This window comes from Thermococcus aegaeus, assembly GCF_055393685.1.
The window spans coordinates 1,000,977-1,055,983 of the sequence record NZ_AP042464.1 but is presented as its reverse complement, the minus strand read 5'-3'; the positions used below and the strand labels follow the sequence as shown (position 1 = coordinate 1,055,983).

At 44.7% G+C, this 55,007-nt stretch carries 61 protein-coding genes and 1 tRNA gene (2 of these 62 cut by a window edge); 34 read left to right on the top strand and 28 right to left on the bottom strand.

Going from position 1 to position 55,007, the window contains the following annotated elements; translation table 11 throughout:
• On the top strand, positions 1–626 hold the 3' portion of the coding sequence (locus ACZ5NL_RS05700) for a sulfotransferase (protein ID WP_464841259.1). Its footprint begins 361 nt before the window's first position; 626 of the gene's 987 nt are visible here — the last part of the coding sequence; its start codon lies beyond the left edge, outside the window; it ends in the stop codon at positions 624–626.
• Between the two features lie 90 nt (positions 627–716).
• Here the strand turns inward: ACZ5NL_RS05700 and ACZ5NL_RS05695 are convergent, their stop codons facing one another.
• Positions 717–1,712, bottom strand: coding sequence for a sugar phosphate nucleotidyltransferase (locus ACZ5NL_RS05695; protein WP_464843338.1), 996 nt, complete (start codon positions 1,710–1,712; stop codon positions 717–719).
• 103 nt (positions 1,713–1,815) lie between these two features.
• Here ACZ5NL_RS05695 and ACZ5NL_RS05690 point away from each other — a divergent pair, with 103 nt between their 5' ends.
• On the top strand, positions 1,816–2,781 hold the full coding sequence (locus tag ACZ5NL_RS05690; protein ID WP_464841258.1) for an NAD-dependent epimerase/dehydratase family protein: 966 nt from the start codon (positions 1,816–1,818) through the stop codon (positions 2,779–2,781).
• A 332-nt stretch (positions 2,782–3,113) separates the two neighbouring features.
• Here the strand turns inward: ACZ5NL_RS05690 and ACZ5NL_RS05685 are convergent, their stop codons facing one another.
• The 4 genes from ACZ5NL_RS05685 to ACZ5NL_RS05670 are packed head-to-tail and all read right to left on the bottom strand — an operon-like array spanning position 3,114 to position 4,448.
• The gene (locus tag ACZ5NL_RS05685; protein WP_464841257.1) at positions 3,114–3,341 is read right to left on the bottom strand and encodes a hypothetical protein; all 228 of its coding nucleotides are present in this window, start codon (positions 3,339–3,341) and stop codon (positions 3,114–3,116) included.
• 37 nt (positions 3,342–3,378) lie between these two features.
• Positions 3,379–3,915 carry a stage II sporulation protein M gene (locus ACZ5NL_RS05680; RefSeq protein WP_464841256.1) on the bottom strand — a complete coding sequence of 179 codons (537 nt, stop codon included), beginning with the start codon at positions 3,913–3,915 and terminating at the stop codon, positions 3,379–3,381.
• Between the two features lie 35 nt (positions 3,916–3,950).
• Positions 3,951–4,169, bottom strand: a complete 219-nt coding sequence (locus tag ACZ5NL_RS05675; protein ID WP_464841255.1) for a hypothetical protein — start codon at positions 4,167–4,169, stop codon at positions 3,951–3,953.
• 12 nt (positions 4,170–4,181) lie between these two features.
• On the bottom strand, positions 4,182–4,448 hold the full coding sequence (locus tag ACZ5NL_RS05670; protein ID WP_464841254.1) for a hypothetical protein: 267 nt from the start codon (positions 4,446–4,448) through the stop codon (positions 4,182–4,184).
• A gap of 293 nt (positions 4,449–4,741) precedes the next feature.
• Here ACZ5NL_RS05670 and ACZ5NL_RS05665 point away from each other — a divergent pair, with 293 nt between their 5' ends.
• From ACZ5NL_RS05665 to ACZ5NL_RS05635, 7 genes are read left to right on the top strand one after another with little or no spacing between them, the layout of a single operon-like run.
• Positions 4,742–5,272 (top strand): inorganic diphosphatase, encoded by a 531-nt coding sequence (locus tag ACZ5NL_RS05665; RefSeq protein ID WP_464841253.1) that lies wholly within the window; start codon positions 4,742–4,744, stop codon positions 5,270–5,272.
• Positions 5,273–5,303: 31 nt separating this feature from the next.
• A complete protein-coding gene (locus ACZ5NL_RS05660; protein WP_464841252.1) occupies positions 5,304–5,873 on the top strand; it encodes a DNA-directed RNA polymerase in 570 nt (189 codons plus the stop codon).
• On the top strand, positions 5,870–6,055 hold the full coding sequence (gene spt4, locus ACZ5NL_RS05655) for a transcription elongation factor subunit Spt4 (protein ID WP_152878911.1): 186 nt from the start codon (positions 5,870–5,872) through the stop codon (positions 6,053–6,055). Before ACZ5NL_RS05660 ends, spt4 begins: the two co-directional genes overlap by 4 nt.
• Position 6,056: 1 nt before the next feature.
• A complete protein-coding gene (locus ACZ5NL_RS05650) occupies positions 6,057–6,599 on the top strand; it encodes a GTP-dependent dephospho-CoA kinase (protein ID WP_464841251.1) in 543 nt (180 codons plus the stop codon).
• Positions 6,589–6,885: a 30S ribosomal protein S24e gene (locus ACZ5NL_RS05645; protein ID WP_058947519.1), complete on the top strand. Its 297-nt coding sequence runs from the start codon at positions 6,589–6,591 to the stop codon at positions 6,883–6,885. Before ACZ5NL_RS05650 ends, ACZ5NL_RS05645 begins: the two co-directional genes overlap by 11 nt.
• A 5-nt stretch (positions 6,886–6,890) precedes the next feature.
• Entirely contained in the window at positions 6,891–7,055 is a 165-nt protein-coding gene (locus ACZ5NL_RS05640) for a 30S ribosomal protein S27ae (protein WP_464841250.1), read from the top strand.
• Between the two features lie 24 nt (positions 7,056–7,079).
• Complete coding sequence (locus tag ACZ5NL_RS05635) at positions 7,080–7,655, top strand: HemK2/MTQ2 family protein methyltransferase (RefSeq protein ID WP_464841249.1); 576 nt, start codon at positions 7,080–7,082, stop codon at positions 7,653–7,655.
• Here ACZ5NL_RS05635 and ACZ5NL_RS05630 read toward each other — a convergent pair.
• The gene (locus ACZ5NL_RS05630; RefSeq protein ID WP_464841248.1) at positions 7,642–7,782 is read right to left on the bottom strand and encodes a hypothetical protein; all 141 of its coding nucleotides are present in this window, start codon (positions 7,780–7,782) and stop codon (positions 7,642–7,644) included. The genes ACZ5NL_RS05635 and ACZ5NL_RS05630 overlap by 14 nt on opposite strands.
• Positions 7,783–8,364: 582 nt before the next feature.
• Between ACZ5NL_RS05630 and twy1 the strand changes: the two genes are divergently transcribed.
• The 11 genes from twy1 to ACZ5NL_RS05575 all read left to right on the top strand — a co-directional run bounded on the left by twy1 (position 8,365) and on the right by ACZ5NL_RS05575 (position 20,952).
• Complete coding sequence (twy1, locus tag ACZ5NL_RS05625) at positions 8,365–9,342, top strand: 4-demethylwyosine synthase TYW1 (protein WP_464843336.1); 978 nt, start codon at positions 8,365–8,367, stop codon at positions 9,340–9,342.
• An 83-nt stretch (positions 9,343–9,425) separates the two neighbouring features.
• Positions 9,426–11,669 (top strand): prenyltransferase/squalene oxidase repeat-containing protein, encoded by a 2,244-nt coding sequence (locus tag ACZ5NL_RS05620; RefSeq protein ID WP_464841247.1) that lies wholly within the window; start codon positions 9,426–9,428, stop codon positions 11,667–11,669.
• Between the two features lie 7 nt (positions 11,670–11,676).
• Positions 11,677–12,780, top strand: a complete 1,104-nt coding sequence (locus ACZ5NL_RS05615) for an FtsZ/tubulin family protein (RefSeq protein ID WP_464841245.1) — start codon at positions 11,677–11,679, stop codon at positions 12,778–12,780.
• Positions 12,764–13,381 carry a hypothetical protein gene (locus tag ACZ5NL_RS05610; RefSeq protein ID WP_464841243.1) on the top strand — a complete coding sequence of 206 codons (618 nt, stop codon included), beginning with the start codon at positions 12,764–12,766 and terminating at the stop codon, positions 13,379–13,381. Before ACZ5NL_RS05615 ends, ACZ5NL_RS05610 begins: the two co-directional genes overlap by 17 nt.
• A gap of 34 nt (positions 13,382–13,415) precedes the next feature.
• Positions 13,416–14,117, top strand: coding sequence for a class III signal peptide-containing protein (locus ACZ5NL_RS05605; protein ID WP_464841242.1), 702 nt, complete (start codon positions 13,416–13,418; stop codon positions 14,115–14,117).
• A 1-nt stretch (position 14,118) separates the two neighbouring features.
• On the top strand, positions 14,119–14,553 hold the full coding sequence (locus tag ACZ5NL_RS05600; protein ID WP_464841241.1) for a hypothetical protein: 435 nt from the start codon (positions 14,119–14,121) through the stop codon (positions 14,551–14,553).
• Positions 14,522–14,998: a hypothetical protein gene (locus ACZ5NL_RS05595; RefSeq protein ID WP_464841239.1), complete on the top strand. Its 477-nt coding sequence runs from the start codon at positions 14,522–14,524 to the stop codon at positions 14,996–14,998. Before ACZ5NL_RS05600 ends, ACZ5NL_RS05595 begins: the two co-directional genes overlap by 32 nt.
• A complete protein-coding gene (locus ACZ5NL_RS05590; RefSeq protein ID WP_464841238.1) occupies positions 14,995–16,473 on the top strand; it encodes a hypothetical protein in 1,479 nt (492 codons plus the stop codon). Before ACZ5NL_RS05595 ends, ACZ5NL_RS05590 begins: the two co-directional genes overlap by 4 nt.
• Positions 16,470–19,058 carry a hypothetical protein gene (locus ACZ5NL_RS05585; RefSeq protein ID WP_464841237.1) on the top strand — a complete coding sequence of 863 codons (2,589 nt, stop codon included), beginning with the start codon at positions 16,470–16,472 and terminating at the stop codon, positions 19,056–19,058. The genes ACZ5NL_RS05590 and ACZ5NL_RS05585 overlap by 4 nt, the downstream gene beginning before the upstream one ends.
• Complete coding sequence (locus tag ACZ5NL_RS05580; RefSeq protein WP_464841236.1) at positions 19,055–20,158, top strand: hypothetical protein; 1,104 nt, start codon at positions 19,055–19,057, stop codon at positions 20,156–20,158. The genes ACZ5NL_RS05585 and ACZ5NL_RS05580 overlap by 4 nt, the downstream gene beginning before the upstream one ends.
• A 5-nt stretch (positions 20,159–20,163) precedes the next feature.
• The gene (locus ACZ5NL_RS05575) at positions 20,164–20,952 is read left to right on the top strand and encodes a DUF2101 family protein (RefSeq protein ID WP_464841235.1); all 789 of its coding nucleotides are present in this window, start codon (positions 20,164–20,166) and stop codon (positions 20,950–20,952) included.
• On the opposite strand, the gene ACZ5NL_RS05570 is transcribed toward ACZ5NL_RS05575, so the two are convergent.
• The 10 genes from ACZ5NL_RS05570 to ACZ5NL_RS05525 all read right to left on the bottom strand — a co-directional run bounded on the left by ACZ5NL_RS05570 (position 20,877) and on the right by ACZ5NL_RS05525 (position 28,661).
• Positions 20,877–21,164 (bottom strand): hypothetical protein, encoded by a 288-nt coding sequence (locus ACZ5NL_RS05570; RefSeq protein WP_083965085.1) that lies wholly within the window; start codon positions 21,162–21,164, stop codon positions 20,877–20,879. The two genes, ACZ5NL_RS05575 and ACZ5NL_RS05570, sit on opposite strands and share 76 nt — an antisense overlap.
• A gap of 71 nt (positions 21,165–21,235) precedes the next feature.
• Positions 21,236–21,607 carry a type II toxin-antitoxin system VapC family toxin gene (locus ACZ5NL_RS05565; RefSeq protein ID WP_464841233.1) on the bottom strand — a complete coding sequence of 124 codons (372 nt, stop codon included), beginning with the start codon at positions 21,605–21,607 and terminating at the stop codon, positions 21,236–21,238.
• Positions 21,607–21,831, bottom strand: coding sequence for an AbrB/MazE/SpoVT family DNA-binding domain-containing protein (locus ACZ5NL_RS05560; protein ID WP_464841231.1), 225 nt, complete (start codon positions 21,829–21,831; stop codon positions 21,607–21,609). The genes ACZ5NL_RS05565 and ACZ5NL_RS05560 overlap by 1 nt, the downstream gene beginning before the upstream one ends.
• A gap of 52 nt (positions 21,832–21,883) precedes the next feature.
• Positions 21,884–22,450 carry a GMP synthase subunit A gene (locus ACZ5NL_RS05555; RefSeq protein WP_464841229.1) on the bottom strand — a complete coding sequence of 189 codons (567 nt, stop codon included), beginning with the start codon at positions 22,448–22,450 and terminating at the stop codon, positions 21,884–21,886.
• Between the two features lie 6 nt (positions 22,451–22,456).
• Positions 22,457–23,380, bottom strand: a complete 924-nt coding sequence (gene guaA / locus ACZ5NL_RS05550) for a glutamine-hydrolyzing GMP synthase (RefSeq protein ID WP_464843335.1) — start codon at positions 23,378–23,380, stop codon at positions 22,457–22,459.
• Between the two features lie 74 nt (positions 23,381–23,454).
• Complete coding sequence (guaB, locus tag ACZ5NL_RS05545; RefSeq protein WP_464841227.1) at positions 23,455–24,906, bottom strand: IMP dehydrogenase; 1,452 nt, start codon at positions 24,904–24,906, stop codon at positions 23,455–23,457.
• A gap of 189 nt (positions 24,907–25,095) precedes the next feature.
• The gene (locus ACZ5NL_RS05540) at positions 25,096–26,097 is read right to left on the bottom strand and encodes a formate--phosphoribosylaminoimidazolecarboxamide ligase (protein ID WP_464841225.1); all 1,002 of its coding nucleotides are present in this window, start codon (positions 26,095–26,097) and stop codon (positions 25,096–25,098) included.
• 67 nt (positions 26,098–26,164) lie between these two features.
• Positions 26,165–26,758, bottom strand: a complete 594-nt coding sequence (pdxT, locus tag ACZ5NL_RS05535) for a pyridoxal 5'-phosphate synthase glutaminase subunit PdxT (protein WP_464841223.1) — start codon at positions 26,756–26,758, stop codon at positions 26,165–26,167.
• A 15-nt stretch (positions 26,759–26,773) separates the two neighbouring features.
• Complete coding sequence (pdxS, locus tag ACZ5NL_RS05530; protein ID WP_464841221.1) at positions 26,774–27,781, bottom strand: pyridoxal 5'-phosphate synthase lyase subunit PdxS; 1,008 nt, start codon at positions 27,779–27,781, stop codon at positions 26,774–26,776.
• Between the two features lie 121 nt (positions 27,782–27,902).
• The gene (locus ACZ5NL_RS05525) at positions 27,903–28,661 is read right to left on the bottom strand and encodes a sulfide-dependent adenosine diphosphate thiazole synthase (RefSeq protein WP_464841220.1); all 759 of its coding nucleotides are present in this window, start codon (positions 28,659–28,661) and stop codon (positions 27,903–27,905) included.
• Between the two features lie 83 nt (positions 28,662–28,744).
• Between ACZ5NL_RS05525 and thiC the strand changes: the two genes are divergently transcribed.
• The 4 genes from thiC to ACZ5NL_RS05505 are packed head-to-tail and all read left to right on the top strand — an operon-like array spanning position 28,745 to position 32,206.
• Positions 28,745–30,022 carry a phosphomethylpyrimidine synthase ThiC gene (gene thiC, locus ACZ5NL_RS05520; RefSeq protein WP_464841218.1) on the top strand — a complete coding sequence of 426 codons (1,278 nt, stop codon included), beginning with the start codon at positions 28,745–28,747 and terminating at the stop codon, positions 30,020–30,022.
• Between the two features lie 2 nt (positions 30,023–30,024).
• A complete protein-coding gene (locus tag ACZ5NL_RS05515; RefSeq protein WP_464841216.1) occupies positions 30,025–30,684 on the top strand; it encodes a phosphoribosylaminoimidazolesuccinocarboxamide synthase in 660 nt (219 codons plus the stop codon).
• The gene (locus ACZ5NL_RS05510; protein WP_464841214.1) at positions 30,681–31,613 is read left to right on the top strand and encodes a formate--phosphoribosylaminoimidazolecarboxamide ligase; all 933 of its coding nucleotides are present in this window, start codon (positions 30,681–30,683) and stop codon (positions 31,611–31,613) included. The genes ACZ5NL_RS05515 and ACZ5NL_RS05510 overlap by 4 nt, the downstream gene beginning before the upstream one ends.
• On the top strand, positions 31,610–32,206 hold the full coding sequence (locus ACZ5NL_RS05505) for an IMP cyclohydrolase (RefSeq protein WP_464841213.1): 597 nt from the start codon (positions 31,610–31,612) through the stop codon (positions 32,204–32,206). The genes ACZ5NL_RS05510 and ACZ5NL_RS05505 overlap by 4 nt, the downstream gene beginning before the upstream one ends.
• Before the next feature lie 80 nt (positions 32,207–32,286).
• Here the strand turns inward: ACZ5NL_RS05505 and nadC are convergent, their stop codons facing one another.
• The 8 genes from nadC to purD all read right to left on the bottom strand — a co-directional run bounded on the left by nadC (position 32,287) and on the right by purD (position 41,079).
• Complete coding sequence (gene nadC / locus ACZ5NL_RS05500; protein WP_464841212.1) at positions 32,287–33,120, bottom strand: carboxylating nicotinate-nucleotide diphosphorylase; 834 nt, start codon at positions 33,118–33,120, stop codon at positions 32,287–32,289.
• A gap of 18 nt (positions 33,121–33,138) precedes the next feature.
• On the bottom strand, positions 33,139–34,041 hold the full coding sequence (gene nadA / locus ACZ5NL_RS05495; protein WP_464841211.1) for a quinolinate synthase NadA: 903 nt from the start codon (positions 34,039–34,041) through the stop codon (positions 33,139–33,141).
• Positions 34,038–35,435 (bottom strand): L-aspartate oxidase, encoded by a 1,398-nt coding sequence (locus tag ACZ5NL_RS05490; protein WP_464841210.1) that lies wholly within the window; start codon positions 35,433–35,435, stop codon positions 34,038–34,040. The genes nadA and ACZ5NL_RS05490 overlap by 4 nt, the downstream gene beginning before the upstream one ends.
• A gap of 137 nt (positions 35,436–35,572) precedes the next feature.
• On the bottom strand, positions 35,573–37,708 hold the full coding sequence (purL, locus tag ACZ5NL_RS05485) for a phosphoribosylformylglycinamidine synthase subunit PurL (protein WP_464841209.1): 2,136 nt from the start codon (positions 37,706–37,708) through the stop codon (positions 35,573–35,575).
• Positions 37,709–37,712: 4 nt separating this feature from the next.
• On the bottom strand, positions 37,713–38,381 hold the full coding sequence (gene purQ / locus ACZ5NL_RS05480) for a phosphoribosylformylglycinamidine synthase I (RefSeq protein WP_464841208.1): 669 nt from the start codon (positions 38,379–38,381) through the stop codon (positions 37,713–37,715).
• A gap of 1 nt (position 38,382) precedes the next feature.
• The gene (gene purS / locus ACZ5NL_RS05475; protein WP_464841207.1) at positions 38,383–38,628 is read right to left on the bottom strand and encodes a phosphoribosylformylglycinamidine synthase subunit PurS; all 246 of its coding nucleotides are present in this window, start codon (positions 38,626–38,628) and stop codon (positions 38,383–38,385) included.
• Between the two features lie 10 nt (positions 38,629–38,638).
• The gene (locus ACZ5NL_RS05470) at positions 38,639–39,781 is read right to left on the bottom strand and encodes a formate--phosphoribosylaminoimidazolecarboxamide ligase family protein (RefSeq protein ID WP_464841206.1); all 1,143 of its coding nucleotides are present in this window, start codon (positions 39,779–39,781) and stop codon (positions 38,639–38,641) included.
• Complete coding sequence (gene purD / locus ACZ5NL_RS05465) at positions 39,778–41,079, bottom strand: phosphoribosylamine--glycine ligase (RefSeq protein WP_464843334.1); 1,302 nt, start codon at positions 41,077–41,079, stop codon at positions 39,778–39,780. The genes ACZ5NL_RS05470 and purD overlap by 4 nt, the downstream gene beginning before the upstream one ends.
• Before the next feature lie 107 nt (positions 41,080–41,186).
• On the opposite strand from purD, the gene purE reads away from it, so the two are divergent.
• Positions 41,187–41,618, top strand: coding sequence for a 5-(carboxyamino)imidazole ribonucleotide mutase (gene purE / locus ACZ5NL_RS05460; RefSeq protein ID WP_464843333.1), 432 nt, complete (start codon positions 41,187–41,189; stop codon positions 41,616–41,618).
• Between the two features lie 89 nt (positions 41,619–41,707).
• Here purE and purT read toward each other — a convergent pair whose 3' ends face one another.
• Positions 41,708–42,997, bottom strand: a complete 1,290-nt coding sequence (gene purT / locus ACZ5NL_RS05455; RefSeq protein ID WP_464841205.1) for a phosphoribosylglycinamide formyltransferase 2 — start codon at positions 42,995–42,997, stop codon at positions 41,708–41,710.
• Between the two features lie 119 nt (positions 42,998–43,116).
• Here purT and purM point away from each other — a divergent pair, with 119 nt between their 5' ends.
• Positions 43,117–44,121 (top strand): phosphoribosylformylglycinamidine cyclo-ligase, encoded by a 1,005-nt coding sequence (purM, locus tag ACZ5NL_RS05450; protein ID WP_464843332.1) that lies wholly within the window; start codon positions 43,117–43,119, stop codon positions 44,119–44,121.
• Between the two features lie 219 nt (positions 44,122–44,340).
• Here purM and purC read toward each other — a convergent pair whose 3' ends face one another.
• Positions 44,341–45,030: a phosphoribosylaminoimidazolesuccinocarboxamide synthase gene (gene purC / locus ACZ5NL_RS05445; RefSeq protein WP_464841204.1), complete on the bottom strand. Its 690-nt coding sequence runs from the start codon at positions 45,028–45,030 to the stop codon at positions 44,341–44,343.
• Positions 45,031–45,192: 162 nt separating this feature from the next.
• Here purC and purF point away from each other — a divergent pair, with 162 nt between their 5' ends.
• Positions 45,193–46,524, top strand: a complete 1,332-nt coding sequence (gene purF, locus ACZ5NL_RS05440) for an amidophosphoribosyltransferase (RefSeq protein WP_464841203.1) — start codon at positions 45,193–45,195, stop codon at positions 46,522–46,524.
• Here the strand turns inward: purF and fdhF are convergent.
• Complete coding sequence (gene fdhF, locus ACZ5NL_RS05435) at positions 46,487–48,517, bottom strand: formate dehydrogenase subunit alpha (protein ID WP_464841202.1); 2,031 nt, start codon at positions 48,515–48,517, stop codon at positions 46,487–46,489. The two genes, purF and fdhF, sit on opposite strands and share 38 nt — an antisense overlap.
• Positions 48,518–48,633: 116 nt before the next feature.
• Here fdhF and ACZ5NL_RS05430 point away from each other — a divergent pair.
• From ACZ5NL_RS05430 to ACZ5NL_RS05400, 7 genes are all read left to right on the top strand, one after another.
• Positions 48,634–48,709, top strand: a tRNA-Gln gene (locus ACZ5NL_RS05430).
• A gap of 80 nt (positions 48,710–48,789) precedes the next feature.
• Positions 48,790–49,560, top strand: a complete 771-nt coding sequence (locus tag ACZ5NL_RS05425; protein ID WP_464841201.1) for an HD domain-containing protein — start codon at positions 48,790–48,792, stop codon at positions 49,558–49,560.
• Positions 49,560–50,222: a DUF434 domain-containing protein gene (locus ACZ5NL_RS05420; protein ID WP_464841199.1), complete on the top strand. Its 663-nt coding sequence runs from the start codon at positions 49,560–49,562 to the stop codon at positions 50,220–50,222. The genes ACZ5NL_RS05425 and ACZ5NL_RS05420 overlap by 1 nt, the downstream gene beginning before the upstream one ends.
• Before the next feature lie 137 nt (positions 50,223–50,359).
• Positions 50,360–51,475 (top strand): hypothetical protein, encoded by a 1,116-nt coding sequence (locus ACZ5NL_RS05415; protein ID WP_464841197.1) that lies wholly within the window; start codon positions 50,360–50,362, stop codon positions 51,473–51,475.
• 43 nt (positions 51,476–51,518) lie between these two features.
• Positions 51,519–52,598: a hypothetical protein gene (locus tag ACZ5NL_RS05410; protein WP_464841195.1), complete on the top strand. Its 1,080-nt coding sequence runs from the start codon at positions 51,519–51,521 to the stop codon at positions 52,596–52,598.
• Between the two features lie 37 nt (positions 52,599–52,635).
• Complete coding sequence (locus ACZ5NL_RS05405) at positions 52,636–53,277, top strand: DUF432 domain-containing protein (RefSeq protein WP_464841194.1); 642 nt, start codon at positions 52,636–52,638, stop codon at positions 53,275–53,277.
• Positions 53,278–53,279: 2 nt separating this feature from the next.
• Complete coding sequence (locus ACZ5NL_RS05400; RefSeq protein WP_464841192.1) at positions 53,280–54,374, top strand: mechanosensitive ion channel family protein; 1,095 nt, start codon at positions 53,280–53,282, stop codon at positions 54,372–54,374.
• Here the strand turns inward: ACZ5NL_RS05400 and ACZ5NL_RS05395 are convergent.
• A protein-coding gene (locus ACZ5NL_RS05395; RefSeq protein WP_464841190.1) for an RsmB/NOP family class I SAM-dependent RNA methyltransferase crosses the window boundary here: on the bottom strand, positions 54,371–55,007 show its 3' portion. Its footprint extends 692 nt past the window's final position; the window shows 637 of its 1,329 coding nt (coding positions 693–1,329); its start codon lies off the right edge, out of view — the gene reads right to left on this strand; the stop codon is at positions 54,371–54,373. The two genes, ACZ5NL_RS05400 and ACZ5NL_RS05395, sit on opposite strands and share 4 nt — an antisense overlap.

Genomic DNA, 55,007 nt, shown 5'->3' with positions numbered 1-55,007 from the left:
AATCTTCAAAGCTCATCGTTAAGTTCGTTCGGGCGAACACAATGCTCCCGTGGATCGCCAATGAGTTTGATGTCAGGGGAGTCTATTTCATAATAAGACATCCCTGTGCCACGATAGCCTCTCAACTATCAACTGGGTACTTCCCACGGATAACCATCGATCAACTTATAACCGAGGTCAACAGGGTGCCGGAACTTGCAGGAGATAGAGAACTGATCAGTCATCTAAGGAGCATTACTTCCGAGATAGAACGTTTGGCCGCCATCTGGGCATTTGAGAATTACATACCATTAGCTTCCCAGAAACCTCATCCGTGGTACACGGTAGTTTATGAGCGCTTGGTGCTGCGTCCCAGAGAGGAGCTGGAGAAGATCTTTGGGCATATACATGAAGAGATTCCAGAAGGTGCCCTGATGAAGTTTAAAACCCCCAGTAGGGTAACTAGCAAGACCTACGGAAAAGATCAGATCGGAACGGTGAAACAGCTAACAAAATGGCGTAAAAAACTAAGTGAGAGACAGATTAAGGCCATTCTAAAAGTTACAAATTGGTTTGGCCTCGATTTTTACACTGAAAACCCGGAACCAGACTATGACACCCTCATGAAGTGGGAGCCCTCGTTTTAAACAAACCTTACCAATATTTTCTTTATCATTCCAAGATCAACTCCAGTTCTTCTCTTATCACCAAAAGCACCTTCATACAACCCCTTAAGCTCAATCCCCCCTCTGTATCTTCGCATGCCCCCCGACCAAACTCTTCTTTAACTCCAGATTCCTTATTTCACATTTTTCATCAATTATTGAACGCCATATGGTTGAACCCTTTATCACCGTGGTATTGAATATGATGGAGTCACTCACGTCAGAGTTCTCAATTACACAGTTCTCCCCGATATAAGCATAGGGCCCAACTATTGACCGCCCAAGGATCTTAGCACCCTTTTTAATCACCACCGGCGGGATTATCTTGGAGTAGGGGCTTATCTGAATCTCCTCAATTTTGCTCTCCTTAAGCAAGGTCTTCATGGCCTCGAGGTAGCTATCGGCCGAACCTATATCGTACCAGTAATCATCGAACCTGTATGCGTGGATCTCAACACCATTTTTCAACAGCCACTCTATGAAATAACCCGGGGAATCCCTGTTACCATTCTCAAGGTACTCCTCAACTTTCTCCATCACATCCCCTGGAAAAGCATAAACTCCCGTGCTTATTAAAGTGGATTTTGGCTGCAGGGGTTTCTCCTGGAAATCAATGACCCTGTCCCCCTCAAGGAGCACGACACCGTAGCGCTTTGCGAGCTCAAAGTCGCCCACGTCATAGACGGCTATCAAAGGCTTTCCGGTGTAACGCTTCAAAAAGTCCTGCAGGGAAAAGGAGAACAGGTTGTCCCCGGCAACTATGAGGTAATCATCAACACCAAGCTCCGATACAGCGTATTTAATGGCCCCCATAGTGCCCAACTTTTCTTCTTCGCTCATGGTTTCCTCCACTATAAGCTCAACGCCGTTTTCCTCAGCCCACTTCTTAAAATGCTTCTCGAAGAACTTGTTGGTAGAGACATAAACTTCTAAATCCAGTTCCTTAGTCTTCTCAAGGATGTAATCAATGATGTATTTATCACCAACAGGTAAGAGGGGCTTGGGTTTGCCCTTTGTTATCGGCCACAGCCGTGTTGCATACCCACCAGCCATGATGAGGACTTTCATAGGGTATCCCTCCTTGTTAACCAAACTTATGATGCTAAGCAAAATACTAAAAACTTTTCCTAAAGCTTAAGAACTTTCCAGTAGAAGTTAGGAGGGTGATAAAATGAAAGTTCTCGTAACAGGCGGTGCGGGGTTTATAGGATCTCATCTGGTCGACAGGCTTATGGAAGAAGGCTATGAAGTTAGGGTTCTTGACAACTTAAGCGCTGGAGATTTAAAAAATATTGAACAATGGATTGGCCACGAGAGGTTTGAGTTCATTAAGGGCGACATGAGAGAAGCAGAAGTCGTAAGAGATGCCGTAAAAGGAGTTGAAGCAGTTTTCCATCTAGCCGCAAACCCCGAGGTGAGGATTGGCTCTCAGAGCCCGGAACTTCTCTATGAAACCAACGTTCTAATCACATACAACCTCCTTGAGGCAATGAGGAGGGAAGGGGTGAAGATTTTAGCGTTTACTTCATCATCAACCGTTTACGGTGAAGCTAAAAAGCTCCCAACTCCCGAGGATTACGGCCCAATGGAACCGATAAGCGTTTACGGCGGAGCTAAGCTGGCCGCTGAGGCCTTAATTTCTGGCTATGCGCATACATTCGAGATGAAGGCTATAGTTTTCAGGCTGGCAAACATAATCGGAAAGCGCTCCAATCATGGGGTTATCTATGATTTCATAAACAAACTTAAGGGTAACCCAAATCGCTTGGAGATACTCGGAGATGGAACGCAGAGGAAGAGCTACCTCCACGTGAGCGATACTGTCGAGGGGATGCTACACCTCTTTAAGGAGTTCCTTAAGGAGGAAAAAACCTACGATATCTACAACATAGGGAGCGAAGACTGGATAACTGTCACAGAAATAGCGGAGATAGTGAGCAGAGAGATGGGCCTAAATCCAGAGTTCTACTTTACAGGTGGCGTTGATGGAGGTAGAGGATGGAAGGGAGATGTTAAAATAATGCTTTTGAGCATTGAGAAAGCTAAAGCTAAGGGCTGGAAGCCAAAGATGAACAGCAGAGAAGCCGTTGAAAAGACTGTAAAGGAGCTTTTAGGGAGCTATGGGCATGTTTGCTGAAGAAGCTATTCGTAATGGGTATTGCAGATACTTCCATACGAATAAGCAGTACTGGATTTGCATGGATCCATTGCTAAAGGAACGTTTGGAGTTAGAAGCGACGTTGATCTGATTTCAGATCAGCTCTCTAAGCTGCTTTACGAGCCCGATAATACCCGGCGTATAAAAGAATACGCAAGCAAAGAGCTAAAAAAGATGATAGTGAAGAGTCATCCCCCTCACTCTTGACGCTTTGAAGGAGGAAATTCCGACAACGAGTCTCTAGAAGAAGTTAAAAACTTTTTAAGGATGCAAAAAGGCATTCTAAACGAATTGAGAGAGGATGGATGGGGTTAAGGAAATACATTAGGGAGAAAGAGGCAGCCCAAGAAAAAGCCAGTTAAGAGAACAATCAGTTTTATGAAGTTCCACAGAGTGGGTTCATTGCGTGCTAGGAATACGCCAGTAGCAACACTCATGGCTACTCTAAGAGTATAGTCCTCAATTACCCTCCAAAGGTAAAGCGTAAGAAGATATGCCATAAACACCCATACAGCTGACTTCAAGATCTTAAGTTTCACTCTATCCCCTCCTTTTTAGTACTAAATTAGGGATGCTTTAAAGCTCTTTTAGAGAATTACCTCCCAATTTTTCTGCTATCCAAATTGTGACAGTGCTCTCAATTACTGCTGCAATGAAAATCAAAATTATCGAGATCCCAACAAGCTTGAAGAATTCTTTGGCGTCTTCTTCGGTAATTATTTCTTCCTTTCTGCTCAAAGCAAATCTTAAGAGCTCGTAGGGAATTTTAAAGCCTGCAGCACCAGCTATGATAAGAGCAGGAATTTCAAAGATGCCGTGAGGAAGAACAAGGAGAAAGAAAGTTCTGAGATCGTTTAGAATTAGTGATTCATAAAACAGCGCCCCTAACTTCACACCATTTAGTGTTAGATTTAAGAACGATAAACCTCCGAGAGTTAATACTCCACCAAAAGAGAGTATTAAAGCCGCTTTTAGATTGTTGATGAAAATATAAGAGAAAGTTAGTTGCCCTCCTCCAAGTTCTTTTTCCAAAATAGACGTCATGTTGCTTTCAGGAGCGTTATATTGAGTTGAGAGCAAAAACCCCAAGAAAAACCCGATAAAAAATAGCAAAAATGAAAGAAAAGTTAGCTTTTTAAGGACTTTTCTCAATTTTGGGCCTCCTTTGGCATTGTCAGAATGAACTCTAAGGCGTATCCGAGTTCTGCATATACTATTGTAAAGATTAGAGTTGCTCCTACGAATTCTGCCACCGAGTTAATTGGGAGAAACTCATTAAAGAGCAAAATTATGCTTACAGTTGTCCCAAGAGCCATTATGAAACCAACCGTAAGTAATCCAATGTACTTTCTCAAAGATTCTCTCATATGGATCCCCTCTTAGGCCCATATTGCAAGACCAATATAGGGTATTGCTCTTGCTGCGGTTTTCAGCCCAAACTTTAAGGCAAATTTTGTTGCTACTGTAGCGCTTCCCAACACCGCTGTGCCCGCTTTTACTCCTCCAATAGCTTGCTTCCAATCCCCAGTTTTGTGCCACCTATAAACACCATACGCTATGTCAAACTTACTCTCCTCTAGTGCTCCTCCAACTACAACTCCTAGTGCCATCAACACCAAACCTAAAGCAAGCGCCTTCCTCCACATATGTTACCACCAATGATTATAATAGAGCAACTACAATAAAAAGTTTTTCTTCAGAAGGTTGATTACCACTAACGTGGTACCAACTTGACATTAACTCTGTGACAAGTGGTGCAACAATAAAACAAAAAACTGTCAAAATATTGGGAGTACTAAAAAAAGTAGGGATCCGCATGGAGAGTCTTTCAACAAATTGAGCGACAACTTTAAAAACCAACCTTAAGAGCTAAGAGCAGAAGTTAACTTTTGGGTTAGGTTTATAACTAAATCTTCTGAAAACCAAAGAGGTGATTGAGATGAATCCATTCCACGATTTGGAGCCCGGACCGGAAGTACCGGAAGTTGTTTACGCCCTAATAGAAATCCCAAAGGGAAGCAGAAACAAGTACGAGCTTGACAAAAAGACCGGCCTTATAAAGCTCGATAGAGTCCTTTACAGCCCATTCTACTACCCGGTTGACTACGGAATCATTCCACAAACATGGTACGATGACGACGACCCATTTGACATCATGGTCATCATGAGGGAACCAACTTACCCGGGAGTTCTCATTGAGGCGAGACCAATAGGTCTCTTCAAGATGGTAGACAGCGGAGACAAGGACTACAAGGTACTAGCAGTCCCAGTTGAGGATCCCTACTTCGACGACTGGAAGGACATAGATGATGTTCCAAAGGCATTCCTTGACGAGATTGCACACTTCTTCAAGCGCTACAAGGAGCTCCAAGGAAAGGAGATCATTGTTGAGGGCTGGGAAAACGCAGAGAGAGCAAAGCAGGAAATCCTCAGGGCAATAGAGCTCTACAAGGAGAAATTCAAGAAGTGATCCCCTCTTTTAAAATTTTGGAGGTAAGAAGATGTACAAGCTCATTCAGGTCAAAGACGTTGTGAGAATTCCCCCAAAAATGTTTACAATGGATCCAAAGGAAGCTGCCAAGATAGTTCTGAGAGAAACATATGAGGGAATTTATGATAAGGATGAAGGTGTCATCCTGGCAATTCTTGACGTTCATGAAATTAGTGAGGGAGTAATAATCCATGGGGACGGTGCCACGTATCACGAGGCTGTCTTTGACGTACTTGTGTGGAAGCCCGAGATGCACGAGGTTGTTGAGGGTGAGGTTATCGACGTTGTCCCATACGGTGCTTTCGTGAGGATTGGCCCGATGGATGGTCTGGTTCACATCTCCCAGCTTATGGATGATTACGTTGTCTTTGACGAGAAAAACGCCCAGTTTGTTGGAAAAGAAAAAGGCTATATCTTGAAGCTCGGCGATGCTGTTAGGGCTAGAATAATTGCCGTTAGTGAAAAGAGCAAGATAATCAGGGAGAACAAGATAGGCCTTACCATGAGACAGCCCGGACTGGGCAAGTTTGAGTGGATACAAAAAGAAAAGAGAAAGGCCGAGAGTGGTGAGGGAGAATGAGCGAAAAGGCCTGCAGACACTGCCACTACATAACCAGCGAAGAAAGATGTCCCGTTTGCGGGAGCAGGGACCTAAGCGATGAGTGGTTTGACCTTGTCATTATCCTTGATCCAGAGAATTCCAAAATAGCCCAAAGACTCGGAGTGAAGGTTCCAGGGAAATACGCCATAAGGGTCAGGTAGAATGTCTCGGGAGTTTTACTTTAGACTCACAGAAGAACTCAGGAAGGAGCTTAAAAATCCTATAGGTAAGCTAATTAGGGGAGAAATGCCGCGGCCCTACTTGATCTCCCGGAAAGAGCTTGAGAATGCACCTTATTTGGTTACAGTGGGAGATGTGGTCACTGAAAATGTCCTCAGGCTCGGTATAAAGCCCTCTATTGCTATCTACGATCACAAAACCAAGAGGAAAGAATATGAACCCGACATTGAGCTTGGGGCGGTTGTATTGACAACAAAAAATCCGCCCGGAACAATAACGAAAGCTTTATTAAATGCTATCAAAAAGTCCTTTGAACTTGCCAAAAGGGGAAGAAGAGTCTACATAAAGGTAAACGGTGAGGAGGATTTGGCCGCTATCCCGGCTGTACTCTACGCTCCGGAGGGAGCTTTGGTAGTTTATGGGCAGCCGGATGAGGGGATAGTGCTTATAAAGGTCACACCCGAATGTAAGCGCAGATGCGCTCAACTGCTTAGAAAGATGGAGGTGGTTTACGATGGAGATTAGGGTTATCGAGACTAAAGAAAACAAGCTCCTCGGAAGAAAAGAAATATACTTTGAAGTCATCCACGAAGGCGAACCAACCCCTTCAAGAAAAGATGTAAAGGGCAAGCTTGTTGCTATGCTTGACCTGAATCCTGAGACAACAGTTATTCAGTACATAAGAAGCTATTTCGGAAGTAGAGTCAGCAAGGGTTATGCTAAGGCTTATGAAAGCAAGGAGAGAATGCTTTACATAGAGCCCGAGTACATCTTGAGGAGAGATGGGATAATACAAGAAGAGGGAGAGTGATGTAAATGGCCAAGAAACCTTCCCAAAAATGGAAGCTCTATGAGATTAAGGACGGAAAAGTCACAAGGAAGAACAGATTCTGCCCAAGGTGCGGTCCAGGGGTTTTCATGGCAAACCACAAGGACAGATGGACCTGCGGTAGATGCGGATACACCGAGTGGAAGAAGTGATTTCTTTTCTTTTTCGGTGTTTTTATGATTTATCATAGTCTTAAAATTAGGCTCCATCCTCAGGTTTATGAACCCTCCGAGGACACTTTTTTGTTAGCTGAGAATCTGAAGGTTAGAGAAGGAGACATTGCACTTGATATGGGGACTGGAACTGGAATAATAGCCCTTTTAATGGCTAAAAAAGCAAGATTTGTTCTGGGGGTAGATGTTAATCCACTGGCAGTTGAGCTTGCAAGGGAAAACGCAAAGTTGAATGGAATAACTAACATCGAATTCAGGCAAAGCGATCTTTTTGAAAACGTTGAGGGAAAATTTGACATAATAACATTCAATGCTCCCTATCTCCCGGGTGAGCCAGAGGAGCCGATAGACTTTGCCTTGGTTGGGGGAGAGACCGGAAGAGAAGTATTGGATAGGTTTCTTGAGGAGTTTCCCCATTATCTCAAAGAAAATGGAGTCGTTCAAATAGTTCAGTCTTCAATAACCGGCATAGAGGAGACTCTAAAAAAGCTTGAATTCAAGGGCTTCATTACAGAAATAACGGCTAAGGAGAGGTATTTCTTTGAAGAGATCGTTGTGATTAGTGCTAGGCGAGCCTGATTCTCGGAACCTCTTGGATAAACCTGACTTTGGGCTTTGATTCTATTTCACCCTCTTCCTCAAAGAATCCTCTTTCAAAAACCCTCTCTCGTGTTTTTATTGTGATCTTTGGTTTCAGCTCGTGCATGGAAGTTTGGTTGATGCGATGGTATTTAAGTCTTTCGCCGAAATATTTTTCGACGGTGAAACATCTAAATTCTGATTGAACTTAACTCCAAAATAGACAATTTCATTGGGTATGAGTACCTTTCCAAGAGAGAAAAGGAAGAGTTAAAGAAGATGAGAGAGGAGATAATGAGAGGAGAATTCGTCAAATTCGAGGAGCTCTTTGGGGATTAGAATGTATGAGGTTATTTTCACAAAGAAAGTGGCAAAACAAGTTTAGAATCTTTAGAAAGCTCATAAACTTTTTCTTGCTCTTACCAAGAAGATCAGGGGCGAAGAAAACACATACAGAATCAGGATTGGAAAACCCAGAATCCTATATGAACTTAATGATAAAGACCATCAGGAAATCATTTTTAAAATTGAAAGGAGAGAGGGCCTACAAGAAAAATTGAATTTCTTTTTCCAAGCCTCGCCCCTTCGGGAGGAGGTAAGTCTTATCTTGGCATTTTATTTGGAGATCCCAACCTCATCCTAATAGTATCGGCAATGTATATTGCAAAAATTTTTAAACCTTCTCTTGAAGCAGAGTTAGGTGAGGCTAATGGATGTAAAACCAAACATGCCCGATGAGATTGTAAATCTTTTTAAGAAGCAGCATTATGCCCTCATAGGTCATCACAGCTCGGTTAAGCTCTGTCATTGGTTAAAGGAGAGTATAAAACACGATCGCTTTTGCTACAAGCAGAAGTTTTATGGAATTCAATCTCATCGTTGCCTGCAAATGACCCCGGTAACTGCATGGTGTACGCACAACTGCATCTTCTGCTGGCGCCCAATGGAAGGATTCTTGGGAGTTGAGCTTCCACAGCCTTGGGATGAGCCAAGCTTTATAGTTGAGAAAAGTATAGAAGCTCAAAGAAAACTTTTAAGCGGCTACTGGGGGATAAAAGACCAGATAAACGTCAAAAAGCTTGAAGAGGCAATGGAACCTAGACATGCGGCAATAAGCCTCTCTGGTGAGCCCATGCTTTACCCAATGATAGGGGATCTCGTTGAAGAGTTCCACAGGAGAGGGTTCACAACGTTCATAGTCACCAACGGCACAGAGCCGGAGATTTTGGAGAAGATGATATCGGAGAACAAGCTCCCCACACAGCTTTACGTCTCTTTAACGGCCCCAGATGAAGAGACCTATCAGAGGGTAAACGTACCAATGGTTCCGGATGGATGGGAGAGGATAAACAGAACACTCGAGCTCATGAGAGACCTGCCGATAAGGACAGTCATAAGGCTTACCCTTGTTAAGGGCGAAAACATGCACAACCCAGAAGGGTATGCGAGGCTCATAATGAAAGCTAAGCCGATGTTTGTTGAAGCTAAGGCGTATATGTTTGTGGGCTTTTCAAGAAACAGGCTAACAATCAATAACATGCCAAGCCACGAAGACATAAAGGCCTTTGCTGAGGAACTTGTGAAGTATCTGCCCGGATATCACATAGAAGATGAGTATCCTCCGAGCAGAGTGGTTTTGATAATGAGAGACGACATCAGCAAAAAGGATCGCTTTATAAAACACTAGCTCTTCTTCCGCAACCTTTATTTGTTTTGAGTGAGTAATACCTAATTAGGTAATTGATAAAAGCTGGTTTAGAGGTGCCGAGAATGAAGAGAGTTGTTCCTGTCTTGCTTATTGTAATGATGATACTCCCTTATGCCGGAGCAGTGCCTATTCTTGATGCATCAACAAAGTTTCTTTTAGAGGGAAAGGAGTACATGGAAACCACCCAACAGCTTAGTCTTTCGCTAATAGCTCTCGCTTCTAGTTATCCTGCCGTTGAGAACCTCACGATAAGTGACATCGAGTACTTCGTTGACGCCCTCTTAGCGAGGCAAAATCCTGATGGTGGCTGGGGATATTATGAGGAGAGCGTGAGTAATGTAGTTGACACATCATATGCTGTAATCGCATTGAAAAAAACCCTTGCCGTTTATGAGGGTGATAAGTATTCTTTGATCTCTGATGCCGTTAAAAGGGGCATTAACTTTTTAGTTGATTCATACAACGGAAAGGGATGGGGATATGTTCCGGAAACTCTAACTGAGTTTTACCCAACTCTTATGGCGGTTTGGGCACTGGGTGAAAATGGATACTCAAAAGAGCACCCCTATATTCAAAGTGCAATCGAATATATTGAAAAAACTGAGCCTTATGGAATCCGTAAGGGAGAGGCGGTGGCACTCAAGCTTTTGGCTTATCATGCAGTTGGTTACGTTTCTCCGGGATTAGTGGGAGAAGCTTGGAAGTTGGTTAATTCCCCAGACATTACTACTAAGGAGCGAGCGTTTCTCACTTATGCTCTGCTTGTATACGATGGCTTAACCTTTGAAACGGCCAAATTGCTCGCTACACTCGAAGATCTAAAAGAGAAGAACGAAAGCTTTGTCTACTGGGCCAATAAGCCAGGCCAACTAGTACAAAGGGAAGTTTTTGTAACATCAGCACTTGCAATTTGGAGTTTTGCAAAAGTCAGCGGCGAATTAGCTGTTGAGCCGGAGACACCTTTTGAGGCATCTTGTTCGGAACTGGAAAAAGTACAGAACAAGGATGGAGGATGGCCCTATATACTGGGCTTCTCATCTACAGATAGGGCTACATATTATGCTTTGAAAGCCCTGAAAAAATGCTATTTTATGGATGAAAAAATAGAAAAAGGTATAGAATGGGTAAAGAGCAGGATTGATGAAAACATGGAGATATCCTCAGAAAGAGGAGAGATATATCCACCTTATATCTACAACTTGCTAACCCTTTTAGAGTTTAATCTGGTTAATGAGAGTGAAAAAGCAAAGCACATAGCTTTTATAAAGAGCCTTAAGAAAGAAGATGGGAAATGGGGTGATTTCTTAGGTCTGCAGCCATACGACACCGCTCTGGCAATTAAGGCCCTTTTAGCTTTAGGGGTTTCCCCACAGGATGAGGATATCGTCAAGGCAAAGGAATGGCTCCTATCCTTCCCCACAGAAGGGTGGGGAACAGTAATAACGACTAAATACTACACCAGATTCTTCCCCTCTGAAGTTTCGACTACAATTGAGGTACTTGAAGCACTGGAGCCACTAGTAACAAAACAGGATGTTGAAAAACACCTGAATTGGCTTATTAACCAAAGAACTGCGGATGGGGGATGGCCAAACATCAAGGAAAGCTACATAGTTGGAGTTCTGATGTACCAAGGACAGCCGAGTGTAGAGCTTACTATACGTGCTACGGAAGTCCTTTATGCATTTGGCATTGATTATCGCCAAGAAACTCTTCAATGGCTGCTACCTAAAAAGAAAAATAACCTCTGGGGGAGCAGTATTATCGATTCAGCTCTTGCAACTCTCTATTTCTCAACCTTCGAAGAGTTGCCGAAACCTGTGAACCTCTACGAAGTGATAAGAGCACTCCCCGATGGAAACTTTAAGATATTGTACACATTTGGCCGAGACAAAGTTGCGCTTTCAGTAAAGGATTCCCTGAATACACTATTTGGAACCAATATGACAGCTGAACAGTTTAAAGAGATAGGTGACGGGAACTACATTGTGTTGGCCGATCTTACGGAGTTTGACCTCTCCAAATACAACCCATATATCGAGATTAAGGCAGATAAAGAAAACGTCTATCTTAACGGAAAGAGCTACAAGAGAGATAGCACTATGATGATAGTCCCAGGAAAGACGAGTAAGGGATATGTACTTTTTGTCCTATACCCAAGAAGCTTAGACAATGCTGTTAAAGTCTTCTTCGCATCTAACATTGTCAAATACCTTAATGGTGTTGCCTGCGTTGTTACTTATGAAGACAAAAACCAAAATGGCATCGTTGAGCTTGAGGAGCTGGAAGCAGAGTTCATGAGGTGAATTTGCCTTGAGGGCTTTAATCATTGGAATAGGTCAGTGCGGTACAAAAATAGCGGATTTATTTGCCCTTGTTAACTTCGAAGCACTTGCTATAAACACTTCCAGAAGTGATCTCGAGTATCTAAAACACATCCCCCAAGAAAGGAGGATACTTGTTGGTGAAAGTTTAACTGGAGGAAAAGGGGTAAATGCGAACCCTGTGCTTGGTAGAGAAGCCGTTAAAAGGGATCTGCCTTTAATAATGAAGAAAATAAGCTCTATGGTCGGCTACAGTGATGTCGATATCTTCTTTTTAACATTTGGCTTTGGAGGGGGCACTGGAGCAGGTGGATCTCCGGTTTTGGCGGAGGCTATAAAAGAAGAGTACCCCGATTCATTGGTTGTGGCCATTGGAGCTCTTCCTTTAAGGGAGGAGGGCATAAGGCCAACAATCAATGCGGCAATAACCATAGACAAGCTCTCCAAAGTGGTTGACTCTATAATAGCGATAGATAACAACAAGCTGAAGGAAAGTGTGGAGGACATCTCCAGAGCTTATGAAAAGATAAACTACACGATAGTTGAGAGAATAGCATCGTTGTTAGCTTTAATAGACGTTCCAGGTGAGCAGACGCTTGATGCAAGTGACCTCAAATTTGTTCTCAACGCCTTTGGAAGCTTTGCCACAGTTGGTTACGCAAAAGCTGAGGCGAACAAGGTTAAAAACATCTCCCGATTGATCTTGAAATCCTTTGAAAATGAAGGGCTCTACCTTGAGGCCAACATAGAATCTGCTCTTTATGGATTGGTTGCCATCCATGGCCCACCAGAGCTCTTAAAGGCCAAGGACATATTCGAGGCCCTCGAATATCTCACAAGAAAGATCAAAGGTAAGCAAATTTTCCGTGGCTTTTACCCGGATCCACGGGAGAAGGAGATAGAGGTCGTTACACTCCTAAGCGGCATATATGAGAGCAAAAGCATTGAGGATATTGTTATTACTGCCAAAAAATATGCCCAATCCTTCATGAAAGCAAAAGAAGAAGCTGAAACAAAGAAAAAGGAACTTTTAACAGGTTTGCCTGATTTCGACGATCTGTACCCGGGTGAGGTGGATGAAAGACTCAGTTGAAGTTGCCCTTGAGCTCAATGAAAAAGAAGTCTACTCCCACATAGCTAAAGAAAGTGCGGAGGATATGATAAGGATAATCTCCTCTATAGATGCGGAGAGGGCAAAGAACAGGGGGGAAGTGATATACTATGAAGATGACTGGGACGATTTAATCAGACAGAGAATTCAGAAGGGAAAGAGACACACGGCATTTGATTTTTACAATCCATCCCTCCTCACAATATGGGAGGGCAAAGTTAAAGATATGAAGAAAATTAAAAACTTATTTAAGCTGAGTCTTGCACTTTTTGGGGGACTTCTTGCTATAGGGACGTCGCTGACAATTATCTTCTCCGAACCATGGCTGCTCATCCCTCTAAGTGCCTTTCCCCTCATAATCTTCATGAGGGACTACAAACAGCATGCCCTTGACATGGGTTATTACCAGCTCACTCAGCTTTTCATCGATGAGCTTAAGGAGCTTTTAAATAAGCATGAGCTAAATGAGGAGCAGTATAAATTTAAGATTTTTAACCACGACTACTTTGGGATCTCGATTAAAAAGCTTGGAGGGAATGTTTTTGCAGTTGTAAAAGGAGAGAGTAAAGAAAGTGTTAAATAATCTGCTGTATTATTATTTGTGAGTGGTGAGAAATATGAAAAAAGGCCAAATCTCGCTTGAGTTTCTCTTCATCTTCGTACTGTTTATGGTACTTTTAACCTTTTCAATTAGGAATATAACTTTCTCAAGCGAACAGTCCTCAGATATGTTGAGAATTCAGGTTAGTGAGGAGGCAAAGCTCTTCGCAAATACAATCTCCAACGCGGTTTCTCAGGTTTATGCTCAGGGTCCGGGAGCAAAAGCAACTGAATACTTCACCTTTAAATACCTTGGAGATAAATACTTCCTTCAAAAAGCCTTTGGAATGGATGGAGATCCCTATCTTGTGGTTGGATATAAAAATGGAACGTATCTCATGATACTCGAGCTGAACAACACCTTGAACTTTACTAAGTACGAGACCTCTACAAACGTGCTTTCTGGAAAGGTAAGCAAGCAGGACGAGAGTGAGACAACTAAGAAAAACTTTTTCTTTGCCCCATCTCTGTATCACAAGGATTTAAGCAATCTTACAGTCTATGGAGATGCCATAGTTAGCATTCAATACAACGGAACCCTTTACTCTCCCAGCATCTTGACCTTGAACTTAACCCCATACAATGGCGTGTTGCTGTTTCCTGAGGTAACCCCAACAACTCTGAAGATAGTTGTAGAGTGGAACCCAGATAAAAACGAGTCTTGGGTCTTTAATGCAACCTCTGGAGAGCTTAAGATAAACCTTAACCTCGGTGGTTAGCATGAGAGGCCAGTTAAGCTTGGATCTCCTTTTTGCTTTCGTGCTCGTTACCCTAACAATTCTAAACCTAATTTACTTAGCCAATAATGAGATAGCACATGCAGAGAGCTTTGATGTTATGGCAAAGGTGAGGGTATTTTCAGCTGAAATAGTCGATCATACCGCTAAAGTATACGCTGTCGGTGAAGGATATAAGCTTAAGGAAGAAGCCCCCCAGATAAATGAAGCGAAGTTCAAAATTACCTTTAATGGGACAGCAAACAAAATAATTGTTAACGCGACAATAGATGGGAGAAGCTACTGGGTTGTTAAGAACTCAACGGTTCCCATAGCCAATGCATCGATAGTTGTTAACAGCGGAGAGACTTTTTGGATAAAAACTGTAAAAGTGGGTGAGATGCTCTATGCGAACATCACGGGCTCAGACGGCAATTGAAATGATCTTCATCTTAAGCGTGATCTTTGTTGGATTAATCTTAGTTATTCCTTCATATACGGATAACAGCACAAACATGGCTATAGTTAGCTACGTGAGAAGCTCAGTTTCAAAGGCTATTGATTACCTAAATACGGGAGTTGCAAGTGATGATGAAAACTATGCCCTCCTAAATCCTTTGCTTGATGAGATAGTTAAGGAGGAAGGAAATCCCCATTTGGCTTTGAAGGCCCTTTCCTCTCAGGAGAGCAGAGGTGAGGTTAATATCACTATAACAATATCCACTCCCTTTGCATCAGTAGCGAACTTAACCGGCTTGAATGAGACCATAAAGGCCTTCGTGGAGAAAGATTTAACACAAAACTTTCGGTTTACGAACACTACCGAGGGGATTAGGTACGGAGGGAAAGTTGTGAGAATAAAAGTATACGTGGTGAGAGGATGAGAAAAGGACAGCTGCTTACAATAGATGCCCTGCTTTCGCTGGTAATCGTTGTAATGGTCATAGGGGTAGTTATGAATACAAACGACATGATAAAGGCCGAAATAACTAATCTCCTTGACTGGTATGATAGGGCAAACATAGCAAACAACATGCTTGATGTTTTGACCAAAAATCCGGGCTATCCTGAGGATTGGGAGAAGAATGTGAGTAATGTTAAGATGGTGGGACTGAGGGATAAGGACTATACGTTTGCCTTAGATTATGAGAAGATTGTAGTCTTTAATAAATCCAAAGACCAGATGGTGGATATGCTGAATCAGCTTGCCCGTGGGAAAGACTTTCTGTTCGAGATCTATATATCCAAGTTTAATGTCAGTGTCTCTGGGAGGTTCCCGAGAGTTTACATTGCGAATTACACATTTGTAGGAAGGCATGGGAATACTAACATTAAAATAGCTGGTGATCCTGATGGGAATAAATACTTTATTGTTACATATGTAAAGATAAATAAGGGTGGAGAAGAGTATATAAATGAAAACATAACGCAACTAGCTAAAAATCAAAAAATTGATCTTATAGTAGGGGATTATCTTCTGCTAAATCTGTCCGTTGATACCTATATTAGAGCCGTTAATATTGTGGACCCTCCTGAGGGGCTTTGTGATCCCGAGCTATCTAAGCAAAACACTTGTGTTGTTCATTTAAGGCCGAGAACATTCTTGGAAGTTTATGTGGTTAGTGAAGGTAGCGAACTTCAGTTAATGCTTGATAATGGAGATTGGACTCGGTTACGTTTAGTGGGGCAGGGTCAAATACAAATAACTATTTCGAATTATGACAGCACTTTCCCAACTCTCAATTCTACTTATAAATCTGCTAGAGACTTTTTAAATGCTGAAGAGCCATTTTACTGGTTCTCCCTCATAAACGGCACGTTTGAGAATGATATGGACAAGGTAAGGACATCTATGTCCAATTCTCCATGGATAGAACCCGTGGAGAGAGTAACTGTGTTCCCTAAATTTGCCTACAATCTCTCTTCAGGACCTTCAGCTGAAGAACCCCTCATTTATGGATTCATGAGGCACAATCCACTGGAAGGAACTTCAATAAAGATAAATGTGAACTCAAGCACTTATGGAAACCTAACGCTGATAAGTCAATTGGGAACAGAAATCAGAGGGCTTTTTGTTTACGGAAACTCTACGGATCTTAACGCAACTTTGGTATGGTATGAAAATGGGAATGCAACTCTAAAGGGCTATGTAGGAATTAACGGCACGATAACAATACCTTTTGAAGAGTTATTTGGCTCTTCAAATACAGTAAATAATCTAATAGGGCTCTGGCTTTACTCCCTAGAAGGATGGGGCCGGAGAGATGTTGCAATTGAAGTAGTCCCGACTATAGAATATATGCTGGAGCCGAAGTTTGAGAGCACAATAATAAAGCTATGGGTGTGGGATGACAGATGAAGAGGAGAGGATTTGTATTCACTCTTGATGCGTTGATCTCATTGCTCCTAGTGATGGTATTTGTAAGTGCCTTGGTTACAGTGAATAACAACATTAATGTATATTCTACTTACATGAGAGAACATAGTAAATATGACGCCCAAGATATATTAAACATGTGGAGGTCAGTTTCTTTGAGAAATTTAGTTCCTCCGGAGAAAATAGAGGAGTGGAAGAGTGATGGGACACTGGATGAAGTTTTTGTAACTCCTGATATGCCCCCACTTGAGGTTGTAGCTACTTACTGGGCTATAAATAGTACCTTTCAGGTATCACCTTCTTATCAAGAAAGAGCTGAAAAAATACTCAATTATCTTTTAACAGAAATTGTGAACCGTCAACTGGGGTACAAGTACCAGCTTATTATAAATAACTACACAAGCCCATTTTTAACATTTGACTACTCTTATGAAAATGCAAGTGACGTTTCTACCGCTACTGCAATGGTGAGTGGATTCAAGTTTAACCAGACCCCAAGAGGTTATGTGGCTAAGGCATACTTAACAAAAGGAACTTTTGTGAGGCAGGAGTTAATTGGTATACAGAGAGTTTTGGCTGGAGGAACTAAACAATCTAATGCGTATTCCTTATCTCTATCTCAGTTTAACTTCTACTATCAAGCTTATTATTCATCTGGCTGGGATTTTGACGAAAATGATATTCAATCTGGTCAATTTATTGTTCAGGGATCGTATGATAGTTCATCAGTTAACATAAACGATGATCTTGGTAATAACTGGGTAGATTATGATTTTTATAGTGGATATTACGTTTATATGCTTCAAATCTATTCAGGAAATACCGAGGTTATTAGGGCATATACGACATACATTTCCTATAACCTTAAAGGGAATACATTAACAGAGACCTATAGAATCTCTAGGCTCTATTACTATTATCCTAATGGTGATTACATTAAAATAGACTTTACTGATGGTGTGTTTCTTGAGGTTACGTGGCAAGGTACTCGAGATAGGAGTTACTACATAAAAGATCATATATCATCATCAAGAGTTTATGAAAATAATCCGACAATTTCGTCGATTACATATTACACGTCTCAATATAACTCCCTTATAATTAACTCTACTGTACTTCTGCCAGATGATGCAAACGTGTTGGATGCTCTTTGGCACGCAGCTCAGAGAGGTCAGTACGAGACAATGCAAGTAAGTATAAATGGAAATACCCTTGCTGATCCATATAATGAAAATGTTACCACATTTTTCCATAATGGAACGAACACGGTAGAGGCAGTTTTTGCAAGCTACGGGGATGATGAAATAGGTCTCGATAGTGGGAGCTGGCTTTACCTTAAGTACAATTCTTCTGATCCTAGTGTTGAAGATCCAGGATTAGTTAAGCTTTATGATGTTACAAGTGCGGGGACAGGAATTTACTATCTAAACTCCCTCTTTGTTCCAGGAAATATAAAAGCCATAAATGCCACCCTCACCGTTGAGGGTGTCCACGAGGTTAGGATATACTATTCAAATGGAACCGCGTTAAATCTCGTTTATGAAAACACGACCTTAGATGGGGGCATAACTACGTTGGTAATATCCAATGAGACACTTCTTGGGGGAATTTTGAACTATACTACACTTGAGAATTTAAACAAAAAGAACTTCAACCTAGTTATAATGTTGGATGCATATTATGATCCCGCATATGATCGTACTGTTAGATATGCAGGACAGGACTATCACACGGACTGGAGTAATACGCGACGCCTTTATGGTTATCCCAATTCCTCTATAAAGATAACTTATGAGAGTGATATAAAAATAAACAAGTTCTATATTCCACAAGAAGAGTTCAAGAATCTTGATCCTTCTCAGACATACTCTACATATATGACCTTTAATTATTATCTTCCTGACAAGGCTGTTCCGTGGTATATTGATATATGGAGTGCGATAAACTTTTATCTTAATTATCTCGGAGTTCCTGGAACAATAACGCTCTATGAAAATTCTCAGCAATTTATTCAGACACCTCTTGACTATTACCTGATCAGAGTATCCTACAGAAAATTGCAGGATTTCATGATGGTTCCTGGGCAAATTAATACATTCACTATAAGCGCAAGCAGTCAAGATGATTACTATCGTTTTAGGCCTCTCGATAGTAGAGCAATCGTTCACTATTTCCTTTATGGCTATGCCCCCTACGGAGATATCTTTGATGAATATTCTCAAAATGGAACATGTGGATATAATCTTCACTACTACTACAATCTGTCCGGAACTCTCGGTGATGGATACGTTGAGGTAGGATATTGCAGGGATCCTACGAAGTATCTGAATCTGGAGACATCTCAGCTTGAGCCTACCAAATACGCCTTAGATGATGCTATAGTTAGATTATTTGAGAATTTAGGGGCGGAGAGTTATGAGAAAAGCGGTATAATCCCCGGCACTCAGAACAATCGGATATTGGTAAAACTTGATAATCTTAGAATCGACACAATTGGCTTGAGAAATGTTCCAAAGACATTGCATCCAATTGAAGTTACCCTGAGACTTTGGAGGGAAGGCCAATGAGAAGGAGAGGTTTTGTCCTGAATTCCTTTATTCTAATTCTTTTGGTACCTTTACTACTCCTGCTGGTCACTTATGAGGATGTATCTTACTATGTATTACAAGCTCAGGCAGACAGAATATCTGTTGAAAGACAACACAATATAATTTCTCAACTTGAACGTGATTTTAGCAATGCAATGAAGCTTTCTTCCCAAAAGGCAATACTGGTCGCGGTTGAATATGCAATTACTAACACTCAGTTCTTCGATAATGCATCTCGGGCATTAAGTGAATTAATTGTTAATGGTACAATTGAGGGGAGTTTTCAGGATGCTATGAAAAATATAACAATTTCATATTGGGTAAACAACACACTTAACTTTCTCAAGAGTCAGGGATATTTCGTAACTCCCTCCTCTCCAAACAAGATTGTGAATAATATCGAGTTGTATGTCTATCCACTAGACTCATTTCATATCGTTGTTTTGGGACGTGTAAATGGCCTAGAAATCAGAGATCTCTCTGGTAAAATAATCTATAACGGTAGTATACCTCAATCAGACTATGTGTATAGTATAGTCGCGATAGATAATATGGAGGATCCTTTTATTTCAACAATTACGGGAGGGAGATATTCCCGGGTGATAGTTCCTTGTAATAATTCTTATCCCATGCTATTTGGTTCTCATAATGTAAGTAGTTTTTTGGAGTGTGTACGGAATTTTAGATACTTTGGCTCAAATACCGGTCCATCATTCTTGGAGAGATTAGAAGGTAGCATAGTTAACCATGAGTACTATATTGCTAAAGGACTTGAAATGCAGAAAAAATTTGAATTCAGAACTGAATATCCTGTAGGATTAGTTACGTTTCTGGTTCCTGACAGGAACTATGATGACCGGCTTTATAATTATTTATTGAGTGTAGGGGTGAAATTGGAAGATCAAACTTCTTCTGATTATTATTTCCTCAAGTACTACATAGAGGAAGATGAGACTACAAAGAAGGTGGGATATCCCTTAAGTGGGTCAGACACAAATCAACTACTCCTTGATTGTGATAGTGCTTGGGATATATTTAATACGACAAACGTCTTGATAGGATCATCTTGTCTTGGGTGAAAATCATGACCATGGATGAAATCCTCTATAAAGTGGGCGAAGCAGCTGAATCCTTCGCAATAAAGTTTGCAAGGTTTATAAACGAGACCATAAGGGAAATAGCAAAGCCAACACCCTCTCAAAAGCCTCCAACTTTTAAACTCCTCAAAAAGCTTATAAAGAGGCAGCTTACCACCCATGAATTCCTAAGCCTGAAGCTCCAGCTTTCGTTTGTAACCTATCTGGTTCTCTCTCTGGTGATTGTGCTGCTCTTTGGAAGTGAAATTTACCTGGGAGTGCTCTTTGCCTGCTACTTCCTCTACCTGAGGCACTTGATCCTCAAAAACCGTGACTTTTTCATTGAAGTTGAGCCTTATAGATTCTTTTATTACGGACTTACCCTGATAGCATTCCTCTCCTTCCTTGGTTATCTCGTGGTGAGAAGGTTCGCAAAAAACGTTTACTACTTCTACGGCTATTTAGTTGCAATTTTTGGAATTGTGCTTATTTTCAGGCACCTTTATAAATCAAAGTTCACCCGGGACTGGACGTATGGAGTTGTTGAAGAGGTCAAGGGAGAGCTTGTAAAGGTGGATGTACATGATGACATAAGGGCCAATGTTAAACCGGGCAAATACTGGGTGGAAAGTGCAGAGAAAGTTGAAGTCGGGGACATAGTGAAGGTCCTCGTGGAAGAAAGAGTCTTCAGGAGTTCCATCCCAAAAAGGATTTTAGAGGTTCACAAGGCAAAGCCCTCATCGTCAAACACCTCTACGGAGCCAAAGGCAGAAAGTGAAAGCAATAATAACAAGTAGAGGGATGTGTAAGGCTCTCTTTTATATGTTTTCACGAACCCCTCTCCGTTTTTAATTATAAGGGGCTCTACATCACTGGAGAGCGGTTTGATTATAATGTCCTCTCCTCTAAATTCACAATCCAGCTTGAGACCTCTGCAAACTCTCTTAATAAACATGTATCCCTTCTTGCGATTCCTTATGGAGAGGCGGTAGTATATGGTGTAACCCATAAGACCACCTACTATAAAGAAAAGTAAAAAATGTAATTTTAAAAAATTTTCTGTTTGCTGGGATGGGATAGTCACTTCTCTTCTAGCTTTCTCAGATCAATTCTTTCTATACCCAGCTTATCATAAACGTTATCGGAGCTTATTATTCTCCCCTGGCAGTTTGCTGCGTGAAATGCATCAAAAACGTTTACCCCGTACTCTTTAATATAAATCGCGGCTTTGAGGTATTTTGTGTCCTCTATGTTGCATATCGCCATAACGCTTGAGGCAATTTTAACGGGATCAAGGTTATATCGGTTGGCTAAAAGCATTAGCTCAATAAAAGTGACCTCTGATGTTGTAATCTGTCCCTTGTATTCTTTGAGTATCCTCTTTGCATTCTTTTTCAGCCAATCGTTTGGCTTTAGAAGAGCGAGAAAAAAGTCTGTATCTGCATAAATCATTATAATTCCTCCAGAGCTTGTTTTAGTATTTCTCTCTTGAGTTCCTCAATTGATTTCTCTGGGAGGCTTTTTCCAATTTTTTCAAGTTCTTCTATCGGATTTTCAGGCTTTGGGATTATTAATATTCCTTCTGGGGTTTCTACCAAATATACCTCTCCATGGATCCGCTTTCTCATGCTTTTTGGGATATAAACCCTGCCCTTGGAATCTATTTTTGAGATCATTTTCCCACCATGAAAAAATAAGTGGGAAACTATATAAGATTTTTCCACAAGGCTAAAGTTCTCCACAAAGCTTGGCAAAATTCCTGTAGATTTCACTCCCCCTCTCTGTATGGGCTACCTCCGGGTGAAACTGGACACCATAGATTGGCAAATCTTTGTGCTTCATTGCCTCAACCTCACAGAACTCACTCCTAGCTAAAAGCTCAAATCCCTCTGGGAGCTCTTTGACTTCGTCCATGTGGCTTTCCCAGACTTTAAGCCTCTTTGGGAGTCCTTTGAAAATGTCGTTCTCCTCGAGAATTTCAACTTCAACGAGACTGTATTCTGCTTTTTCTCCCCTTCCCACTCTGCCCCCAAAGTGCTTTGCTATTAACTGATGACCCAAGCAAATTCCTAAAATTGGCACGTTGAATTCCTCGTAGTGCTCCAAGATTGCTCCACAGTTGCCTGTTCTCTCTAGGTCTGGTCCCCCTGAGAATATTATCCCCTTTGGATCCATTGCCTTTATCTCCTCAAGGGGCGTTGTGTTGGGGATTATCTTAGCCTCAACGCCAAGATACCTTAAAGTTCTCCAGATCCTGTGAACGTATTGTCCGTGATTATCCATTATGAGTATCATCTCTCCTCACTCAAACTCAATTGTCGCTGGAGGCTTGTTCGTTATGTCGTAGAGAACCCTCCCAACTTGAGGAATTTCGCTCGTTATCCTGAAGGCTATCCTCTGCAATACTTCAAATGGAACGTTCATTGCATTTGCTGTCATACCATCTAAACTCTCAACAATCCTAACTGCTACTGTCTCTTTGTAGGCTCTTATATCTCCCTGTACGCCAACGGTTTTAACTCCCAAAAGCACCGCGAAGGCCTGCCATGGCTTTAAGCCCGCTTTTTCAATCTCTTCCTCCACTATTACGTTGGCCTCCCTTACTATTGCAACTTTTTCTGGAGTAACCTCTCCAAGAACTCTTACAGCTAGTCCTGGGCCGGGGAACGGCATTCTGTGGTATATTTTCTCAGGAAGGCCGAGTTCTTTAGCCACTTCCCTCACTTCATCCTTGTAAAGATCTCTTAAAGGTTCAATGAGCTTGAGGTTTAATCTCTCCGGTAAACCGCCGACGTTGTGGTGGCTCTTTATTCTCCCTTGGCTTTCAATCCAGTCTGGGGCTATCGTCCCCTGAATTAGGAATTCTGCATCGATTTTCTTTGCAACTTCCTCAAACACGTCTATGAATGTTTTCCCTATTATCTTTCTCTTCTCCTCGGGATCCACTACACCTTTCAATGCTTCGAAAAATCTCTCTTGAGCATCGACATAAATTAAGTTTAACCCGAATTCATCTCTGAAGGTCTTTATGACGAATTCTGGCTCTCCTTTTCTTAGAAACCCTGTGTTTACGAACACCGCATAAAGCCTATCTCCAATTGCTTTGTATGCTAATATTGCCGCTGTAGAGCTGTCTACTCCTCCGCTTAAGGCGATTATTGCCTTTCTATTGCCTACTGTCTCTCTAATCTCTTTAACTTTCTCCTCAATGAAGCTTTCCCACATGAGCGTCACCTTCAACATAAAGTTGTAAATTTTCATTTAAAAAATTTGTTATTTAAGCAAAAAAATGTAAAAAATCATCTCTCAAGAGGATAGTTGGGTGCTTCGTTGGTTATTGCGATATCGTGTGGGTGGCTTTCTCTAACTCCGGCTTGAGTTATTACCACAAACTCTCCCTTTTCCTTGAGCTCGGGGATGTTTCTTGCACCAACGTATCCCATTCCGGCCTTTAAACCACCTACGAGCTGGTAGAGCACCTCTCCAACTTTTCCTTTATATGGGACTACTCCTTCAATGCCTTCGGGAACGAATTTTCTTGTTTTCATGTGGCCCTTTTGATAGTATCTTTCTGCTCCTCCCTTCATCATTGCTCCCAAACTTCCCATTCCTCTGTATTGCTTGTATTTCCTTCCGTTTATCGTAACCTCTCTTCCCGGGGCCTCTTTTGTTCCTGCTAATAGGTTTCCGAGCATAACGGCATCAGCACCGGCTGCTATGGCCTTCACAATGTCTCCGGAATACCTTATTCCTCCATCAGCTATTACCCTGATTCCGTATTCTATGGCCCTGTCGGCAACCATTGATATTGCTGTTACTTGGGGAACCCCTACTCCGGCTACAATTCTAGTTGTACATATGCTCCCAGGCCCAATGCCAACTTTAACTGCGTCTGCAAAGGTTAAGTCATCAACGGCCTTCGGGTTTGCTATGTTCCCCACTATGAGCTCGGCATCTACCTTGGATCTTATCTCTTTCATGGCTTTTATTGCCTTCAGGTTGTGTGCATGGGCAGTGTCAACAACTATCACATCTACTCCGGCCTTATCAAGAGCCAGTGCTCTCTTAATGTCAAAGGGGGAAACTGCAGCCGCAACTATTAACCTTCCTTCTTCATCTCTTACTGCATTTCTATGCTTTTTCCTCGCTAAGAGGTCCCCTATTGTGATAATCCCAACCAATTTCCCCTCATCATTAACTAGGGGGACTCTATCTATGTTGTTTTCTATCATTAAGTTCATTATCTCGTCTATGGTTGCACTTTCTCTCGCTGTTATAACTCCTTTCGTCATCACATCTCCAACTCTTTGTCCTTCTCTGGTCGTTATGTCCGTTTTCGTTACTATTCCAACGAGCTCTCCATTTTCAATGACAGGTAAGCCATCTATACCTTCCCTTTCCATTAAAAAGAGTGCGTAATCTATACTTTCCTCAGGTGAAATTGTGATAACTTCTTCTATCGTCTCTTCTCTCTTTACCCTTTTGACCATCTCTACCTGCTCTTCTATGCTCATGTTTCTGTGGATAACCCCCAATCCGCCTTCCCGTGCCATCGCAATTGCCATTTCCCACTCTGTAACGGTGTCCATTGCAGCACTCAGAATCGGAATGTTGAGTTTTATCTTTGGAGTGATTTGAGTAGAAACATCAACATCCTTTGGCTCTACCTCAGTTGCTTGGGGGATTAAAAGCACATCATCAAAGGTGTACCCTTTCATTGCATTAACAAGTTTTTGTGTAAATTTGCCCATTTCTTTACTCCTCCTTCACCTTTTTAAGGTGAGAACCCATAGGGCTTTTAAAGTTTACTTTGCAAAACTTTTGCTAAAAACTCTATGAATGGTCAAATTTTTGTCAAAGTTAGAGGAGTAGCCTCCCTTGTATTTTGCTATGAAACACAGTTCCCATATTTCGGATAACTTGATTCTGAAATAACAAAGCTAAGTTAGAATTTCATTAAGTCTGTCCTCTTCTATTGCTTGTTTTATCTCCCTAGCGACCCTCCTTCCGGTGCTCATGGGTTCATTGTATCTCAGCCACGTATACGGAGAACCGTTTATGAAAGGATTGGTTCCGGCCACAATTCTCGCTGAGATTTCGAAAACTACGAACTCCATATCTTCTGTGATCACACCTTCAAGACAGAAGGGGCCCCATAAGCCTCCCATAAGCTTCTCTGAAGCTTTTACCACTCTTTCGCCTGCTTCGATTATATCCATGAGAAGGCTTTCCCTGAGGACTATGGGGATGTTCCCTACAACTGTATAGCTCGTTTCCACACCAATTTCAAGCTGCTGTTCAGCGTTTATTCTCCCTATTGCATCGGCGTTGCTTTCGTATCTCTTGTCCATGCTCATAAGCTCGAGCTCTCCGTTAAGCTTCGAGTAGAAAAAGTGCGGATAAACCGGGACGCCCATGATGTATTCTTGTATCTGAACTTTCTCCAGGTCTTCCTTGTCCTTAATTCCAAGCTTTGATGCCTTTTTCCAGAACTCTTCTGGGGTTTTTGCCAGAAAATATCCCTTACCTCCCTTGGCTCCATGGGGCTTTACTATTACCGGCCTGTCTATATCATCCGGGTCTTCAATGACCTCGGGGGTTTTTATTCTCGCCTCCTCGAGCCACTTTCTCTCGAGCGATCTGTCGCTTTCCCATCTTAGAACTTTTTTGTTTCCGTAATACAGGGCTTTCATGCTCTCAACCCGCTCAACGCCGATGTGCGCTACAAACGAGCCGGTGGGGATGACTATTGCGTTTTTCTCGATCAGCTCCTCCTCGGGGTATTCGCCGGGAACGAACTCGTCCGCAAGGGGGAAGTACTTGGTGTAGAGCGGTTTCACTCGCTCCCTTCCAAAGACAAGTGTTTTAAACCCCTCGAGTTTTGCCCCGTGGAGGATCTGCAGCGCTGAATGGGAGGCGTAGGTTGCTATTCTAAACTCCATTCTATCACCATAAAAGTGTAAAAATTAGTAATTTTTAAGGTTTATTTTTACAGAAAAATGTAAAAAACTAAAGGGCCTTCTCGAGGAAGTACTCGTGGACCCTTGTGTCTTCCGTAAGCTCGGGATGGAACTCGAGGCCGATGATGTTTTTCTGCTCCACCCCAACGGGTCTGTCCTCGAGCCACGCTATGGGCTCCACTCTCTCGCTCAAAAGCCCGAGGATTCTCGGGGCGCGGATGAAGACGCCCGGGAAGGGTTCTTCGCTGAAGGAAAGCTTTACAGGGGCCTCGAAGCTGTCCACCTGCCTGCCGTAGGCGTTTCTGGAAACCCTCACATCCAGAAGCTCGAGGAACCTCTGCCCCGGGGTGGCCCCGATAACCTCCTTTGAGAGCATTATGAGGCCCGCGCAGGTTCCCATTATGGGTAAGCTATCCTCACCGAGCTTCCTTGCCGGCTCCAGAAGGCCGTTTCTCTCCATCAGCCTCGATATGGTCGTGCTCTCGCCGCCGGGGATTATAAGGGCTGAAACGTCCTCGAGCTGTTCCTTCCTCCTCAGCCAGATGACCTCGCCGGAGACCCCGAGGTTCTTCAGGGCTCTCTTAGTTGCGTCTATGTGCTCACTCACGTCACCCTGAAGGCCTATGACGCCTACTTTCACCATCGAGGGCACCTCGGTTCAGATTCCCCTCTCCTCGAGGCGAACTTCGAGTTGCTCGATGCTAAGACCGCTCATTGGTTCTCCTATTTCCCTGCTTATCTCCGCAACTATCTCCGGCTCGTCATAGTGGTTGACGGCCTCAACTATCGCTCTCGCCATCTTCTCCGGGTCGGAACTCTTGAAGATCCCGCTTCCAACGAAAACGCCGTCCATTCCCATCTGCATCATTAGAGCAGCATCCGCCGGAGTCGCCACACCACCGGCGGCGAAGTTAACCACAGGTAACCTCTGCAGTTTCTTAATTTCGAGAAGAATCCTGTAGAGGCCGTCCACTATCTCCTGATAGGTGTATTCCTCATAAACCGGTTCATTCTCTAAAACTCTGGGCTCCAGACCGCTTGTTTGTTTAATTTCCAGGGCTAACCTTAGGTAAGGTTCCGCAAACTTTTTGGCCACCTGATAAATCTGCTCATCTGTTAACCTTTTCAGAAGCTTGATGTTCTCATTGACCAGCCTTACATGCCTTACTGCTTCAACTATGTTTCCGGTTCCGGCTTCGCCCTTGGTTCTGATCATTGCCGAACCTTCCCAGATCCTCCTCACGGCTTCGCCGAGGTTCCTTGCACCGCAAACAAATGGCACTTTGAATTTCCTCTTGTCCACGTGGAAGTAAGGGTCGGCTGGTGTGAGGACTTCGCTTTCGTCAATCATGTCAACACCCAAGGCTTCCAGAGCATAGGCTTCGGCGTAATGCCCTATCCTGATTTTTGCCATAACGGGAATCGTAACTGCATCCATTATCTCTTGGATCTTTTCAACCGGTGCCATTCTTGCAACTCCACCTGCCTTCCTTATGTCTGCCGGGACTTTGTGGAGTGCCATAACGGAAACAGCTCCAGCTTCTTCAGCTATTCTGGCCTGCTCGGCGTTTGTAACGTCCATTATAACGCCGCCTTTGACCATCTTGGCAAAACCGCGCTTCAAACGTTCGGTCCCTTTCTGCTCGATAACATCAAGCTTTCCCATACCAATCACCTCAAGTCAATCTTTTCAATTATATTAAAGAAAAAACTTGAATATAAAACTTGTGGCTAATGTGAGAAGTTATGAGTTAAAAAAGAAGAAAGCAAAACTTAAGAGCGCTATTTCATTTTTTAAGCTTCTCTAATATCTCTATCGCGGCCTTCTTTCCGCTTAAGAACATTCCACCAAATATTGGTCCCATTCTTGGCGCTCCTGCGACAGCATTGGCCGCCATTCCGGTAGCGTAGAGCCCAGGATAAACCTCTCCGGTGTGCTCCACCGTTAGTTTCTCTCCCATATCCGCCCACATCGCACCCTCGCCGGGAAACCTCTCGATCAGACCTCTCTTTTCAAGTAACTGGGTTATTTGTGCTCCATGACCTGTGGAATCAATTGCGAACCTGGCTTCAACCGTTAGCGGATCAACGTGGAGGTTTGTCATCTTAACGGGTGTCCAGTTGATAACAACTCCAGCCACGCGGTTGTTTTTAACGACCAAATCCTCGACTTCAACCATGTTGAAGATCTTCACGCCGGCCTTCACAGTTCTGCTCGCTATTGTCGTTGCCACTTCAACAGCATCTGCAACGTAGTAACCCTTCTCGAATTCCCTGTAGAATATGCCGAACTCGTCCAGAACCTCTTTCGCCTCCTCCTGAACGACCACTTTGTTAAATCCTATTCCTCCTCCCCAGATTCCTCCACCTATGCTGAGCTTCTTCTCGAAGATCGCCACCTTTGCGCCGCCCTTGGCGAGGTAATAAGCGGCGACCATTCCCGATGGGCCGGCTCCAATCACGGCAACGTCGAGGTTCAGGTGCTCTAAGAGTTCTTCGAAGTAGCTCTCAATTATCGCCCGACTTATTACAGCATCTTTCAGCATGTCCCCCCACCCGAAAACTTCATAAAGCTCGACTAAAACTTAGTATTGAAATTTAAAAACTTTGTTATCAAAGGGTGGTCTACATGACCCAGATGGAGGATGCCAGAAAAGGTATAATCACTCGAGAAATGGATTACATAGCAAGGAAAGAGGGAATAAGGGCCGAAGACCTCAGGAAGAACGTTGCCAGAGGTTACACGGTCATCTTGAGGAACGTGAGACACGACCGGGTTAAGCCCGTCGCGGTTGGAAGGGGCGTCAGGGTGAAGGTCAACGCCAACATAGGAACCTCGAGGGACATAGTCAACGTTGAGGAGGAGATAGAGAAGGCCAAAACGGCGGTGAAATACGGGGCCGACACCATAATGGACCTTTCCACGGGAGGGGACCTCGACGAGATCCGGAAGAGGATAATGAAAGCCGTTGATGTTCCCATCGGCACCGTTCCAATCTATCAGGCCGCCGAGGAGATGCTCGCCAGAGGCAGGGCCATAATAGACATGGATGAGGATGATATGTGGAAGGCCGTGGAGAAGCACTTCAAGGACGGCGTCGACTTTGCAACGATTCACGCCGGAGTTACGAGGGAAGTCGTGGAGAAGATGAAGAGGGCAAAAAGGGTCGTGGGCATGGTCTCGAGGGGAGGAACCTTTCTGGCAGCGTGGATAGACCACTGGGACCGGGAAAACCCGTTTTACGAGAACTACGACTACCTGCTGGAGCTTGCAAGGGAGTATGATGTCGTTCTGAGCCTCGGAGATGGGCTCAGGCCCGGCGGTCTGCCGGATGCGGGCGATGAGCTTCAGATGAGCGAGCTCTTCACCCTCGGACGCCTCGTCAGGAGGGCCAGAAGCTCTGGAGTACAGACGATGGTCGAGGGCCCCGGCCACGTGCCCATAGACCAGATAGCCATGCAGGTGAAGATGGCCAAGGTCGCCACCGATAACGCCCCCTTCTACGTACTTGGCCCCCTCGTCACGGACGTCTTCCCGGGTTACGACCACATAACCGCTGCCATCGGCGGGGCCATAGCCGCTTTGAACGGCGCCGACTTTCTCTGCTACGTAACCCCGGCGGAGCACCTCGGGCTGCCGGAGGGGGAGCACGTGCGCCTCGGGGTGATAGCTTCGAAGATAGCGGCACACGCCGTGAATTTAACGCGCTTCGAGAGGGACTACAGGCTCGACCGCGAGATGAGCAGGGCGAGGGGCGAGCTCAACTGGAAAAGGCAGTTTGAGATGGCGATGGATAAGGAGCGCTTTGTCGAGATACGGAAGGAGAGGCCGACCTCCACGGAGGCCTGCTCGATGTGCGGTGACCTCTGCGCCATAAAGATAGTCAGGGATATGATGAGGGGTTAAGGATGGAGCCGGCTTACAGGGGAAAGACGAAGGACGTCTACGACGAAGGCCCTTACCTCGTCTTCCACTTCAAGGACAGCGTTCTCGGAGCCGATGGAAGGGAAGATACGGGCGGGAACGAGGTTATAGGAGAGAGAAGGGGCAAGGGAAGCGCCATCCTGAAGCAGACGGAATTCTTCTTTAAACTCCTCGAAAGGGAGGGCATAAAAACGCACTTTGTGGAGAGGATAGACGAAAGAAGGGCGAGGTTCCTGAAGACGGAGCGCATCCCTCTGGAGGTCATCTACCGTTTCAGGGCATACGGAAGCTTTCTGAGGAGATACGGGCGATTCGTAAGGCCTCTGGAGGAGCTCAACATCGTCGAGTTCACCCTGAAGGACGACGCTCTTGAGGATCCTCCGATCTGCGAGGAAGCCATAGAGAAGCTGGGAATTGCCAGCGCGAAGGAGATAGCCCTCATGAAGGGCCTCACCCGACAGGTAGCTGGCGTTCTTCATGAATTCTTCGAGGAAAAGGGTTTGGGGATCATTGATTTCAAGATTGAGTTCGGGCGGAAGGGCGGGGAGCTTCTGGTTATAGACGAGGTCAGCGGGGACACCATGAGGGTGATGAAGGATGGAAAGATACTGAAGAGTGAGGAGCTTCTGGAGGTGATGGAATGATCCTCTCGACGATAGCATCTCACTCAGCCTTGCAGATAGTTGCGGGGGCAAAGAGGGAGGGCTTTAAAACCCGGCTCTACGTTTCGCCGAAAAGGAAGGCCTTCTACTCCTCGATTCCCGTGGTTGACGAGCTCAGAGTGACCCGGGATATGGGGGAGATACTGAAGGATGAAGGCGTGGTGATCCCCCACGGCTCCTTCGTGGCTTACCTCGGGATTGACGCGATAGAGAAGAGCAAAACGAGGTTCTTTGGGAACAGGCGTTTTCTGAAGTGGGAAACCCGATTCGAGCTCGTGGACAGGGCTCTAAAGAAGGCCGGGATTCCGGGGGTGGAGGTCTTCGATGTCGACGAGGTCAGGGACGACGAGCTCTACTTCGTCAGGATGGAGGGGCCCAGAGGGGGGAGCGGACACTTCGTGGCCCTTGGAAGGGAACTTCCCGGGAAGCTTGCGGGGGTTAAAGAACCCTACAGGATCGAGCGCTTTGTCGATGGGGTCTTCATCTACGTGCACTTCTTCTACTCCCCCCTACTCGAAAGGCTGGAGCTCTTTGGGGTAGATGAGAGGCTGGTTATAGCAGACGCAAACGGCAGGAGGCCCTTTAAGGTGCTGCCCTACACGATAGTCGGCAACAGGAGCGTGGCCCTGAGGGAATCCCTCTTACCACGGCTCTACGACTACGGTCTGGCCTTCGTCGAGGCCATGGAAAGGCTCGAGCCCCCAGGCGTCATAGGGCCCTTCGCCCTTCACTTTGCCTACGACACCTCTTTCAGGTGCGTGGGCTTCGCCTCGCGCATAGACGGCGGAAGCAACGCCAAACACTGGTATTCCTCCATTTACTGGGGCGAGGAGCTGATGATGGGCCAGAGGATAGCCCGGGAGATCAGGATGGCCATGGATGAGGGCCGCCTTGAGGAGGTGGTAACTTGAGGTACACCGGAAGGATGCTGGGTCTCGGGCTGAGGAAGGGCAGGCCCTTCGCCTTCTATCGTCTGAGCTCGAGGTCCTTCCCGAGGAGAAGGGCGGAACTGAGGGGAGACGGGGTGGTTGTGATCAACCTGACGGAGACGTCCAACCCCTACGTGAGCTATACCGCCGTTAAGCTCACCGGAAACTACGCCGTAATCGGCAACGGCACCCATACGACCTTCGTAGCCCAGTCTCTGGAGTGGGAAAGCCCGAAAAAGGCCCTGATCCACGTTCTGGATGCCATGGACTACGAGAGGGATAGCCTTAACACCCCGAGGATAGCGGGAATAATAGAACGGGGAAGCGAGGAGGGGTTTCTGGGCTTCGCGGGAAGGGACCACCTCTGGGTGAAGAGGGTTGAGCTCGAGGAGGGAAGGGCCTTCTTCACGACCACCTACAACGTTGAGGGCATCGAAACCCTTGGTCTGGAGTTCGAGGACGAAGATGAGCTGGCGGAGAGGGCTCTGGGACTCCACTTCCCCCATCCGGTCCTGGCCATCGGGGTTTTCGACACCGGAGATGGATTCAGGATAGGGATAAAGAACAAAAATTAAACCCCTCTCAGTTTTTTTCTTAGGTTTGCCATCTAATCCGCCGGTGTTCAGAGGTCTCCAAACGGAAAACAAAAGAGGGGTTATAGCTTCTCGATTATCTCGAGGCTCACGTCGAAGTTCCTCACGCTGTGCGTCAGGTAGCCGAGGCTTATAACGTCAACGTCGAGCCCTGCGTACTCCCCTATGTTTTCTGGAGTTACCCCGCCGCTTACCTCGATCTTAACGGCCTCCCTTAACCCCTCGCGCCTCAAAGCCTCGAGAACCTCCTCAACCTGCTCCGGCGTCATGTTGTCGAGCATCACCACGTCCGCTCCGGCTCTGGCGGCCTTTAGGGCGTCTTCCACCCTTTCTACCTCGACCTCAATTACTTTGTAAACGCTGAACTCCCTCGCCCTTCTTACCGCTTCTTCAAGCGGGACCAGAGCGAGGTGGTTGTCCTTTATGAGTACCGCGTCGCTCAGCGAGAAGCGGTGCATCTCCCCGCCGCCTATGAGAATGGCCCTCTTGTCGATGGGTTTTAGAAGGGTCTTCCTCGTTCCAGCAACGCGCACCTTCGGGTTAACAGCCCTAACCTTCTTTACAAGGTTCCTTACCTCTGTGGCGATGCCGCTCATCCGCCCCATCACGTTAAGAGCTGTTCTTTCAACGAGCAGTATTTTCCTCGCGTCTCCGCGGAGCTCGAGGATAACGTCGCCCTTCTCAACCTCCTCGCCGTCGCGCCTTTTAGCATCTACTTTAACCCCGAAGTGCTCGAAAAGGGCCTTCGCCTCCTCGATACCCGCTATAACCCCGCTCTGCCTGGCTATTACGACCGCTCTGGCTTTAGTTCCTTCGGGGATTACCGCCTCGCTCGTAACGTCCCCGAAGGGTGCGTCCTCCTCGATGAAGCGCAGGAGATAGTTAAGGGAAACCATACCATCACCCCTAAAGCCTCAACCGCTCAACTCCAGCATCCTCTCTATAGCCCTTCTGGCCCTCTTGGCGATTTCACCGGGAACTTCAACCCTGTGCTTCATATCTCTAAGAGACTCGTAGAGGTGCCTGAGCGTTATGGCCTTCATTCCTATGCAGAAGGCATCTTCCCTCGCCGGGTGGAACTTCTTGCCCGGATAGAGCTTCTGCAGGCGGTAGCACATTTCCCTCTCCGTGAAGACGACCCATTCGTCGTGCTGGCACGCGTTTCTGACCATTCCTCCGGTGGAGACTATCAGGTCAGCCTCTTCCTGCACCTCAGGGTTACATTCAGGGTGAACCATGAGCTTTGCCTTTGGGTAGAGCCTTCTGGCCCTCTCAACATCCTCAAGGGTGAACTTCCTGTGAACGTAGCAGTGCCCTCCTTCCGGGATCGGGATGATCCTCTTTCCTGTCCTCTTTGCCACGTAGTAAGCTAAGTTGTTATCGGGCCCGAAGATGACCGTGTCGGCATCGAGCTTCTCCACGATCTCTGCGGCGTTGGCGGACGTAACCGTGACGTCGGCGTGGGCCTTGGCTTCGGCCGTCGTGTTCACGTAGAGAACCACCGGGGCGTTCGGATAGCGCTTCCTTGCCTCGAGGATGTGCTCGACCTTCAGCATGTTGGCCATCGCGCACGTGGCCCCTCTAACGGGCAGGAGAACGGTTTTGTCCGGGTTGAGGATCTTAGCGGTTTCGGCCATGAAGTCAACGCCCGCGAAGACTATCACGTCGGCATCCACCTTTGTGGCCTTCCTCGCGAGTTCGAGGCTGTCCCCAAGGAAATCCGCCACATCCTGAACCTCCGGTAGCTGGTAGTTGTGGGCCAAGATTATCGCGTTCCTCTCCTCCTTAAGCTTGATGATCTCATCAATCAGATTCATAACATACACCTCCTTGAAAAAAGGCTGGGTCTTTCAAATTCTTTCTTCGTGAAAGGATAATCCTCCCTATAATGAGCCCCCCTGCTTTCCCTCCTTTTCAGGGCACACTCTAAAATACCTCTTGCCAGGAGTTTGATTCTTGCATCCACATCAACGTCCATTAGCTTTTTTAATCCTTCTTTAAGGTTATTCTCGTTCCTTACTATTCCAGCATGTTTCCAGAGGATTTCTCTTACACTATCAACGTCACCCAATTCTTGGGTGGTGTCCTTAACGTCTCCGGGATGTTCCACCCTAGGATTATCCCTCATTACAGTTCTGGCAACTTCTAAACCGCTTACTATGCATTCCAGAAGGGAATTGCTTGCCAGCCTGTTTGCCCCATGAAATCCATTATCTGCTACTTCTCCAATTGAATAGAGATTCTCAATACTTGTCCTGTAATAGAGGTCAACTTTTAAACCCCCTATAGAATAGTGGGCAATTGGAGTTACTGGAATTAGATCTTCTTCGGGGTTGATCTTCTCTTTGGTCAGGAATGAATAAATCTGGGGGAACTTTTCTTTGAAACCTTTAACTTCCCTCGCGTCCAGATAAACTCTCTTTCCTTCCTGCATCTGTTTGTAGATCGCCCTAGCAACGATATCTCTTGGTTCAAGTTCATTAACGAACCTCTCCCCATTTTCATTGATTAGCTTAGCCCCTGCTCCCCGTATAGCTTCACTTATAAGTTTAACCTCTTTTCCAACGAAGCCTGTGGGATGGAACTGTACGAACTCTAAATTACTTGCTAGAGCACCTTTCATTAGAGAGTCTCCCGTTAGAATTCCCAGGTTTAATGGAGAGCCTGCTGTAAATTTATATAATGCGGTGTATCCTCCAGTAGCCAATATTATGGCATCGAACTTTAGGAATTCTCCATTGAGGAAAACGCCATAACATTTTTTGTCTTTTATTGCCAGAGAAGATGCAAAACCTTTTATGAACTGAACACCAAGCTCTCTGGCCCTCAAATAAAGGAGCCTTGTAACATGTTTTCCAGTTTCATTTTTGATTGTGAATATCCTTGGAAAGGAGTGTCCTCCTTCGATTTCAGTCTCTTCAAAGCTTAGGCCAAGCGAAAGTAAAAAATCATAAGCCTCTGTAGATTTTGAAATCACATTCCATACAGCCTCTTCGTTATTTAAATAACGTCCGGCTTTGATGGTATCTACAACGTGGGATCTAATGGAGTCTCCCTCCAGAATAGGAAAGGCTATTCCTGCCTGGGCGAGATATGAATTTGTTTTCTTTATCCCTTCTCCAATGAGAACTACTTCAAAACCCTTTTTAGTCAATGAAATGGCAGCAGTTAATCCTGCTATTCCGTCTCCAATTATCCCCAGCTCTTTCATTTGATTACCCGAACAATTGTTCGGTAAGTATGTTTTAAGTCTTTTGTTAGAAATGGAGATGTTATTACAACCTAATTATTCAGTGCAGGTGGGTCACGGAAGTCTTTAGGTCTATTAAATAATGTAAAAGATAAAATTCACTCCCCCAGGAGATTTGGAAGTGAATTGTAGATGTTCTGAGCCCTACTCAGGCTTAGCTTGATTAACTCCTCATTTCCGTTATTGAATGTGAGAGCTTTCCCCGTTACTTCCCCTATCACGGCAAAGTCCTTGAAAAATTCTTTCAATTTTCCAAGTTTCTCCTTTTCAAAGCTCACTACAAAGCGTCCGTGGCTCTCTGAAAAGAGCACTTCCAGGGGAGAGAGTTCTTCCTCTACCGGGACCTTTGTTATGTCTACTTTAAAGCCTTTGTTTCCGGCAATGGCCATTTCTATGAGTGCAACAGCCAGACCTCCCCTGCTAACGTCGTGAACGGCCTTCACCAGCCCGAGCTCTATGGCCTTTAAAATGCCCCCGGCTTTTTCCCTTTCCCTCTCCGGGTCAACCCTCGGTGCTATGCCCCCTTCAATCCCCAGAACCCTGTAAAGCTCGCTTCCTCCAAGTTCCCTTCTCGTTAGTCCGACGATGCCTATCAGATCCCCCTCGGCCTTGAAGTCCATGCTCATGATGCGCTCGAGCCTCACCTTTCCAAGGCCCGCAACGACGGGAGTGGGTTTTATAGGTCTGCCGTTGATCTCGTTGTAGAAACTCACGTTCCCGCTCACGTAAGCCAGTCCAAAAACCCTCGCAGCATCCCTAAGACCTTTAACCGTCTCCATAAAGCTCCAGTAAACATGGGGCCTTTCCGGAGAGGCGAAGTTGAGGTTGTCCACCAGCGCCAGAGGTCTCGCCCCAACGCTGACGAGGTTTCTAACGACTTCAGCAACCGTCCCCATCGCTCCATGGTAGGGGTTAAGGTAGCTGTGGCCCGGATTGCCGTCGCTTACAAACGCCAGTCCGTATTCGTCGTTTATTTTAAGCACCGCCGCGTCGAGGCCGGGCTTTAACACCGTTCTCCCCTGAACCTCGTGGTCATACTGCTCCCAGATCCAGCGCTTGCTCATTACGTTCGGACTTGAGAGCACCTTAAGGAGAGCTTCCTCGATGCTTATGTCCGGCGTTTCCACGTCCCTTTCGAGAGTGTAGGGCCTGGCCTCCCATTCTATCGTGGGAACCTCCACCAGAAGTTCTACTGGCAAGTCCGCAACCCTCTCGTCGCCCCAGTAAACGATGAAGCGTGGTTCGTCTGTTGTTTCACCCACCACGGCCCATTCGAGCCCGTACTTCTCAAAGATCTTTGCTATCTCCTCCAGATCCTCCTCCCTGACTGCAAAGAGCATCCTCTCCTGACTCTCCGAGATCATGACCTCCACGGCGTTCATGTTGGGCTCTCTTTGGAGAACCCTATCGGCATAAATTACGGCCCCAAAGCCCTTCTTTCCGGCCATCTCCGAGGAAGCGCAGGTCAAACCGCCACCGCCGAGGTCCTTTAGAGCCCTAATCTTTCCGGTCTTGAGCGCTTCAAGGGTTGCCTCAATTAAAAGCTTCTCCGTGAAGGGATCCGGAATCTGCACCGCGGAGCGGTCCTCTTCGTTTTCGCTCAGCTCCTCGCTCGCGAACGTAACCCCGTGGATTCCGTCCCTTCCCGTCCTGTTGCCGACGAGGACCAGCTTGAGCCCGGCCTCGGTAACGTAGCTGTGGACGAGGTCTTCGGGCTTCATCAGTCCAACACATGCTACGTTCACGAGCGTGTAACCCTCAAGGCTCTCATCGAACTCCGCTTCTCCCCCAACCGTCGGGACGCCTATTCTGTTCCCGTAGTCGGATATACCCTTCACAACCCCCTCGAGCAGGTACCTGTTGCGCTCCCCGTCAATCGGCCCGAAGCGTATCGAATCCAGTAATGCTACTGGACGAGCGCCCATGCAGAGGATGTCCCTCACTATTCCGCCCACGCCTGTTGAAGCACCGCCGTAGGGCTCCACGGCCGAAGGGTGGTTGTGGCTCTCTATTCCGACCACTATAGCGGTGTTCTCGTCGAACCTCACGACGCCTGCATCCTCACCCGGACCCAGAATCACGTGCTCGTTTTTTACTGGAAGGAGCTTTAACCAGCGCCTGCTAGACTTGTAGGAGGCATGCTCGCTCCACATAACCTCGAGCATGGCTTTTTCAACCCCGTTGGGCTCCCTTCCGAGCCTTTCCCTGATGATCCTCTCCTCATGAGGAAACATGTGCTCACCTCCTTGCAAACTCCACCATGCTTCTAAAGAGTCTCAGGCCGTCCTCACTTCCAAGGAAGCGATCGCTCGCCCTCTCCGGGTGGGGCATAATTCCAAGAACGTTGCCGCGCTCGTTAGCTATTCCAGCTATGTTGAAAACCGATCCGTTCGGGTTCGCCTCTTCGGTAACCCTTCCATCACCGTCGCTGTAGCGGAAGACGACCCTTACGCCGGGATCTTCCGTGTAGTAGTTCCCTTCGGCGTGGGCTATGGGCATTCTTATGACCTCTCCGGGTTCGTAGAGCGATGTAAAGGCCGTCCCAACGTCCTCAACGTGCAGGTGCACCCATCTGCAGATGAACCTCGGGGTTTTGTTGGGCCTTAAGGCTCCGGGTAAGAGTTTTGACTCGGTTAGGATCTGAAAGCCGTTGCATATTCCGAGAACGGGCTTTCCATCTCTGGCCAGCTCCTTAACTTCCTCCATGATCTCCTGCCTCGCGGCTATTGCTCCTGCGCGGAGATAATCGGCGTAGCTGAATCCCCCGGGCAGAACGACGCCGTCGAAGTCCTTGAGTTTGCCTTTGTACCACACCCTCTCCGCTTCCCCTCCGGCTCTTCTAATCGCCTCAACCGTCTCGAAGTCGCAGTTCGTTCCGGGGAACACCACAACGGCGAACTTGGGCATATCACTCACCGGCCGGCTCTATCTCGTATTCGTAGGTATGTATCAGGGGATTGGCGAGGAGCTTTATGCACATCTCTTCAACGTCCTTCTCCGGGTTCTGGCTTTCGAGCTCGAACTCGAAGCACTTTGGGACTTTTAGGCCCTCAACCCCGTAGCCGAGGTTTTTGAGAGCCTTTCCGATGACCCTTCCCTCCGGGTCGTTGAGGCCCTCCTTGAGACGAACCACCACCCTTACCTTCCATCTCATTGGAATCACCTCAGGTAACGACCTTCTCGAGCTCGTCCAGCTCGATCGCACGCTTTATCTCGAGGGCCACCCTCCGGCCGGTGCTCATCTCCTTCCTCCAGAGGGAGTTACCGTAGGGATGGCCCATAGCCATGTGTATGTTGGTCCCGCCGCCTGTTCTCGGGGCCACGTCGTAGATGTAGAAGTTCAGGTCCTTGTCAACTGTAGTCTGCAATGTGAAGGGCCCGATTATTCCGGGCGGGTAATACTTCTGAGTGGCCTCGACGTAACGCTCGGCCATGCCAAAGACCTTCTCGAGCAGGGATTCCCTCAAAGTCGAGCTCGCATGGCCGCAGACTGTATATTCTGGCTCGAACTGGTGTTCCGGAAGGGTGAGCTGCTGGCTCGCGGGAAGTCTTACATGACCGTCCAGACTCGTCTCGAAGCGCCAGTCTACCCCCAGAAGCTCGATCTCTTCATCTATCGGCGAGTAGAAGAAATCGAAGTTGAAGACCGGGCCTATTATGTAGCGCTCGATTCTGGCCCTTTCCAGGTCTTCTTCGGTGATCACGTTGAGTTTGATAAGCCTTCCGGCCTTCTCGCGGAACTCTTTATAGGAAGCTGCCGTGAAGAAACCGCGCTCAAGTCTCTTCTTCGCGTGGGGGAGTTTAACTATGACCAGACCGACGTCATCGATCTCCTCCGGCTTCACTTCCTCCGGATAGGGAAGACCCGCCCTCTCGAGGAGCCAGTAGTAGCTCTTCTCCTCGCTTCTTTCCTCGCTCCTCAATAAGTTTCTGCTCCCGAAGAGGGGAACCTTAAACTCGTTCTCGACCCTGTCGATGCCCGTGTAAACCACGAAGGAGCGGTTGGGGATGAAGATAACGTTCTTTTTTATCAGCTCTTCTTGAATATCTATAATCCTGCCGAACTTCTCCAAAATGATTACCTCATCTATGAAGCCTTTTGTCAACCCGTCCTTTGTTGTTTTTTGCTTAAAGTACTTGGCATAAGTCCTGTGTCTTCCCTTTTGAGCGACAATGAGTGTTTTAAACCCTTCGGTTTTCGCACCATCGGCTATGTCAAGGGCAGAATGACTGCCTATTGCTCCGATGACTATTTTTTCCTTATTGTAATTATTTAAAACTTCCAAAACCTGGTTCTTCGTAATCATTTCAGCTCACCCCTAATTGCTTTCATGAGCTCAATCCTCTTTGCAATACTATCTTTTGTTCCCACATCTTTACGGTAGAAAATTTCACCTTCAACGTGTCTTATTCCCCGAGAAGCTATTTTCTCAGCTTCTTCAAGGGTATCTGCTATTCCAACAATCGCCAATGCTCTTGAGCCAAGCATTGTGAAGTTCTCATCAACTGACGCATAGTAAATCTTGGCCCCTTCTTCTCTGATTTTATCCTCTTTGATTTGAACTTTAACTCCCTTAATTGGATCAGTGGGATATCCTCTGGGCGCTATATACTTCACAACGGTTGACTTTTTCTCAAACTCTGCTTTTTTTAGGTTGCCATCGACAATTTCCTCTCCAATTTTCACAAGAGAATTTTCTAGGATTGGCAGGACGTTCATTGCTTCGGGGTCTCCAAATCGGGCGTTGAACTCAATTACCTTTGGCCCATCACTTGCAAGCATGAACTGGCCATATAAAATACCTTTGTAGGGTGTTCCTTCTTTGTGCATCGCTTTTATGGTCTTTTTGAGGGTCTCAAAGGCCTTTTCATAATCTTTCTGTGTTACAAATGGCAACAGATGATCTTCACAGGAATAGGAACCCATTCCTCCAGTTATTGGGCCCACATCACCTTCGTATGCGTGGGGATAATCCTGAGCAAGGGGCATTGGAATTACCCTTTTTCCATCCGTGAAAACCTGAAAAGTGAACTCAACGCCATCCGTTCTTTCCTCAATCAAGACTTTTCCATCCTTTTTGATTAGATATTCACCATATTTCTTTGCATCCTCGTTATCTTTGAGCTGGTAGCCGACAACTTTGACGCCCTTACCCCCTGTTAATCCAAGGGGTTTGACAACAACCGGCTTTCCAAACTCATCTATCCATGTTTTCATCTCAGCAATGTTATCAAAAACTTTGAAGAGCTTTCTTCCGGGGATTTTATATTTCTCCATTATCACTCTTGCAAAGGCCTTGTTTGTTTCAAGTCGGGCTGCCTCTTTTGTAGGGCCTACAGTTGGAATCCCATTTTCCTCAAGAATGTTCACAATACCTTTCTCTAAAGGGGCTTCCGGGCCAATAAAGGCTAGATCAACATTCCATTTCAAAGCAAACTCAAGAACCTTTTGCACATCAGTCTCCTTGGCAAGGCCATATTTATCTGCGAGTCTTTTAATCCCAGGATTCAAGTGCTTTGCGACAACATAAACTTTTGAATCTCTTGAAAGGGCCTCAGCGATTGCACTCTCCCTCCCACCTGCACCTACAAGCAAAACGCGCATGATCTTCACCATGAATTTGTTAAAATTTATTATTTTTAAGTTTTGTTTTGACATAAAATTAGCAAAACAATTATAAGGCTTGAAGTGAACCTCAGCCGGTGAAGGCCATGAGGGTGCTCGTGGTTATGGGAAGCAAAAGCGATTCGAAAATAGCCGAAAAAGTAACTGAAGTCCTCGATGAATTCGGGGTTGATTATGACGTCGAGGTTGCCTCGGCTCACAGAAACCCGAAGAAGGTTGAGGAACTCGCTAAAAGGGACTACGACGTTTTCATAGCGATAGCGGGCCTAAGCGCGGCTTTACCGGGGGTTATGGCAGCCCATACTACCAGACCGGTAATAGGCGTTCCCGTCTCGGCAAAGCTCGGCGGTCTGGATGCCCTTCTAAGCATAGCCCAGATGCCACCGGGAATACCCGTTGCTACCGTGGGGATAGACAACGGAAAGAACGCTGCACTGCTCGCCATCGAGATCCTTGCTTTAAAGGATGAAAGCTTAAAGAAAAAGCTTGAGGAATACAGGGAAAGGATGAGAAATTAGTGGCTCTTTCCAAGGCTTTTTTGCAATTTTTATATAAATCCTTCTTGGACGATTCCGGATTGGATCTCTTTGGGATTGAAAAAGAAAAATCAAAGCAGGTGCATCTTTTTAATAAACTCCTGCCCCTGCCATTCTCCACTCCGGGTCTTGAGCTCTATAGTGTGAGCGACTTTTTCTGCTTTCTTCTTTGCTTCTTGGACATCTTCATCCCAGGCTAATGCAACTCCTAAACGTCTTCCCTTGTACGCATCGGGTTTTCCAAAGAACCTTATTGTGGTATTGGGAATGTTGAGTGCATTAAAAACGTTTCTGAATTTTGGAGCATAACCTTCCTGATTTGATAGTATTACGTGGGTTGCAGCTGGAGTAAGTAGGGGGAACTTTCTAACTTTGTTCTCCTCAACCGCAGGTATTGGGAGCCCTAAAATTGCCCTCACGTGAAGTCCAAACTCGGAAAAACCAGTTGGGTGGGAAGCCATGGTTACCATTCCTGTGTCATGTGGCCGTGGGGAAACTTCGTTGGCCCATACTTTATCTCCTTTAACAAACATTTCAACTCCAAATATACCAAGGCCTCCAAGAGCATCGGTGATCCTTTTGGCTATTCTATAAACTTCACGCTCAGCCTTTTCACTTATCTCTGCAGGTTGCCAGCTTGAGTGATAATCTCCCTCAATCTGATAATGGCCCACGGGTTTTGGGAAAGTGGTGACCACATTTCCATTCTCATCTAAGTGCCTAACTGCCAGCTCTGTAATTTCAATATCAAAGTCGATGTGCTCTTCCACTATTATCTTATCAGCACTACCACGTGCTTTCTTTTTTGCGACCTCCCATGCTTTTGGGATATCTTCAGGGCCTTTCACAAAGTAAGATCCCTTCCCACTGGAACTCATTATGGCCTTGGTATGACAGGGATAGCCTACCTTCTCACATGCATCGTAGAGCTCATCTAGAGTTGTGGCATACATGTATCGTGATGTGGGAACCTTTGCTTTCTTTGCCAATGTTTCCCGGGTTCTTTCACGATGCATTGCAATCCATGTTGCTTTGGCATTTGGAACAACAAAGTATCCCTCTTCTTCGATCTCAAAGAGAGCATCGAGGTTTATTGCTTCTATCTCTGGCACTATGGCATCTGGGTTTTCTCTCTTAACGATGCTCCATAAAAAGTCTTTATCCTTCATATTGCCCACATAAGCCTTATGAGCTACTTGCATTGCGGGAGCATTTGGATAGCGGTCTACGGCTATTACCTCTATTCCAAGTCTTTGAGCCTCAATGGCTATCTCTTTTCCAAGCTCACCGCTTCCAAGAAGCATTATCTTAACGGCAGAATCGGTTAGGGGCGTTCCAATTTCATTTCTAATACCTACCATAGACATCACCTAGATTAATTGACGTTTATATGTTAAAAATTGGATATATTTAAGAGTTTTTGAACATGATAATGATAAGATTTTTAAATCACAATCCTAATTCAACTTCGGTGACACTAATGCTTACTTATGCCCAGGTTGGTGTTGATGATGAAAAAACCCAAAAAGCTCTAAAGGGTATTATCTCATTTGCAAAAGCCAGTTTTGAATTTAGAAGGGGAAAAATAGGTGAACCCAAAGAAGATATCGGCCATTACGCTGCACTCATGGATTTCAAAGATTTCTATCTCGCAATGACAACTGATGGAGTTGGAACGAAGATTCTCGTTGCTGAAGCAGTGGGGAAATTTGATACCATAGGAATTGACATGATAGCTATGAATGTAAATGATTTAATATGTGTTGGAGCAGAGCCAGTTGCGCTTGTGGATTATCTGGCTGTGAAAGAGCCAAACAACCAAATTTTTGAGGAAATAGCAAAAGGAATATACGAGGGAGCGAAGCAGAGCGGGATAGCCATTGTTGGAGGGGAAACTGCTATCCTCCCGGAGCTTATAAATGGCTTCGATCTTGCGGGAACGGCCATCGGGATTGTCGAGAAAGAAAAGGTAATAACGGGAAAGGGAGTAAAACCTGGCGATGTAGTAATAGGAATTGAAAGTTCAGGAATTCATTCCAATGGTCTAACCCTGGCAAGAAAGCTTTTGATTCCAAAATACGGGCTTGAGTATGAGTATGAGGGGAAGTCCTTATGGCAGCATCTTTTGGAACCAACTAGGATTTATGTGAAGCCAATTTTAGAGCTCCTGGAGACAGTGGAGGTTCATGGCCTAGCTCATATCACAGGTGGCGGTTTATTAAATCTCAAGCGACTCACAAGTCATGGTTTTCAGCTTGAGATGCCTCCAATAAGTGGTATCTTCAAGCTCATCCACGAGAATGGTGTCCCACTTGAAGAAATGTTTAGAGTTTTTAATATGGGAATTGGCTTCATGGTTATTGTGCCTAAAGAGGGGAAAGAGGAAGCCCTGGAAATCCTCAATAAGCACTTCAAGAGCTTTGAGATCGGTGTAGTAAGGGAGAACAAAGGAATAATTGTGAACAATTATGGAGTGAGGTTTTAATTCTGTTTTTTGTTTCCTTTGTCATGCACTCTCTGATGTTCGGGTTAGTGATGTAGTCGTAGGTCATAGCTTAACCAGTGAGCCATTTTAGAATATTGAACCCATAGTGCAATGGTGGCCTATCAAGAAGGAGGAGAATGGTTTGTAGTTGAGACTTAAAGAAGGTTGTAAGGATAACAAAGCTAACGGAGTTTAAATAGGTAAGAAAAGAAAAAGCCTTCAAGTGATGAGTCGTCTATAGATCTCTTCATAGGCCTCTATGAGATCGCCTTTATCAAAACGGAAAACATCCTTATCTAAGCTTTGTTTTGTTTTAGCATCCCAAAATCTGCATGTATCTGGACTTATTTCATCTCCCAGAATAATCTCTCCTCTCTCGTTTTTACCGAATTCAAGTTTAAAATCAACTAGGATTATACCTTTTTGAGAAAAATAGTCTTTAAGGATTCTGTTAACTTTTAAAGCAGTGCTCTCAATTTCTTTGAGTTCGCTTTCACTCACTCCAAGAACTTTTGCATGGTGGTGATTTATCATGGGGTCTCCAAGTTCGTCATTTTTATAATATAACTCTATTATAGGTTCCGGAAGTTCTGTTCCCTCCTCTATAGGCACTCTCTTTTTCAAACTTCCGGCAACAACGTTCCTAACAACAACTTCAATTGGGTATATCTTGAGTTTTTCTACAATGAGTTTGTTGTCTCCCGCAACACCTATGAAGTGAGTTTTTATGCCGTTTTCTTCTAAGAGCTTGAAAAGAATGACACTTATTTGAGCGTTAAGTCCCCCTTTTCCTTCAAATTGGGCCTTCTTTTTTCCATTGAATGCTGTAGCATCATCTTTAAATTCCATTATTATCTTTCCTTCATCTAGGGGTATCATCCTCTTTGCCTTTCCTTCATAAACTTTCATAAGACTTCACCATTTTAATGTAAAATAACATGATATTTAAGTTTTATTTTGCCATTTTTGTGTTAATTAATGGGCAAAGCTTTTAAAATAATTATGCTAAAATATCCTTAACAATTAGGACCAATTAACATTTACAAATTAAATATTTTGCGAGGGGAAGTTATGAGGGAAAAATGTGGAATCTTCGCCGCCAAGACAGAAAATGCGGCCAAAAAAGCATATTACGCCCTTATGGCTCTCCAGCATCGTGGACAGGAAAGTGCTGGGATAAGTGTATGGAAGCATAAAATAAGGACTCTAGCAGGTAGAGGTCTAGTTTCTGAAGTTTTTCAGGGCAATAGACTTGCGAAGCTTAAATCAAACATAACTATAGCTCATGTTCGCTACTCTACTTCTGGCTCTCTTAATGAGACCCAACCCCTTGAGACATCGTGCTGTGGAAAAGAAATCGCAGTGGCCCATAATGGGACGCTCACTAACTTTTTGCCTCTAAGGAGGGAATATGAAAGAAGAGGAGTTAAGTTCAGACATTCAGTTGATTCTGAGCTTCTGGGAATTTCTTTTCTTTGGCATCTTAAAGAAACCGGTGACGAGTTTGAAGCGATGGAGAGAGTGTTTAGTGAGGTCAAAGGTGCCTATTCACTTGCTTTTCTGTTTGATGGTAAAATTCTGGTTGCCAGAGATCCGGTTGGATTTAGGCCCCTCAGTTACGGTGCCGGGGATGGGCACTATTTTGCTTCGGAAGATTCTGCTTTACGGTTGTTTGTTGACAAAATAAGGGATGTTAAACCTGCAGAAGTGTTCCTGATTTCTGATGGAGTGGAGAATAAGGTTTTGATTAAGGAGAAACATCATCACTGTGTTTTTGAGTATATATACTTTGCCAGGCCCGATAGTGTGCTTGATGGTGTGGGTGTATACTCAGCCCGCGTTAAGATGGGCCAGGAACTTGCGCGTGAAAGCCCGATAAATGCAGATGTTGTTATTCCCGTTCCGGACTCCGGAAGAGCAGCTGCATTGGGGTTTTCTCAGGTAAGTGGGATCCCTTATGCTGAAGGGTTAATAAAGAACCGCTACATAGGTCGGACTTTCATAATGCCTGGCCAGTTTTATAGAGAACTTAAAGTGAGACTCAAATTGTCTTCTGTTAGAGAGATTGTTAGTGGAAAACGCGTGGTTCTTGTTGATGACTCCATAGTCAGGGGGACTACAATGAGAAGAATAGTTGCAATGTTGAGGAGGGCAGGTGCTAAGGAGGTACACGTTAGGATAGCTTCTCCTCCAATAAGATATCCCTGCTATATGGGAATAGATATTCCAACGAGGCATGAACTGATAGCAGCCTTTGGTAATATTGAACATGTCAGAGAAACAATAGGTGCAGATACTCTAGCTTACCTAAGCATAGAAGGGTTAAAGAAATCTGTTGGAAAAAATGACCTATGTCTGGCCTGTCTTAATGGTAGGTATCCTGAATGGGCCTTCCATTTCTGAGTTTTCTTATTTTCGCTGCTGAAAACTTGAGTTCGGGTGTCCCAGCTTTGTTGAGGGCATTGTTGGTGATTTTATTGGCTTTAAAGTGGAATGGAAGGATTAATACTCCTTGTGGCACCTTTCCAATTCCTGCATACATTCGTATCTTCCCACGTCTTGTTTCGATTTCTACAAGGTCACCACTTCTTATGCCAAGTTTTTTTGCATCATCTGGGTTTATCATGACTCTTGGTTTTCCCATGAGCTTTACCAATGAAGGACTCCTTAGTGTCATTTCATCGGTATTATAATGATTCATAAGTCTAACTGTTGTTAAAACGAAGGGGTATTCTTTGTTGGGACTTTCCCATGGAGGGATTTGTTCTACCGCTACAAAATGGGCTTTTCCGCTTGGTGTTGCAAAGTCCCATGTGTAGAGCCTCTTTTTTGGAAGAAAGATTCCATTGTCTTTTTTAAGTTTTTCAACATTCTCCTCTTCTAACTCAGGAAATAGACTGAAATATTCCTTTGTTATCTCCTCTACACTTGAGTAATTGAATCCCGGTAATCCGAGATAGTTTCCTAACATAACTAATATCTCCCAGTCAGGTTTAGAGTCTGCCATGGGCTCGTAGACTTTTTCGCTCCATTGAATTCTGCGTTCGCTGTTCATGTAAGATCCTTCTTTCTCACAAAAAGCTGATGCTGGAAAGATATAATGGGCATATTTGGCTGTTTCTGTCATGAATAAATCCTGGACCACCAGCAGATCTAGCTTTCTAAGGGCTTTTCTAACCCTGGTAAAATTGGCTTCACTGATGGCTGGATTCTCTCCCACAATATAGAGAGCTTTTAAATCCCCTCTCTCTATTGCATCCCATAATTCTGTCAAATAAAATCCTCTTTCTGTTGGGAGATCGTTTACACCCCAGAGAGAGGCGACCCTCTTTCTAAACTTCTCATTCTCAAGGGGTACGTATCCAGGAAGGAACTCACTAAGAGCCCCCATATATGCTGCTCCCTGAACGTTGTTTTGCCCTCGCATTGGGTAAAGGCCGCCCTTTTCGCCAACATATCCTAAAAGAAGGGCAAGGTCTATTATTGCAAGGACATTCTCAACCCCAGAAACGTGCTGACTCACTCCCATGCCCCACATAATGGCTCCACTTCCAGCCAAAGCAAATTCCTCTGCAACTTTGTGGATAAGGGATGCCGGGATTCCAGTAACTTTCTCTGCGTATTCTGGAGTATACTTCATGGTGGCCATTCTGATCTCTGAAAATCCTTTAGTCCTGTTTTTAATGAACTGTTCATTGTAAAGTTCTTCTTTAATTATCACGTGCATCATAGCGTTTGCGAGTACTATATCTGTCCCGGGGGTTATTATAAGATTATAATCGGAAAAATTCATTGTGGCGGTCTTTCGAACATCAACAACTATTATTTTTGCCCCCTTCTTCTTGGCGTTTTTTATATAACTTATAATAACAGGATGTGTATGTGCTGGATTGTATCCCCAAATAAGGATGGCCCCAAAATTTTCCAGATCCTCATACGGGTTGGTCTGTGTCCCCTGTCCTACTGTTATTTTAAGGGCATGGACACTTGCCTCATGGCAGAGCCTCGCACAGTTATCAATATTGTTTGTTCCAAAAAGTCTCGCAATCTTTTGGAGGAGATAGTTCTCTTCGTTACTTGTTTTTGATGATGCAATAAAAGCAACCGCATCGGGCCCATAAAACTCCTTTATTTCAAGAAGTTTGTGTGATACCTCTTCAATAGCCTGTCCCCAGCTTATGGGTTTTAGAGAACTTTTTTCACGTTTCAAGGGTTTTTTGAGCCTGTGTTTAGAGATAGCGAACTCCATTGCATAAAGTCCTTTAGGACAAAGCTTTCCCCTGTTGGGTTCACCTTTGTGGGGTTTAATGCTAAGTGTTTGAGGATCAACAAGGAGCTTACACCCAAAGCCACAATAAGGACATATAACAGTTTTCACCCTATCACCGATGAACATTTAAATATCAAAAATAAAAATGTTTCTGATAAAAATTAACAAAATAATGTTAAAAAAATACATACTTCAACACCGGTAAGGTTTATAAATCTCACGCTTAACTTAACATCGGGCGCAGCCCCGTGGTGTAGCGGCCAAGCATGCGGGACTCTGGATCCCGCGACCGGGGTTCGAATCCCCGCGGGGCTACCAAACCCAGGGCTCCAGACCTTGAACTCTCTTTTAAAAATCTTTAAATCCAATGAATTCCTTCTATATACAGAGGTGGGAAAATGTATACGGAGGAACAGCTTTTAAGCGAGATAAGGGATCTTTTGGGAAACGATGAGCTCTATGCTCTCTATGAAGATACATACAGGAAGTATAAGTACTATTTTGATACAACGAACTACATAGTTCTTAACGTTTATCAGTTCAACGATCATGGGGCCATACATGTTCTTTTGACTACAAGGCGGGCTCTTGAAGTCTTGAAAATCCTTAAAAAATTTGGAATCAAAACAACAGCGGAAAAACTTGGCAAGTCCTTTGAGTGGAGCAAATTTATCGTTTCTTTTGGGGCTCTCTTTCATGACATCGGAAACATGATCCACAGGGACAATCACTACCAGTTCAGTGTTCTTCTCGCTGAGCCTATAATAGACAATCTTACCAAAAGGTTTGAGGAGAAAGATTGGTTGCTTTTGAAGGCATTAACTTTGAACGCCATTTACACTCATGACGAAGCCGTCCCCTGTACCACCATTGAAGGAAGTTGCGTAACAATAGCGGATGGTTGCGATATGGAAGAAGGGAGAAGCAGACTGGCATATAAAAAAGATAAAGTGGATATCCATGCCGTTTCAGCCCTAGCTATTGACAAAGTTGAAATAAAAGAAGGGGACAAAGATACCCCAATCCTTGTCGAGGTATGGATGAAGCATCTTGCTGGAATTTTCCAAGTGGACGAGATACTCACAAAAAAAGTTAAGAGCTCCCTCTTGAGTGGAAAGGTCAAGATTAAAATACATGCCGGTGAAGAGACTTTGGAAAAGGTGGTATGATGTCTTCTCTCCTCTTGGCTTATGAGGATTTAAAATACCTCCTTAACAGAGGGTACAGAAAGAAATATGCCCTTGAGTTTGTTGCCAACCATTACAGGCTTTCCCAGAAAGCAAGGCATTTTTTATTCAGATGTGTCTTTTCGGATAGGGAAATTAAGGAAAGAAAAGCTAAGCTTCTCCAGCCGAGACACTTAAAGGGAAAAATTCTTGGGATTGATGGCTTCAACGTTTTGATAACTCTCGAGTCCCTTCTTGAAGAAAGGGCCATTCTATGCGAGGACGGACTTTTGAGGGATCTCAAACTTCAGGGAGGGTATAAAATAAGCTCAAGAACTTTGCAAACTTTGAGTCTTCTAATTGACTCCTTAAAAACACTTGACTTAAAGGAAGTTTGGTTTTTGTACGATGCACCCGTGAGTAAAAGTGGTAAAGTTGCTGAGCTCACTAGAGAGCTTTTAAATAAATATGGTGTTTTCGGAGAAGTTAAGTTATCCAAGGCTCCAGACTACGATTTGAAAGCTTTCGAGGTTGTGGCAAGTTCAGATATAGGCATAATCGAAAAAGTCCCCTTTATAGTGGATTTGCCCCAAATGATAGCCGAAAAGAGAGGGTTAAAATACTCATACCTCATTGAGATTTTAAAAAACCCGAAACTATTATGATTTTAGCTTTTAGACATTTTTCGAATGTTACAATTTTATTTAAAGTGTTAGAAAACTATTTATACGTGGTTTACTTAACTTTATTAATAATCTTTACATACCCGCTTTCTTTTCTTTGCGGGTCTGGAGGGCCAACAATGAAAAAAGTCATGGCTTTATTAGTAGGACTCCTGGTGATAAGCTTTGTTTTGGTCAGTGGATGCATAAAAGAACCAATACCTCAGAGTTCCTTCTCAACAACTACAACATCTTCCATTCAGTCTTCCTCTATGATGACTACATCTCTGGCTTCTAAAATCTGGAATATGAGCCTTGTATGGCATTTTGACAAGGGCGGAGAACCTTTCATGGATCTGACTCCGGACGGCAGTATGGGGGCGGTAGTAGACTGGAACGATGGTATTCTATATCTCGTGAATCCTGATGGCGAAAGTGTTTCCTTTAAGGTTTGGGAGGGAGAAAACGTTCGGCCGACGATCTCGGGTGTAGCAATCAAGAATGGTGTTGCCTATGTTTTAGCCAGTTATGAAGGGTTCGCAGGAGTGAAGAAATACTCATGGAGCGGTTTTGTTGGGGAAGAGAGGCATGGAGGGCCTGGGAGTGTAGCCGATGACATAGTCCGCTCTCCAAGTGGGAATCACATGTGTTACCTCATTACTACAAGCCCTACCACACAGGAACTGTACTGCGATGGGAATAAACTCACACTGAGTCCGATTGAGCATGAAATTAGCTCCATCTCGGAGTTTGGGATTGTGGTTATCTCCATTGGAGATAGTTCAATAGTGATGAAAGAGGGCCAAAAGCTCTTTGAATTGAATACGAGCAAGGCTATAGCCTACAGAGATAAAATACTTGCAAGTGAAGGTGGGAAGCTTAGGATTTATTCATCTGAAGGAGATCTTTTAGCAGAGAAGGAGGGATACACTTTTGGTCAAACCACGCTCTTACGGTGGACGCTTGTCCCAACTGAAAGATACATCTTCAGGTATGAACCTCTTGAAGATACGTCCGTTCTAACATGGAACCTTACGGAAGTCAGAGTCCTCCCAGGATTCCCGTACTTCGCAAATGAGAACTTTGTGGTAATGGGCGAAGATAGAACTCTTCACTGCTATTCTCTTGAAGATTTTCATGAGGTATTCAGTGTTGAAGTGCCCAACAGAATAGGGTATGTGAGACTCAGTAACGATGGAAACATATTGCTAGTATCGGGGGAGGCAGGTGGCTTCTGGCTTTATGTAAGGGGGTAGTGTTAATGTCTAATTTGTGTAATGTGAAAAGGAGTTGGTGGATATGAAAAAAGTCCGGTTTGTGTCTGCAATTTTTTTGGCCTTTTTGGTTTTTGTAAGTGTAAGTGGTTGTATTGGTGGTGAAAAAGTTACGGAAAGCCTCAAAGAAAAAGCCAGCAGTGCCATAGAGAGTTATAGTGAGACTCAAACTTCATCCTACACGGAAAGTGAAACTGAAACAGAAGAAACAGAGACTTCAACTATAGCTTATTCGATATGGGAAGAACCGTGGGACGCTTACCATCCAGTGGAGATAAATGGGGAGAGATACCTCATAACGTACATTAAGTACTACCTCAGAGTAAGAACCGAAGAGGGAGGACCAATATATGAATACGAGGTTGAAAAAAATAGAGAAAAAACGAAGATCCACGTCTATGGCAAAAAGATAAACATGGAAACCGGTGAACAGGAAAAGGCTGACCTTGGAGAGTTTGAGGTTTATGAATACTACGGAAAGATAATTCCCGTTAAGGGAGAAGACATGAACGCCACGTTTGAATATCGTGTTTGGGTCAAGGAGAGAACAGAAGAGACTGATACATTCTTCCTATTCCCTTCCTTAGACTTTATGACACTCTATATGTCCGTCTATGGAGGAAGTTTAAATACAATAGGGATTTCTATAACCTATGGGGATCAGAACTTCATTTATTACAATCCTGCTGCTATTGGGGACATGAGCACGATGCCGTATCAAGAGGGAGATATTGGACTCGTGGGGAATGTACCTGATATAGGAAACATTTACGTCAGTTGGTACGGCTTTTATACCTTTGGAATATGGCAAGCAATTCAGGGAGAAGATCTCTACACAGCTAAACAAGACTCTTGGGGAATAATGGGTTACCAGTATAACTATGAAATCGATCCAGATGGAAATATTAACTTGGGAGGAAAGAGCTTTAGGGTCTCTAATGTTAGATGGACTTACACCTTTGGTAATGCCCAAGGACAAGGTGAAGCAATATTAACAGTGAATCTTCCTGTGCCTATTGAGGCTAAGGGAGTATTTATTGCCCAAGATGGTACCAATATCTTTACGCATGTGAAGATTGAGGACATAGCCTTCGAAAAGATTTGAGCGCAAAGCTTATATCTTTTCTTTCATATTTTCTCACATGTTCGGAGAGTACGAGCTAAAAACACAGTTCATAAAGATTGCCAACAAAAAGATTCACCTGCTTGAGGATAAAGAGGGTATTATTCGGTACAAGAGAGATGAAGTTGAAAAGATCATCAAAGCCAATGGAGAGAAACTCGAAATTTTGCCTTCTCCTGCAGTGGGTTATGGGGTTAGACTTCTCATGGTGAGGTTCAAAGAACCTGTTGTCATTCCTCCTCGCGATTCTTTGGTGGGATTTATTGAGGCCCCGGTGGAAATTGATGTAAAAGTTGGTGAGTTAAGCATAGACCACTTTATAGTAGGCAGAGAGAAGTACGCTCTCTACGGCACATTGGAGGCTGGTGTAATCTGTCGTTATCACGTCAGTTCCTTTTACACGGTGGAGCCGGAGTCAATAGGGGTAGCAAAGCTCATAGTTTCCAATCCTTCATCTGAGTGGAAGTCTCTTGAGAGAGTGGTTATTCCAATAAGGGGAACGTCCATGTACTATGAAAAGGAAAAAGCCTACTATCCCCTTTTGATTGTCACGATCAAAAATCATAATCCTGAGGTCAACAACACAGGAAGGACTCCAAAAGAGGGGCTCAGTGTAGTTGGGGAGGGGTTATCACTACCAAACTTCCTGATGAGGTGGTGAGAATGAACATAACAAACTCAACATCTTTCTGGGAGCAAGGTCCCCTTGGGGAGAAGCTCTTTCTCACCCTAACTATAGGTGCAGTTGTAAAAGCAGTTCTAATTCTCGTAATAGGCCTTATAACAGCAAAGGTTCTCAGGAAGTATCTCCTTAACCTCTCCAGGAGTACCAAATACGTTTGGATAATCAACGAAGACACTGCATCAACGCTTCACAACCTAGTAGTGGTTATAGCTCTCGTTTACGCTTTTGATGCTCTTGGGATTCTGTCCCTTGAGATTGCAGGAACTAGCATAAGCAACCTTCTCACTGCATTTCTGGTGTTCTACTTCTCTTACCTCCTTGCCAAGAAGTCAAAAGATTACATGATAATCCGTTCTTCAAAGCAGAGACTTCCAGAAGTTCAGGTCAAGGCAAAGCTCTTTTACTATCTCATAGTCACCCTTGCTTTCTTCCTCGCCCTCAATATTGCTGGTTTCACGGGTAGGCTTACTACCTTACTGGCAGCAGCTGGAATAACGGGTATCATCCTCGGTTTTGCTTCCCAAACCGTCGTTGCGAATTTTATTTCGGGTATATTCATGTATTTCGATAAGCCCCTCAAGATAGGCGATCCGGTGGAAGTTGCAGGCTATTCTGGAGTTGTACACGACATAAGGATTCTCTCAACCAGGATAAGAACGTGGGATGGCCTTTTAGTTAGGATTCCAAATGAAAAGCTCTTCAACAGTGAGATAAAAAACCTTCAGAAGTACCCAGCAAGGAGAGTTGACATAACGGTTGGCATAGCTTACAAGGAAGATGCAGAGAAAGCGATAGAAGTGATAAAGAAAACTCTCGATGAAATGCCCTATGTTTTAGCGGAACCAGAGCCAATGGTCTTTGTCGATAATCTAGGAGATAGCAGTGTAAACATAGCTGTGAGAGCTTGGGCGCCGAGCGAGAAGTGGTTCGACGTTAGATGGCAGATAGTCCAGAAAGTCAAAAAGGCTCTCGACGATGCTGGAATAGAGATACCGTTCCCGCAGAGGGTCAACTGGTTTGCGGAGGAGCTGAGAGTGAAGATAGAGGAGAACTCAAAAGAAGAAAGCTCTTAATTTCCTTTCTTTTCCACCAGCGCATAGAAAAAGCCTATCGTTCTGTGCCTGTGGGGCCATGCCCTCATAGTCCCCAGTAAAAACCCTTCGTCGTAAGGGGCATTTAGAGGTATCAGCTCAGCATCTGAATGTCTCTCAAGGAACCACTTAATCACTTCCTCGTTCTCCTCTGGTAGCATGGAGCAGGTGGAGTAGAGAAGCCTTCCGCCTGGTTTTAAAAGCTTCCAGGCGCTCTCGATGAGCTCCTTCTGCAGTGAAACGACCTTCGGGATGTTCTTCTCCCGGAGGCGCCACCTTAGCTCGGGGTTCTTCGCTATTGTTCCATCGCTCGTGCACGGAGCATCCAACATAACTCTGTCGGCAATTTCCTCGCCAAGAAGCCCTGGTGCCTTTCTGCCGTCTGCTTTAATTATCTCCGCAATTTCGACTCCTGCTCTCTTCAGCACTTCTTTCATACGTTTTATTCTTGCACTATCAACGTCAAAAGCATAAATTTTGCCTTCGTTCTTCATGAGCTCAGCCATATGGGTGGTTTTCCCTCCGGGAGCCGCTGCCAAATCAACAACGGTTTCACCGGGCTTGGGGGCAAGAACTATTGAGGCAACAGCAGAAGCCTCCTCCTGTGCTATGGCA

What these genes read in the sequence shown, in the direction of transcription:
- ACZ5NL_RS05510 (WP_464841214.1), top strand. Translation starts at nt 30,681, where the DNA reads ATGATCCTCTCGACGATAGCATCTCACTCAGCCTTGCAGATAGTTGCG.
- thiC (WP_464841218.1), top strand. Translation starts at nt 28,745, where the DNA reads ATGACCCAGATGGAGGATGCCAGAAAAGGTATAATCACTCGAGAAATG.
- ACZ5NL_RS05555 (WP_464841229.1), bottom strand. Translation starts at nt 22,450, where the DNA reads ATGATACTCATAATGGATAATCACGGACAATACGTTCACAGGATCTGG.
- twy1 (WP_464843336.1), top strand. Translation starts at nt 8,365, where the DNA reads ATGGATGTAAAACCAAACATGCCCGATGAGATTGTAAATCTTTTTAAG.
- guaB (WP_464841227.1), bottom strand. Translation starts at nt 24,906, where the DNA reads ATGGGCAAATTTACACAAAAACTTGTTAATGCAATGAAAGGGTACACC.
- purE (WP_464843333.1), top strand. Translation starts at nt 41,187, where the DNA reads ATGAGGGTGCTCGTGGTTATGGGAAGCAAAAGCGATTCGAAAATAGCC.
- ACZ5NL_RS05570 (WP_083965085.1), bottom strand. Translation starts at nt 21,164, where the DNA reads ATGGGTTACACCATATACTACCGCCTCTCCATAAGGAATCGCAAGAAG.
- pdxS (WP_464841221.1), bottom strand. Translation starts at nt 27,781, where the DNA reads ATGGGAAAGCTTGATGTTATCGAGCAGAAAGGGACCGAACGTTTGAAG.
- nadC (WP_464841212.1), bottom strand. Translation starts at nt 33,120, where the DNA reads ATGGTTTCCCTTAACTATCTCCTGCGCTTCATCGAGGAGGACGCACCC.
- purT (WP_464841205.1), bottom strand. Translation starts at nt 42,997, where the DNA reads ATGGTAGGTATTAGAAATGAAATTGGAACGCCCCTAACCGATTCTGCC.
- ACZ5NL_RS05415 (WP_464841197.1), top strand. Translation starts at nt 50,360, where the DNA reads ATGAAAAAAGTCATGGCTTTATTAGTAGGACTCCTGGTGATAAGCTTT.
- ACZ5NL_RS05515 (WP_464841216.1), top strand. Translation starts at nt 30,025, where the DNA reads ATGGAGCCGGCTTACAGGGGAAAGACGAAGGACGTCTACGACGAAGGC.
- ACZ5NL_RS05560 (WP_464841231.1), bottom strand. Translation starts at nt 21,831, where the DNA reads ATGATCTCAAAAATAGATTCCAAGGGCAGGGTTTATATCCCAAAAAGC.
- ACZ5NL_RS05675 (WP_464841255.1), bottom strand. Translation starts at nt 4,169, where the DNA reads ATGAGAGAATCTTTGAGAAAGTACATTGGATTACTTACGGTTGGTTTC.
- ACZ5NL_RS05605 (WP_464841242.1), top strand. Translation starts at nt 13,416, where the DNA reads ATGAAAAAAGGCCAAATCTCGCTTGAGTTTCTCTTCATCTTCGTACTG.
- ACZ5NL_RS05425 (WP_464841201.1), top strand. Translation starts at nt 48,790, where the DNA reads ATGTATACGGAGGAACAGCTTTTAAGCGAGATAAGGGATCTTTTGGGA.
- purF (WP_464841203.1), top strand. Translation starts at nt 45,193, where the DNA reads ATGAGGGAAAAATGTGGAATCTTCGCCGCCAAGACAGAAAATGCGGCC.
- ACZ5NL_RS05665 (WP_464841253.1), top strand. Translation starts at nt 4,742, where the DNA reads ATGAATCCATTCCACGATTTGGAGCCCGGACCGGAAGTACCGGAAGTT.
- fdhF (WP_464841202.1), bottom strand. Translation starts at nt 48,517, where the DNA reads ATGTTCATCGGTGATAGGGTGAAAACTGTTATATGTCCTTATTGTGGC.
- ACZ5NL_RS05670 (WP_464841254.1), bottom strand. Translation starts at nt 4,448, where the DNA reads ATGTGGAGGAAGGCGCTTGCTTTAGGTTTGGTGTTGATGGCACTAGGA.
- ACZ5NL_RS05540 (WP_464841225.1), bottom strand. Translation starts at nt 26,097, where the DNA reads ATGGAGTTTAGAATAGCAACCTACGCCTCCCATTCAGCGCTGCAGATC.
- ACZ5NL_RS05470 (WP_464841206.1), bottom strand. Translation starts at nt 39,781, where the DNA reads ATGATTACGAAGAACCAGGTTTTGGAAGTTTTAAATAATTACAATAAG.
- guaA (WP_464843335.1), bottom strand. Translation starts at nt 23,380, where the DNA reads ATGTGGGAAAGCTTCATTGAGGAGAAAGTTAAAGAGATTAGAGAGACA.
- ACZ5NL_RS05600 (WP_464841241.1), top strand. Translation starts at nt 14,119, where the DNA reads ATGAGAGGCCAGTTAAGCTTGGATCTCCTTTTTGCTTTCGTGCTCGTT.
- ACZ5NL_RS05660 (WP_464841252.1), top strand. Translation starts at nt 5,304, where the DNA reads ATGTACAAGCTCATTCAGGTCAAAGACGTTGTGAGAATTCCCCCAAAA.
- ACZ5NL_RS05580 (WP_464841236.1), top strand. Translation starts at nt 19,055, where the DNA reads ATGAGAAGGAGAGGTTTTGTCCTGAATTCCTTTATTCTAATTCTTTTG.
- ACZ5NL_RS05595 (WP_464841239.1), top strand. Translation starts at nt 14,522, where the DNA reads ATGCGAACATCACGGGCTCAGACGGCAATTGAAATGATCTTCATCTTA.
- ACZ5NL_RS05585 (WP_464841237.1), top strand. Translation starts at nt 16,470, where the DNA reads ATGAAGAGGAGAGGATTTGTATTCACTCTTGATGCGTTGATCTCATTG.
- ACZ5NL_RS05695 (WP_464843338.1), bottom strand. Translation starts at nt 1,712, where the DNA reads ATGAAAGTCCTCATCATGGCTGGTGGGTATGCAACACGGCTGTGGCCG.
- ACZ5NL_RS05565 (WP_464841233.1), bottom strand. Translation starts at nt 21,607, where the DNA reads ATGATTTATGCAGATACAGACTTTTTTCTCGCTCTTCTAAAGCCAAAC.
- ACZ5NL_RS05610 (WP_464841243.1), top strand. Translation starts at nt 12,764, where the DNA reads ATGAAAGACTCAGTTGAAGTTGCCCTTGAGCTCAATGAAAAAGAAGTC.
- purC (WP_464841204.1), bottom strand. Translation starts at nt 45,030, where the DNA reads ATGAAAGTTTATGAAGGAAAGGCAAAGAGGATGATACCCCTAGATGAA.
- ACZ5NL_RS05405 (WP_464841194.1), top strand. Translation starts at nt 52,636, where the DNA reads ATGTTCGGAGAGTACGAGCTAAAAACACAGTTCATAAAGATTGCCAAC.
- ACZ5NL_RS05400 (WP_464841192.1), top strand. Translation starts at nt 53,280, where the DNA reads ATGAACATAACAAACTCAACATCTTTCTGGGAGCAAGGTCCCCTTGGG.
- ACZ5NL_RS05640 (WP_464841250.1), top strand. Translation starts at nt 6,891, where the DNA reads ATGGCCAAGAAACCTTCCCAAAAATGGAAGCTCTATGAGATTAAGGAC.
- ACZ5NL_RS05490 (WP_464841210.1), bottom strand. Translation starts at nt 35,435, where the DNA reads ATGAAAGAGCTGGGGATAATTGGAGACGGAATAGCAGGATTAACTGCT.
- ACZ5NL_RS05630 (WP_464841248.1), bottom strand. Translation starts at nt 7,782, where the DNA reads ATGCACGAGCTGAAACCAAAGATCACAATAAAAACACGAGAGAGGGTT.
- purM (WP_464843332.1), top strand. Translation starts at nt 43,117, where the DNA reads ATGCTTACTTATGCCCAGGTTGGTGTTGATGATGAAAAAACCCAAAAA.
- purD (WP_464843334.1), bottom strand. Translation starts at nt 41,079, where the DNA reads ATGCGCGTTTTGCTTGTAGGTGCAGGTGGGAGGGAGAGTGCAATCGCT.
- purQ (WP_464841208.1), bottom strand. Translation starts at nt 38,381, where the DNA reads ATGCCCAAGTTCGCCGTTGTGGTGTTCCCCGGAACGAACTGCGACTTC.
- ACZ5NL_RS05690 (WP_464841258.1), top strand. Translation starts at nt 1,816, where the DNA reads ATGAAAGTTCTCGTAACAGGCGGTGCGGGGTTTATAGGATCTCATCTG.
- ACZ5NL_RS05410 (WP_464841195.1), top strand. Translation starts at nt 51,519, where the DNA reads ATGAAAAAAGTCCGGTTTGTGTCTGCAATTTTTTTGGCCTTTTTGGTT.
- ACZ5NL_RS05645 (WP_058947519.1), top strand. Translation starts at nt 6,589, where the DNA reads ATGGAGATTAGGGTTATCGAGACTAAAGAAAACAAGCTCCTCGGAAGA.
- pdxT (WP_464841223.1), bottom strand. Translation starts at nt 26,758, where the DNA reads ATGGTGAAAGTAGGCGTCATAGGCCTTCAGGGTGACGTGAGTGAGCAC.
- spt4 (WP_152878911.1), top strand. Translation starts at nt 5,870, where the DNA reads ATGAGCGAAAAGGCCTGCAGACACTGCCACTACATAACCAGCGAAGAA.
- ACZ5NL_RS05420 (WP_464841199.1), top strand. Translation starts at nt 49,560, where the DNA reads ATGTCTTCTCTCCTCTTGGCTTATGAGGATTTAAAATACCTCCTTAAC.
- ACZ5NL_RS05650 (WP_464841251.1), top strand. Translation starts at nt 6,057, where the DNA reads ATGTCTCGGGAGTTTTACTTTAGACTCACAGAAGAACTCAGGAAGGAG.
- nadA (WP_464841211.1), bottom strand. Translation starts at nt 34,041, where the DNA reads ATGAATCTGATTGATGAGATCATCAAGCTTAAGGAGGAGAGGAACGCG.
- ACZ5NL_RS05590 (WP_464841238.1), top strand. Translation starts at nt 14,995, where the DNA reads ATGAGAAAAGGACAGCTGCTTACAATAGATGCCCTGCTTTCGCTGGTA.
- ACZ5NL_RS05575 (WP_464841235.1), top strand. Translation starts at nt 20,164, where the DNA reads ATGACCATGGATGAAATCCTCTATAAAGTGGGCGAAGCAGCTGAATCC.
- ACZ5NL_RS05620 (WP_464841247.1), top strand. Translation starts at nt 9,426, where the DNA reads ATGAAGAGAGTTGTTCCTGTCTTGCTTATTGTAATGATGATACTCCCT.
- purS (WP_464841207.1), bottom strand. Translation starts at nt 38,628, where the DNA reads ATGAGATGGAAGGTAAGGGTGGTGGTTCGTCTCAAGGAGGGCCTCAAC.
- purL (WP_464841209.1), bottom strand. Translation starts at nt 37,708, where the DNA reads ATGTTTCCTCATGAGGAGAGGATCATCAGGGAAAGGCTCGGAAGGGAG.
- ACZ5NL_RS05635 (WP_464841249.1), top strand. Translation starts at nt 7,080, where the DNA reads ATGATTTATCATAGTCTTAAAATTAGGCTCCATCCTCAGGTTTATGAA.
- ACZ5NL_RS05525 (WP_464841220.1), bottom strand. Translation starts at nt 28,661, where the DNA reads ATGCTGAAAGATGCTGTAATAAGTCGGGCGATAATTGAGAGCTACTTC.